Source organism: Elusimicrobiota bacterium (assembly GCA_018816525.1).
Classification (GTDB): Bacteria; Elusimicrobiota; Endomicrobiia; order CG1-02-37-114; family XYA2-FULL-39-19; genus OXYB2-FULL-48-7.
The window spans coordinates 1-45,765 of sequence record JAHIVV010000063.1 but is presented as its reverse complement, the minus strand read 5'-3'; the positions used below and the strand labels follow the sequence as shown (position 1 = coordinate 45,765).

46 protein-coding genes and 1 pseudogene are annotated in these 45,765 nt (G+C 40.2%); 9 read left to right on the top strand and 38 right to left on the bottom strand.

Going from position 1 to position 45,765, the window contains the following annotated elements; translation table 11 throughout:
- The 6 genes from KKH91_06245 to rlmN form a co-directional block, all read left to right on the top strand.
- The coding region (locus KKH91_06245) for a metallophosphoesterase family protein (protein MBU0952401.1) at positions 1–310 on the top strand (310 nt) is incomplete at its 5' end.
- A 13-nt stretch (positions 311–323) separates the two neighbouring features.
- Entirely contained in the window at positions 324–1,496 is a 1,173-nt protein-coding gene (locus tag KKH91_06240; protein ID MBU0952400.1) for a DUF1015 domain-containing protein, read from the top strand.
- Between the two features lie 71 nt (positions 1,497–1,567).
- Entirely contained in the window at positions 1,568–4,072 is a 2,505-nt protein-coding gene (locus KKH91_06235) for a carboxypeptidase regulatory-like domain-containing protein (GenBank protein MBU0952399.1), read from the top strand.
- Positions 4,066–4,557, top strand: a complete 492-nt coding sequence (locus KKH91_06230) for a prepilin-type N-terminal cleavage/methylation domain-containing protein (GenBank protein MBU0952398.1) — start codon at positions 4,066–4,068, stop codon at positions 4,555–4,557. The genes KKH91_06235 and KKH91_06230 overlap by 7 nt, the downstream gene beginning before the upstream one ends.
- A 14-nt stretch (positions 4,558–4,571) precedes the next feature.
- Complete coding sequence (locus tag KKH91_06225; protein MBU0952397.1) at positions 4,572–6,095, top strand: hypothetical protein; 1,524 nt, start codon at positions 4,572–4,574, stop codon at positions 6,093–6,095.
- 173 nt (positions 6,096–6,268) lie between these two features.
- Complete coding sequence (gene rlmN, locus KKH91_06220) at positions 6,269–7,303, top strand: 23S rRNA (adenine(2503)-C(2))-methyltransferase RlmN (protein MBU0952396.1); 1,035 nt, start codon at positions 6,269–6,271, stop codon at positions 7,301–7,303.
- Positions 7,304–7,335: 32 nt separating this feature from the next.
- On the opposite strand, the gene KKH91_06215 is transcribed toward rlmN, so the two are convergent.
- The 14 genes and pseudogenes from KKH91_06215 to KKH91_06150 form a co-directional block, all read right to left on the bottom strand.
- On the bottom strand, positions 7,336–8,193 hold the full coding sequence (locus KKH91_06215) for a PASTA domain-containing protein (protein ID MBU0952395.1): 858 nt from the start codon (positions 8,191–8,193) through the stop codon (positions 7,336–7,338).
- A 24-nt stretch (positions 8,194–8,217) separates the two neighbouring features.
- Positions 8,218–9,096: a ParB/RepB/Spo0J family partition protein gene (locus KKH91_06210; protein ID MBU0952394.1), complete on the bottom strand. Its 879-nt coding sequence runs from the start codon at positions 9,094–9,096 to the stop codon at positions 8,218–8,220.
- Positions 9,097–9,333: 237 nt separating this feature from the next.
- Positions 9,334–10,812, bottom strand: coding sequence for a bifunctional metallophosphatase/5'-nucleotidase (locus tag KKH91_06205; GenBank protein MBU0952393.1), 1,479 nt, complete (start codon positions 10,810–10,812; stop codon positions 9,334–9,336).
- Between the two features lie 34 nt (positions 10,813–10,846).
- Positions 10,847–11,962, bottom strand: a complete 1,116-nt coding sequence (locus KKH91_06200) for an iron-containing alcohol dehydrogenase (GenBank protein MBU0952392.1) — start codon at positions 11,960–11,962, stop codon at positions 10,847–10,849.
- Positions 11,963–12,028: 66 nt separating this feature from the next.
- The gene (locus KKH91_06195; protein ID MBU0952391.1) at positions 12,029–12,262 is read right to left on the bottom strand and encodes a hypothetical protein; all 234 of its coding nucleotides are present in this window, start codon (positions 12,260–12,262) and stop codon (positions 12,029–12,031) included.
- A pseudogene (locus tag KKH91_06190) lies at positions 12,220–12,621 on the bottom strand (EamA family transporter). The gene KKH91_06195 and the pseudogene KKH91_06190 overlap by 43 nt, the downstream one beginning before the upstream one ends.
- 49 nt (positions 12,622–12,670) lie before the next feature.
- Complete coding sequence (locus KKH91_06185) at positions 12,671–13,981, bottom strand: ATP-binding protein (GenBank protein ID MBU0952390.1); 1,311 nt, start codon at positions 13,979–13,981, stop codon at positions 12,671–12,673.
- A gap of 121 nt (positions 13,982–14,102) precedes the next feature.
- Positions 14,103–14,900, bottom strand: coding sequence for an alpha/beta hydrolase (locus KKH91_06180; GenBank protein MBU0952389.1), 798 nt, complete (start codon positions 14,898–14,900; stop codon positions 14,103–14,105).
- The gene (locus tag KKH91_06175; GenBank protein MBU0952388.1) at positions 14,897–15,655 is read right to left on the bottom strand and encodes an AAA family ATPase; all 759 of its coding nucleotides are present in this window, start codon (positions 15,653–15,655) and stop codon (positions 14,897–14,899) included. Before KKH91_06175 ends, KKH91_06180 begins: the two co-directional genes overlap by 4 nt.
- Positions 15,656–15,814: 159 nt before the next feature.
- Positions 15,815–16,174 (bottom strand): hypothetical protein, encoded by a 360-nt coding sequence (locus tag KKH91_06170; GenBank protein ID MBU0952387.1) that lies wholly within the window; start codon positions 16,172–16,174, stop codon positions 15,815–15,817.
- Between the two features lie 146 nt (positions 16,175–16,320).
- Positions 16,321–17,316, bottom strand: coding sequence for a tRNA dihydrouridine synthase DusB (gene dusB, locus KKH91_06165; GenBank protein MBU0952386.1), 996 nt, complete (start codon positions 17,314–17,316; stop codon positions 16,321–16,323).
- 34 nt (positions 17,317–17,350) lie between these two features.
- On the bottom strand, positions 17,351–18,037 hold the full coding sequence (locus KKH91_06160) for a DNA alkylation repair protein (GenBank protein MBU0952385.1): 687 nt from the start codon (positions 18,035–18,037) through the stop codon (positions 17,351–17,353).
- A gap of 17 nt (positions 18,038–18,054) precedes the next feature.
- Entirely contained in the window at positions 18,055–18,819 is a 765-nt protein-coding gene (locus tag KKH91_06155) for a ZIP family metal transporter (protein MBU0952384.1), read from the bottom strand.
- A gap of 11 nt (positions 18,820–18,830) precedes the next feature.
- Positions 18,831–19,484 (bottom strand): HAD family phosphatase, encoded by a 654-nt coding sequence (locus KKH91_06150; protein MBU0952383.1) that lies wholly within the window; start codon positions 19,482–19,484, stop codon positions 18,831–18,833.
- A gap of 126 nt (positions 19,485–19,610) precedes the next feature.
- Here KKH91_06150 and KKH91_06145 point away from each other — a divergent pair, with 126 nt between their 5' ends.
- Positions 19,611–20,732: an AI-2E family transporter gene (locus tag KKH91_06145; GenBank protein MBU0952382.1), complete on the top strand. Its 1,122-nt coding sequence runs from the start codon at positions 19,611–19,613 to the stop codon at positions 20,730–20,732.
- A 66-nt stretch (positions 20,733–20,798) separates the two neighbouring features.
- Positions 20,799–21,824: a DUF1646 domain-containing protein gene (locus KKH91_06140; protein MBU0952381.1), complete on the top strand. Its 1,026-nt coding sequence runs from the start codon at positions 20,799–20,801 to the stop codon at positions 21,822–21,824.
- A 102-nt stretch (positions 21,825–21,926) separates the two neighbouring features.
- On the opposite strand, the gene KKH91_06135 is transcribed toward KKH91_06140, so the two are convergent.
- From KKH91_06135 to KKH91_06045, 19 genes are all read right to left on the bottom strand, one after another.
- Complete coding sequence (locus KKH91_06135) at positions 21,927–22,400, bottom strand: hypothetical protein (protein ID MBU0952380.1); 474 nt, start codon at positions 22,398–22,400, stop codon at positions 21,927–21,929.
- Positions 22,397–23,902 (bottom strand): lipoyl synthase, encoded by a 1,506-nt coding sequence (gene lipA, locus KKH91_06130; GenBank protein ID MBU0952379.1) that lies wholly within the window; start codon positions 23,900–23,902, stop codon positions 22,397–22,399. The genes KKH91_06135 and lipA overlap by 4 nt, the downstream gene beginning before the upstream one ends.
- Before the next feature lie 181 nt (positions 23,903–24,083).
- Entirely contained in the window at positions 24,084–25,424 is a 1,341-nt protein-coding gene (gene lpdA, locus KKH91_06125; GenBank protein ID MBU0952378.1) for a dihydrolipoyl dehydrogenase, read from the bottom strand.
- A 13-nt stretch (positions 25,425–25,437) separates the two neighbouring features.
- Positions 25,438–26,112, bottom strand: a complete 675-nt coding sequence (locus KKH91_06120) for a lipoate--protein ligase family protein (protein ID MBU0952377.1) — start codon at positions 26,110–26,112, stop codon at positions 25,438–25,440.
- A gap of 2 nt (positions 26,113–26,114) precedes the next feature.
- Positions 26,115–27,563 (bottom strand): aminomethyl-transferring glycine dehydrogenase subunit GcvPB, encoded by a 1,449-nt coding sequence (gene gcvPB, locus KKH91_06115; GenBank protein MBU0952376.1) that lies wholly within the window; start codon positions 27,561–27,563, stop codon positions 26,115–26,117.
- A 2-nt stretch (positions 27,564–27,565) separates the two neighbouring features.
- Positions 27,566–28,906, bottom strand: coding sequence for an aminomethyl-transferring glycine dehydrogenase subunit GcvPA (gene gcvPA / locus KKH91_06110; protein MBU0952375.1), 1,341 nt, complete (start codon positions 28,904–28,906; stop codon positions 27,566–27,568).
- Positions 28,907–28,915: 9 nt separating this feature from the next.
- A complete protein-coding gene (gene gcvH / locus KKH91_06105; protein MBU0952374.1) occupies positions 28,916–29,296 on the bottom strand; it encodes a glycine cleavage system protein GcvH in 381 nt (126 codons plus the stop codon).
- 10 nt (positions 29,297–29,306) lie between these two features.
- Positions 29,307–30,056, bottom strand: a complete 750-nt coding sequence (locus tag KKH91_06100) for a hypothetical protein (protein ID MBU0952373.1) — start codon at positions 30,054–30,056, stop codon at positions 29,307–29,309.
- A complete protein-coding gene (locus KKH91_06095) occupies positions 30,031–31,095 on the bottom strand; it encodes a 3-methyl-2-oxobutanoate dehydrogenase subunit VorB (protein ID MBU0952372.1) in 1,065 nt (354 codons plus the stop codon). Before KKH91_06095 ends, KKH91_06100 begins: the two co-directional genes overlap by 26 nt.
- A complete protein-coding gene (locus KKH91_06090) occupies positions 31,092–31,313 on the bottom strand; it encodes a 4Fe-4S binding protein (GenBank protein ID MBU0952371.1) in 222 nt (73 codons plus the stop codon). Before KKH91_06090 ends, KKH91_06095 begins: the two co-directional genes overlap by 4 nt.
- Before the next feature lie 43 nt (positions 31,314–31,356).
- Positions 31,357–31,968, bottom strand: a complete 612-nt coding sequence (locus KKH91_06085) for a Gfo/Idh/MocA family oxidoreductase (GenBank protein MBU0952370.1) — start codon at positions 31,966–31,968, stop codon at positions 31,357–31,359.
- Between the two features lie 20 nt (positions 31,969–31,988).
- Complete coding sequence (locus KKH91_06080; protein MBU0952369.1) at positions 31,989–32,162, bottom strand: hypothetical protein; 174 nt, start codon at positions 32,160–32,162, stop codon at positions 31,989–31,991.
- Positions 32,163–32,569: 407 nt separating this feature from the next.
- Positions 32,570–33,370 (bottom strand): glucosamine-6-phosphate deaminase, encoded by an 801-nt coding sequence (locus KKH91_06075; GenBank protein ID MBU0952368.1) that lies wholly within the window; start codon positions 33,368–33,370, stop codon positions 32,570–32,572.
- A gap of 81 nt (positions 33,371–33,451) precedes the next feature.
- Complete coding sequence (locus KKH91_06070) at positions 33,452–33,928, bottom strand: GNAT family N-acetyltransferase (protein MBU0952367.1); 477 nt, start codon at positions 33,926–33,928, stop codon at positions 33,452–33,454.
- Positions 33,929–33,948: 20 nt separating this feature from the next.
- Positions 33,949–34,989: a hypothetical protein gene (locus tag KKH91_06065; protein MBU0952366.1), complete on the bottom strand. Its 1,041-nt coding sequence runs from the start codon at positions 34,987–34,989 to the stop codon at positions 33,949–33,951.
- 8 nt (positions 34,990–34,997) lie between these two features.
- A complete protein-coding gene (locus KKH91_06060) occupies positions 34,998–36,050 on the bottom strand; it encodes a hypothetical protein (protein MBU0952365.1) in 1,053 nt (350 codons plus the stop codon).
- A gap of 79 nt (positions 36,051–36,129) precedes the next feature.
- Positions 36,130–37,041, bottom strand: coding sequence for a radical SAM protein (locus tag KKH91_06055; protein MBU0952364.1), 912 nt, complete (start codon positions 37,039–37,041; stop codon positions 36,130–36,132).
- Positions 37,042–38,721: a DNA repair protein RecN gene (recN, locus tag KKH91_06050; protein ID MBU0952363.1), complete on the bottom strand. Its 1,680-nt coding sequence runs from the start codon at positions 38,719–38,721 to the stop codon at positions 37,042–37,044. It abuts the gene before it with no gap.
- On the bottom strand, positions 38,699–39,535 hold the full coding sequence (locus KKH91_06045; GenBank protein ID MBU0952362.1) for an NAD(+)/NADH kinase: 837 nt from the start codon (positions 39,533–39,535) through the stop codon (positions 38,699–38,701). Before KKH91_06045 ends, recN begins: the two co-directional genes overlap by 23 nt.
- Positions 39,536–39,621: 86 nt before the next feature.
- Here KKH91_06045 and KKH91_06040 point away from each other — a divergent pair, with 86 nt between their 5' ends.
- A complete protein-coding gene (locus KKH91_06040; GenBank protein ID MBU0952361.1) occupies positions 39,622–39,849 on the top strand; it encodes a hypothetical protein in 228 nt (75 codons plus the stop codon).
- On the opposite strand, the gene KKH91_06035 is transcribed toward KKH91_06040, so the two are convergent.
- Genes KKH91_06035 through KKH91_06015 form a run of 5 tightly spaced genes read right to left on the bottom strand, consistent with a single transcriptional unit; the run spans position 39,846 to position 45,646 of the window.
- Positions 39,846–41,816, bottom strand: a complete 1,971-nt coding sequence (locus KKH91_06035; protein ID MBU0952360.1) for an APC family permease — start codon at positions 41,814–41,816, stop codon at positions 39,846–39,848. The genes KKH91_06040 and KKH91_06035 overlap by 4 nt on opposite strands.
- 13 nt (positions 41,817–41,829) lie before the next feature.
- Positions 41,830–42,723, bottom strand: a complete 894-nt coding sequence (locus tag KKH91_06030; protein MBU0952359.1) for a radical SAM protein — start codon at positions 42,721–42,723, stop codon at positions 41,830–41,832.
- A gap of 1 nt (position 42,724) precedes the next feature.
- Positions 42,725–44,521, bottom strand: coding sequence for an ABC transporter permease (locus tag KKH91_06025; protein ID MBU0952358.1), 1,797 nt, complete (start codon positions 44,519–44,521; stop codon positions 42,725–42,727).
- 4 nt (positions 44,522–44,525) lie between these two features.
- Positions 44,526–45,461, bottom strand: coding sequence for an efflux RND transporter periplasmic adaptor subunit (locus KKH91_06020; protein MBU0952357.1), 936 nt, complete (start codon positions 45,459–45,461; stop codon positions 44,526–44,528).
- 11 nt (positions 45,462–45,472) lie between these two features.
- A complete protein-coding gene (locus KKH91_06015) occupies positions 45,473–45,646 on the bottom strand; it encodes a hypothetical protein (GenBank protein MBU0952356.1) in 174 nt (57 codons plus the stop codon).
- Positions 45,647–45,765: the final 119 nt, after the last annotated feature.

Genomic DNA, 45,765 nt, shown 5'->3' with positions numbered 1-45,765 from the left:
CGAATATTGCGGCAAAAAAATCCTGATTACACACACTCCCCATAAACACAGCAACGACCTGCCCGGGCTGGCAAGCCCTGAAGAACTTGTAAAAAACGCAAAGGCGGATATTGTTCTTTATGGGCATACTCACATACCTAAGATTGAAACTGATATCAGCGGCGTTGTGTGGATAAACCCGGGCCATTTGAAATTAGGCGACGACCGCGGCAAACCAATGAGCTATGCGGTGCTTGATTTAACCGAACATAAATTCGAAGCAAAAATATACAGGTTTGAAGATGATTCGCTTTGGATGAAATATCCCTAGGAGGGATATTTAAATGGCTAAAATAATTCCTTTTAAAGGCATCCGGTACATTAAAGGCTCAAAAAACCTTAAAAATCTTATCTGCCCGCCCTATGATATAATTTCAGAAGAACAAAGAAAAAAACTTACTTCCCTTTCGGCAAACAATTTTGTAAATATTGAACTCCCGGAAAGCAATAAAAAAGCAAAAAAATTCCTTAATACCTGGCTTAAAAATAACATACTTGCCAAAGAAAAAACACCTTCAATATATCTTTATCAGCAGGAATTTGACCTAAAGGGCCGGGTTTTTAAACGCACCGGCTTTTTTGCCGCTTTAGAACTGGATGAGAAATCAATTCACGGGCATGAGAAAACAATCCAGAAACACATTGACCGCCGTTTTGAGCTTTTAAAAGAACTAAAAATTAATACCAGCCCGATTTTCTGCATTTTCCCCGACAAAACAAAGTCAATAACAAAATTAGTGCTAAATGTTTCCAAAAAAAATAAACCTATAGAATTCACGCAGCTGGACAAAGAAAATATTACTCACAGGTTCTGGGTTATCAATGGCCAGAAAACAATTTCCGATTTAACAAATAAGCTGAAAAATGTTTCCCTGGTAATTGCAGACGGGCACCATAGGTGCAGTACTGGACTGTTGTATAAAGAACTCATGGAGAGGAAAAACAAAAAATATGATAACAACGCTCCTTATAACTACATTCTCGCGTTTCTTTGCGCTATAGAAGACCCGGGGCTGGTACTTCTTCCAACTCACCGGGTTATCAGGGCCTATCCGGACATACAGGAAAAAATCAATAAACATTTCACGCTTACCCACTGGGATGGAAAATCAAAACCTCAAATTGTTTGTTATTGCAATGGTGAATTTAAAGTACTAAAACTTAAAAAAGGTTTTTCCGAAAATAAAATTAAAAACAAACTGGAACTTTCTATCGGCGCTATTGTTTTACAGGAATTTGTACTGAACGAAACTGACCCGGGAAACATTTTTTATACCAAGGACCTCGGTGAAGCAATTAAGAAAGCGCAGGAAATCCAGGGGTACGCATTCTTATTGGAAGCGCCTACAATCAAAGACATTTATACGCTGTCAAAAAAAGGCAAAATAATGCCGCAAAAAACCACATATTTTTATCCGAAGGTTCCGGCAGGGTTAGTAATATATGATGTCAGTTAAAAATTGGTGAATGCTTTTCCCGGGTTGTTCCCAAAATTTTAATTAATAAGATTACTAAACAGGTGTTAAGAATGATGAAAAAGAATTGTGAAAAAGGTTTCACTTTAATAGAAATAATGGTGGCCTTGGTAATATTAACTACGGTTATTCTTGTCTATATTGGAACTTTTGGTAATATTTCAAAAGCTTTGTACAGCTCTAAGGCAAAAACATTAGCTACAAACCTTGCGCAGGAAAAAATTAACATATTAAAATCACTTTCATATTATAAACTATTAATCACTGTTTCACCTGCTTATTTTACTGATTTTTCACCTGCAATTCCCTATGATACACAATATTATCCGCGTGAAACCATTTTAGAAGGCGGAATATCTTTTGAACGAATGACTTATGTTCAAGTAGTTCAGGAAATAAACGGAGAACTACAAACCTTTTCTCCAACGACACCTGAAGCAGGGATGAAACTTATTACAGCAACAGTTGTTTGGAGGGAAGGCGGAAGTAAAAAAAAGATACAAATACGCAGTGTAGCTGCTAATCCTGATACAAAAAGGTATAATGCAGTAGTTAATGGTAATGTAAAAAAAGCAGGTACTTCAACAAATATTCCAGATGCCGCTGTATCAATAGTTGAGAATGCAACTTGGATGAATATGACTGACACCTCAGGGAATTATGCCATTACTTTATTAAATGGTAATTATACGATTATGGCTTCTGCCTGGGGATATTTTTCACAGAGCATACCGCTTTCAATCGGACCAAGCCAGACAACCACTATAAATTTCGAGTTAGCACCTATGAGTTCAGGAACAGTTGTTGGAGAGGTGTGGTTAAATGACCACATTGTTATTTCTCAGGTGGTGGCAAGTACAGAGACTGCCGGGACTAATCAGGAATACGTAGAACTTTTTAACCCAACAACTTATACCTGGCAAATTGCAATTAGTTCTATTCCAATAATCGGATTAAAATATCAGGTACAAGATTTGCCAGCGCCGGCGGACATTCCAATAAATTATATTTCCTCCGCCATTCAATCAAAATGTTATTATTTAATCGCAAATACTGTTACAGTAAATGCTTGTGGTATTACAAGAACTGCAGATGCAGTATTTAGTAGCACCACTAATGCTATTAAATGCAGAGAAGATGACAATATAGGTTGCGGCGGCATTGGTATTTACTATATCTCGGATAATTCCTGGATAGATGTAGTCGGCTGGGATTGGAACAGCGGCGCAAAAACAGCCCCGATTTTTGAAACTGATGGTAAAAATGAATTCAGTGGTTTTGAAAAAGGAGAACAACTTGTCCGCAGGTCACGTCCTTCAGAGGTAATTGAAGGAATTGGCAGATGCTATGATTCAAATAACAACAATATAGATTTTATATCTCCCAAACCTCTAATTTATCCGCCAAAAAATAGTTCTAACTCAGAACCAGTTGCTTCCGGTGTTCCGGTAGAAGCGTTTGTCACGGCAAGCGACGGCCTTTCAGCCGGAACTGTCGCACGTCTTGTTGGTTCCCCTCCCGCAAGTAAATTTGAGTTAACTTCAGTTGCTACGGGCACCTGGATAGTAATAATATCAACGGGTGATAAATGTTTAGAAATTTCTAATGTTACAATAATTCCAAATGGTTTAGTCGGTGTTCCTAACAGCGCTACTACCCCGGTCTGGGAAGTTGCCGGCTGCACTTGCGCATTTATTCTATCAGAAAATATGTCCCAGGGGTATATAAGCGGAAAAGTAACTGCCGCGCTTGGCAATGTAATCTCGCCGCCTATTAAAGTTAATGCTGGTTTTGTGACAGAATATGTGAATAGCGCTGGGTATTATTTTATAAAACTAGGCACCGGAACTTATAATGTTACTGCTAACCCTGAAAATTATAATCCGAACTATATTACAGCAACCAAAGACAATATTGAAATAAGACAGGGAGAGATTATTTCCGGAATTGATTTTTCCCTTTCCCAAGGAGGAAAGGTTACGGGCTTAACCACAAGAGACGGCGTAAATCCTGTCCCGGACATAGTTTTCACAGCGCAAGATGTAGATGGCTGGACAAGAGGTGAAAGTATTTCTGAAACAGACGGTAGATTTCAAATTATAAATTTATCTACTGGTGTATATTATATCCAACCAATTTTAAGTTCAAAAGAATCATCTGTTCCCTCTAAAAGCACTGTCACTATTACTATAGGATGTTCAGTTTTCTCTAGTACATTTACTATCACAGGCACCTTAGGTAAAATTGCTGGAACGGTTACATCTTCAGGTGAGCTAATTAAAACCGGAGTATTACTTATCGCAAGCACTCAAACTATTGCCGGGATCCCGCCCGCTTTGAGCATAGCCACACTTTCAGGTGATCCTTATTTTGTATCAAACAGCAATGAAAACGGGACATACTCTATTGAAGTTATAGGCAACGGCTCGCTAAGCTATAAGGTATATGCTTATTATCCGACTTTTAATGGTTCAAACATTGTTATAATTTCTTCTTCTATCGCTAATATTACCGTTCAACCGGGACAAACTACTTCGGGAGTCGATTTTCCATGGTAAAGAAAAAAAATGGTTTTACCCTGATTGAATTATTAACCGTAGTTGCTCTTCTAGGTATTTTATCATTGGGGCTTCCTAAGATGATTAATGAAATATACAAATTCTATAAAATTAATACGGTAACTCTGGAATTACAACAAGAATCAAGAATATTAATGGACTTTATCTCAAAAGATTTAAGACAGGCAAAAAATAGCACAATAACAATTGATTCTTTGTCTGGTCAGCCGTATTATTCGCGTATAAATTTCGTTACTATAGATAACAGCAGTGTTACTTACTATCAAAACGGCAGAAATATTACACGAATTAAAAATATTTATACGAAAATTATGACAAAAAATTTGCGCTATGTGGCGTTCGCTTTCCCTCAATCATATGATATGGCCCTTATATCAGTCTCTTTTACTTTAGAACAAAATCTCTATGATTTACAATCCAAAGCGCTGCATATGGCATCTGAAAAAGTTAGAGTTATGAACTAACGGGGGGATATAAAATGTTTACTCAAAAAGGAAATAAAGGACAAGTGTTAGCTATCGTTATTGCCATAATGCTGTTTTTAACGGTAATCATACCCGGACTTATTTACTGGACCCAAAATCAAACAAAATGGTCAGTAAAACAACAGAGAAAGTCCGTGGCGTTCAACTTAGCTGAAACTGGTATTGACCGCGGCATGTGGAAACTTAAAAGTTCAACTTCAACCTGGGACATGGCCTCTAAAGGTAAAATTACAAATGGTTATAATTTTGATACAACGTATACCGACATTTCCGGCGGAATTTATAGAATTAAATTCACTTCAGGACCTAGTTCATGCGAAGTAACAGTTACTGCTGAAGGCAAAGATTCTACATTAAACGAAATACGGGCAATAAAAGCAATATTCCGCAACCAGGTAATTCCGGGAGCAATTATATCTAAAGACACCATAACCATGGGAAACGCGTTCTCTGTCCATTGGGGGCCCATAATGTCGCATGGTAATATAGAGATTACTAACGCAGCCGCGGCGCAGGATTATTTCCCAAGAAAATATTCAAGACAGGTTGTGACTTGCAACCAAGCAGGCTACGCCAGAGACACAAACGGAATGAATCCTCCGAATACAGACAATATGGAATGGTGGTCTGACTACGATGTTCCTGATTTACCGCTATTGGACTTCGATGCGTTGCGTTCTTCAGCAGCAATTAATGTAACAGTCTATCAGGGAACCGTCCCATACGTTATCAATACATTAAACGTTTTTGGTTGTTCAAAAATGAAAAATTATACAGGGCTAAAATGGTGGCAAGTATATGACGCAGGAGAAGGCGGCTGGGTAGATGCGACTACTTGCAAGGAACCGGGAAACGATCACTCTGGTCTGCCGCATGTCCAAAATTTGTTCAAACATCCTTTTAAATTAGCTAATCGTACCTGGTACTGGGATGACAATGGAGACAAAGTATTCTGGGTCAACGATAGAGATGTGGCGGGGTATCCGTATGGTTATAATGCTGGGTGGGGAGTCGTTGGAAACTTTATTGTTCGCGGAAATCTAGAAAATAACGCCCTGGATAACCTTAGTTATGATTTTATAGATGTCAGCGCCGCTCCCGGTAGGAATATTCCGGAGGAAGCCTACAAGGAATATACCTTAATTCAAAGAACAGGCGTTGATAGTTATTATGACACTTCAGCAACAAATGAATATCCCGGCGATGACGGCTATCAAAAAACCAGAAAAACTTTTAGATTTGGCGGCGAAACCTGGACCCGAGGGCATAATCCTCCCAATGCGTCTAGCACTGATATCGGTATAAAAGGGTTCCTTTATGTGGGTAAAAATCTTCAAATCGACAACCCTATGGATATTTTTGGCGCTGCCTGGATTGTAGGCAATACATCCGAACATGATTGCTCTGAAAGTTTTATTATTTTCTATGATGATTCCCTAGATCTACCTGCATTAAATGTTGTTTTAGTCCGCAAACTGTGGCAAGAGATTCCACCAAGTTCTACTACTTGGCCCTGATGAAAACTATCAAATTTTACTTACCTGCTATTTATTTTTCTATTTTCCTTTCCGGATTTTCCGCTCTTGGCTTTCAGATTTTTATGAATGCGCAAGAAACCGATTTACTTTTAGAAAAAATCATAACTAACGGAAAGGCGTTAATATGCTGATAAGTTGATATGTAAAAAAAAATGAATAAAATATTTATATTAGATCTTGATCCGGAGCAAATTGGAAAATATGTCCTTGAAAAACTTTTAACAAAGTTCCGGGCAAAGCAGATTCTTGAATGGCTATATAAGAAAAAAGTTGATTCATTTGCTGAATTCAGCAACCTGCCCGTTGATTTCCGCAAACATTTGGAGGAAAATTTTTACCTGCGTTCTTTCACTTTAAAAGATAAAAAAACTTCAAAAATTGACGCTTCTGTAAGATACAGTTTTAAAACTTTGGATGGCTTTGAAGTAATTACTGTTTTTCTGCCTCATGAAAACAGAAATTCAATATGTTTGTCCACCCAAATCGGCTGTCCAATAAAATGTTCTTTCTGCGCTTCAGGAAAAGTGCCTTTTAAAAGAAATTTAAGCCGCGGAGAAATCCTGGAGCAGATTTTGCAGGTGGAAAAAGACAGCGGGGCTGTTATTGACAGTATTCTTTTTATGGGTATGGGCGAACCCCTGCTTAATTATGACAATGTAGTCAGCGCGATAAAATCACTGGTTGACCCGAACCAATTTGGCTACGGCAGGCGCAAAATTGTGCTTTCCTCAGCCGGGTTTGTGCCCCAAATTGTGAAATTAGCTGACGAAAACATTGCCGTGCGCCTGGCGCTTTCGCTCCATGCCCCAAACGACGAGACGCGGGAAAAAATCATAACCGGAAAAATTCCTTATTTTGTAGAAGACATACTCGTGGCAGGCCTGGAATACGGCAGGAAAACAAAATCAAAAATTACGGTAGAATATGTTTTGATTGACGGGGTAAATAACACCCAGGCGGATGCGGCCGCCCTGGCAACGCTTGTCGGAAGAAACCTCACCTGGAATGATAAAGTCCAGATAAACCTGATACCCTACAATCCCACCGGAGTGGAAAGATACAAACCGCCTTCAAGAGAAAACGTCCAGGCTTTCAAGGATTATATCTGTGACACCGGTTTGACAGCTATTATCCGCGAATCAAGAGGCACTGATATAGGCGCCGCCTGCGGACAGTTGATTATCTGAGATTTGAAATTTCAAAATTGAGATTATTGCGCCTATTCATCCTCTGCCGATGGAACTGTCTCTGTTTCAACCGGAGCTGCAGGCGCAACCGGCGCCGCCTGGGAAGCATTCGGATTCTGAACTTCTGAATTAATCGTTATTTTTACCTCAGACCCCTTATTAGCGCTCATTCCCGCTTTAGGATATTGGCTCAAAACTATATCAAAATCCTGGTCATCGCTGTAAGATTTGCTTAGCTTGCCTAATTTAAACCCCTTGCTTTCAAGTATTTTCCGGGCTTCATCAAAATATTTTCCAACAACATCCGGAACCATTTCTTTCGGTATTTCTATCGGCTTTGGTTTTGGCGCTGGTTTTGCTTTTACTGTTTTCGGCTGCCCGCCGCTGACTAATAAATTAACTTTTGTGCCGAAATCAACGGAAGCCCCCGGCTGGGGGTCCAACGATATTACATAACCCTTAGGAACTGCCGGCGAAATTTCTCTGTCCATTTTATCCGGTATAAGGCCGGCTTTGGTAATCTCTATGGCTGCCTGTTCAACAGGCATATTTAATACGTTAGGCACCGCGGCCATTTTTTTGCCCTTGCTTACCACAAGTTTTACTATATCGTTTTTCTTTACAAGCGTTCCTGCCAGGGGTTCCTGCTTTAATACGCTTCCGGCAGAGACAAGCGGGTCATTTTCTTCGCCATTAAGGCTGAAATTCAAACCCTTGCTTTCCAGCGTCAGTTTTACGGTTTCAAGCTTTGCGCCGGTTACGTTGGGAAGGCTGAATTTCTGGTTAGCAATAATTAACGGCACGACGTAAAGGTACATTAAAATAAAAACTCCTGCTGAAACTATCAGCGACGTAAAAAACGAAATGGCAAAAATCTTTCCTCTGGTCATAGGTGCTTCCTCCTTAGTTTCCCCTTAGGGGTTCCTGCTTTTCTTCAGCTCCCTTACTATTTTATCAAGTTCTTCAAGAGAATAAAAGTGGATAATTATTTTCCCTTTTTTACCGCGGGAAAACACCTGCACTTTCGTTCCCAGCGCTTTCTGCAGATTATTTTCAAAATCAATCAGTTCTGCCGAGCGTTTGCGCTTTACAGGCTTCCCGCCGCTCCGGCGGATTTCTGATTTCCAGTCTTTAACAATATTTTCAATTTCCCTTACGGTAAGTTTTTCCCGTTGTATCCTTTTTAGCAGTTCTTTCTGCTTGTCGCTTTCAGGGATCCCTGCTAGCGTCCTGGCATGGCCTGAAGTTATAGAGCCGCTTGAAACCAGCTCCTGAATTTCTTCAGGCAGATTTAATAATCTCAAAGTATTCGCTACAACAGACCTTTCTTTGCCTACCAGTTTGGCAAGTTCTTCCTGGGTAAGTTTGAATTCTTCAATTATTGATTTAAAACCATTGGCTTCTTCGATAGGGTCTAAATCTTCACGCTGGATATTTTCTATCAGGGAAATCTGCGAACGTTCTTTGTCGTTAACATGGCGGACAATGGCAGGAATTTCCTTAAGCCCTGTCATTTTGCAGGCGCGGTACCTGCGCTCGCCGGCAATAAGTTCAAATTCACCGGGAATCAGCGAAGGGCTTACAATAAGCGGCTGAATGACCCCTTTTTCTTTTATGGACTGCGCTAGTTCCGTAAGCTTTTCAATGTCAAACTTTTTCCTCGCCTGGTATTTGTTTGGTTTGATTTTATCAAGCGTAAGCTTGAGTATTTCTTCCCCTCTTATATCCGGTTGTTTTCCCAAAATTCCCCCGGGTATAAGCGCTTCTAACCCCCTGCCTAATCCTTTTGCCACTTAAACCTCCCAAGTAGGGATCCCGTTTCCCATTAAAGGAAAATACGGGGCCTATCATTTTGTATATACTACTTTCGTGTTCGCTGTCATATCATGCAGGCCGCGTTTAGGAAAATGAAACGCAACCAGTAAAAAACCTACGCATAAAGTTAAAGCATTTATTATTTTGCCCAAAAACCTTAAAATGGATAATTTATAGTACAGCCTGCCCAAAACACACAATTAGCACCTATTTAGTTATCTCCATTGCGAAATATCTTTCGCTCTATCATCCAATTTTGATTCAATCACTTTGTGTTTCCTGATGTAATCTATGTATAAATCCTTGTAATCATTATCTTTCAATTCCTGATAACCGCCGTTTTTCTTAAAATCCTCCGTACCCTTAATCTTATTCCACAAATAATCCGTGGTTGCGCAGGAATATAATTTTTTGTCATCATTCCTGTCAATTTTTTTATTGTTTATTTTAACTTCTATTAAACGCCGGCCTTTCTCAAGAGAACTATCATAGGTGTACTTCACTGACTTTGAAAAAATTACACGCTCGCTTTCAAATTTTATATTACTTTCAATTAACTGCCACAACTGCCTGGGTGTTATTTTGAATTTTATCCAATAATCATCAAACGGAAATATTTCCCAGATATCTCTGATTTTTATTTCCGGCCCTGCCAGGCCCTTGCGGATTCCCCCGGAATTTGTGAAACAGCTGTCGACTACCAATTGTTCCAGGATTGCATCGCAGGAAAAATTATGGAAATCGCAGGGGGCGGTTAATCTGCCGATAACTTCGTTGATACCGGGAGCAAAAACTTTTTCTTCCTTTTCAAGCAATTCAGTTACAGTTTTATCCGGTTTTATTTCATTTGTTTCAACCATAGGGATAAGTTTCCAATCATAATCTTTTACAGAACGGCTTTCCAAGTCAACCGTTACATCCAATTTGCCCAAAGTTTTTCCTTTAGCTCCGTCCTGGGTTATGATTATATCGTTAATTTTTTCAGGATTTTCTGTCAAAGCATGGCTATGGCCGCCGGCTATTATATCCACACCCGCATCAGGCGCTAATTCTTTTGCTAACAATTCATCTTCCCGCAAACCCTGATGTGATAAAACAACCGTCAAATTTGCGTCTTTACCATACTTTTTACATATTTTTTCAATTGTATCCTTAATGGGTAAAACTTTCAGGCCAAGAGCCCTGTCTTTTCCGATAAGGCTGTCCAGATTTTCCATTATGATTCCAATAAACAATATTTTTACGCCGTTTATTTCTTTTATCAAATACGGCTGGGCAAAATACTTTTCGGGATTTGATTCATAAACAATATTTGAGCAAACAAAAGGAAATTTGGCCTCCTTCATTCGTTTTTCCAATATATCTGCGCCCCAATCAAACTCGTGATTACCCAGGGAAAGCGCATCCGGCGCAAATTTGTTGAGTATTTCTATGGACGCTTTCCCTTTTGATATAGAATCCAGGGCCGAACCTTTAAAATAATCTCCCGACATCACCCAAACAACATTATTCTGATTTTTTCTGTAATAATTTATATAAGAAGAAATTATTGCCGCTTTATTAAATTCTGCATGGAAGTCATTCATGCTTAAAATTGTTACCTTTGCCGGATTTTTAGCAAAAATTAACTGCGCTGACAAAAAGACGCTAAAAATTAGTAGAACTAACCTTTTCATGAATTTATTTTTGAGCATGGTGCGACATCCTGAAATTCTTTACCTTATAATTTCAGGAACCGGCCCAACACTTTTGAAGCAGTTTTACCATGCTGTTATAGTCAATAGGCGCAGGGTTTATTTTTATTGAAACAGAAGTCATGGATTTTTCGGCTATCAAAGGAATATCTTTTTCCGGTATGCCTAATTCTTTAAGCGCCTGAGGAATACCGATTTCTTCCGAAATGTTTTTAACAGCCGCGATTAACTCATCGTCTATTTTCCCTTCAGTTGACGGCATATTATATTCCATCATATAAGGAAGAAGAACTGCAACAGCCAACCCATGAGTGGTTCCATATAGCGAACCCAGGAAGGGCGCTATTGCATGAACCAGGCCGACACCGGAATTTGCAATCAATATTCCGCCATAAAGCGATGCAAGCGACATTTTTTCGCGCGCTTCATAATTATCGGGATATTTTACAGCGGTAATTAACGATTCTTGTACCAATTCAATGCTTTTAATTGCCATCGCATCAGTGAATTTGTTAGATTTTTTTGAAATATAACCCTCAATTGTGTGCGTAAGCGCGTCCAGGCCGGTTTCTGCAGTCATTTTTGCTGAAAGGGTAAGCGTAAGCTCCGGGTCAACTATCGCACAGCGCGCAAAAATTAAATCCGAACGCAAACTCCGCTTATTGGCAAGTTTTTTATTTATAATTACAGAATTCTTTGTAACTTCCGAACCGGTTCCTGACGTTGTTGGCACTGCGATGAAGGGCACGCCTGGTATTAAGAGCTTTCGGGTGCCGTCAACTTCGAGAAAATCCGCCACACTAATAAAACTCTTTTCATGCACCAGGGCGGCAACGGCTTTGGCTACATCCAGCGCGCTTCCCCCGCCAAGTCCGATGACAGCTTTGCAATTATTTTGTTTTGCCAGCTTTATTCCTTCGTCAATAATTTCAGTATCCGGTTCAGGCGCTACTTTATCAAACAGAATTATTTTTTTATCTTTCAGTATCGTTTTAACTTTATCGGCAAGCCCGGTATTTCTGGCTGACTTACTTCCCGTAACCAACAAAACACAGTTTTCTTCCTTATATACAGCTTCAGGAAGCGAATTAACCGCGCTTTTTCCAAAAATAATTCTTGCAGGCAAATAAAACTGAAAATTATTGTTCATTGCTTAGACGGCCTAGACCGGAATATTTACGCCTTTCTTTTGGTTTTTCTTTTTGTTCAGTCCTAGTTAGAAATATATCTGGCTATAATCCAGTTCCATATAATTCCCGCAGCAGTCGCAAGGTTTTCTGAAAACCAGTAATTTTTCAGGTTCGCTTAAATTTAACGGGGATTGCTTGCCTGTCTTGTTTAAAAAATCCTGGCAATAATTCTGCGTAGGAGGCTCTATAAGCTCTGTTTTACCGTGCGGCGCCCTGGTTATCCTGAAATGCATGCAATTCCAGCAACATTCCTGTGGCATAATTGGTCTTCCTTATTTAAGATTATTACCATAGTGCCCGTAATAACTAAAAGAGCACCAATCAGTACTTTAAGGCTTACAGTTTCATGTAAAATTATGATGGATAATATGATTGCCAGAGCCACGCTGGTTTTATCAACAGCGGCAACCGATGAAACTTTCCCCATCTGCAAGGCCCTAAAATAAAATATCCAGGACAGACCTGTAGCCAGGCGATAATCAGAATTACGACGGTCCTGACTGCGGTTGCCAGGTCTGAATCTATACCCCTAAATTCCTATTTTGGCTAAAATAGCAGTGCATGCGGCAAACAGTGCAGACAAAAGCGCATAAAACCACCAGGCATTAGTTATTTTCATAATCTCTCCAAATCTAATTCCAAAATCATATATTTACTAATGCAAATAATTATTTTGACAGCAGCCATTTCCAAACAGGCAAAACATGTATTGTTTTTTTACCAATATGTTGAATTGATTCATAATCTCTGGTTATGACCAACCCATCCTTTAATCCGTAATGTTCAAGACAAAACGCGAGCGCTGAAAGTTCACGCTCTCTAGTAGAAGGGTCATTAAATGCGAAACAAACTTGAATTGCCTGGATAACTTTTTTCCCCTCGGAAACAATGAAATCCACTTCCTTCCCCTCTTTTGATTTCCAGTAATTAATACTCATAAGAGGCTGCACCGCTTTTCTGCGCATTAACTCAATCGCAACTGTGTTTTCAAGCCGTTTACCGTAATCATGATCCGAAAAAAGGCTTAAAAAACCCACATCATTAAGAAATACTTTAGGAATTGACATCCCTTCATTCTTCACAGACCGGTCAAGTTTCCTCAGGGTAGTTATGAAAAAGCAATCTTCAAGTATTGAAAAATATTCATAAAGCGTGTTTTTGCTTACCTTCTGCCCTGAAGATTTAAGAGTATTGAATACCTTGTTGATGCTTATTTCTTTGGTTGCGCAAGATACCATATAGTTTATAAGCCACCTGACCAGAGTTGTATTTTTTATAGCATACCGATCGATAATATCTTTGTAAATGGTCAAATCAAAAAAATCTTTTAAAAGAACCGTTTTCTCAACTTCGTCATCTTCAAGCACAACTTCCGGGTAACCGCCATATTGCAAATATAAATCTATTGCATGCATAAGAGCTGCTTTTTGTTTTGTTGATATCCTGCTGGCATCAAAGGATTGCCCTTTAAAAGCACAAAACTCCCGGAAAGAAAGAGGATAAAGAATTGTTGTGCGCGTTTTGCCACGGAGTGAAGTCGCAATCTCCTTGCTCAATAATTTTGAAGAGGAACCAGTAATAAAAAGCTCGTAAGTTCCTTCATTATGAAGGCTAAGCACTGCTTTTTCCCAATTTGTGACTACCTGGGGCTCGTCTATAAACAAGTATAGTTTTTTAGAAGTTGTTTGAGGGAACAGCGACCAGTGAATTTCAAGTATCTTTTTAAAACCCTGAAAAGTTACACCGTCAAGAAGAGGGTCTTCCAGATTAAGAAACAGTATTTGTTCCTTCGGAACTTTTTGGACGGTAATAAGATCTCTTATTTTATCATACAAAAGGCTCGTTTTCCCCACTCTGCGGGCTCCAATAACCGTTTGTATACGCGAGGTTTCCCTGAGCCTTGTTTCCCTCTCTTTGGGAGTCGGTACCACACGCTCATTCCAGTCATTGATATATCTTTTTACAAGTTCATTATCCATATTTCCCTCCAAACAGGGATATAATACACTAATATATCCCTGTTGTCAAGGACATATTTCCAATCCCGCCTTCATCCAAATCTAAATACCACATAAATTTAATTCCCTACTAACATCCGTCTCATTTCAAACCGTATCTTGACTTCTTGACAACATCCCCGAGATTCCCATCTATCCAATTAAGCAATTTAGAATCGAATTCGTCTGTAAGCATTTGGGTGCCGTGTTGCGCCTGGACGCCTTCAAAAAAAGCGGTATCACTTTTTAACTGTCTACCAACCAATACCATCTGTGTGGCGGTATCATAGGCATATTTATCACCCGGCGATGCGGCTAAACCCAATGGCCTTTGGCCATATTGCTGTATAGCGGTGTTAGTTTCAAGCCCTGTATAGTTCCAGCCGGGAGATAAAAGGACAACAATCGGAATGAATTTATTTTTGGACGCATAAATAAGCGATATATTTGCGCCTATGCTTGCGCCGATAAGCCCGATTTTTTCTTTCTTTATCCCATTATGTTTGAGATACTTGACTGCGCCATCAATATCCGAAACAAGTTTTTCTATTTCCGAAATTTGCCCGGAATTTACAATTTCATTTATAGTTATTTCCCGGCCGTCAGTATTTTTTGAGCTTCCGTGGTGGCCGCGCAGGTCGTAGGCGAAATAGCCGCAGCCTCTTTCAATTAGTTTTGCTTCAAAGCGGTTCCATTCATCTTTCGTGCTGGATAAACCATGAAGCAATATAAAGGTAATTTTGTCCGGAGTTTTTGGCGGGACGTATTTCCCCGCAATTATCATGCCGTCGGATGCAATAAATCGGGCCTTATCGTCCGGCCCCGGCTCTATTTTCGCGCAGGCGTTTAATGCTAATGTAAGTGTTGCAGTCAAAATGAATAAATTAAAATATTTTTTCATAGCCCCAGAAATTCTTTTGCAAGGTTTAAATATGCTTCGGTGCCGCGGGAAGAACTATCGTACTGAAATACGGGTTTGCCGTAACTCGGCGCTTCCGCCAGGCGGACATTCCGCGGGATAACGGATTTATAAACCTCATTGCCGAAAAATTTCCTTACTTCCTTAACCACCTGATTGCTTAAATTCATTCTGCCGTCAAACATTGTAAGCAGAACGCCTTCAAGCTCCAGATGCGGGTTAAGAGATTGCCTGATAAGGTGGATTGTTTTCATTAGCTGGGTAAGCCCTTCCATGGCATAATATTCGCACTGGATTGGGATAAGCACGGATTCCGAAGCGGTCAAAGCATTTACCGTCAATAAACCGAGAGATGGGGGGCAATCAATAAAAATATAATCGTAAGAATCTTTGATGCTTTGCAGCGCTTTTTTTAATTTTGTTTCGCGGTCAGGCAGGTTAACCAGCTCGACTTCAGCGCCGATAAGGTTAATATTCGACGGAAGAATATCCAGAAACTCGACGGAGGTGCGTACGATTGATTCCTCCGGCGGAACGTCGTCGATAATTATATTGTAAACGCCTTTTTCAACAGATTCTTTATCAAAGCCCAGGCCGCTGGTTGCGTTTGACTGCGGATCTAAATCGATAAGAAGAACTGATTTGGTGAGATGGGCCACACTGCCAGCAAGGTTAATCGTAGTAGTTGTTTTGCCGACACCGCCCTTCTGATTGCAAACCGAAATGATTTTACCCATAGAATGCTAACCTCAACCCTGATTTTTCCTTTTAAACAGAAGTAATCAGGACGCTACCTCGCGAAAGACCATGAAAGGAGAAAAATGTTCCACATGAAACATGCCAAGCAGGTATCCCAATTACCAACTTAAAGGACACATTGGGGCTTGGGGCCCGATTTACCCTTTAAAATACATTTTTAGGACCTCTTTCATCTTTTCTTTAGGCTCAAGATGTACTTTCAACTGTTCAACAAAATCTCTGGGTAACCCTATTCTTTTTAACACTTTAGCGTTTTTATAGCGCGCTATATCCGTTTTAAAGACATTTAAATCCTGATAATCGCTTACTGCCATGTTTTCACTGGGTATGTATATTTCTTTGATATCAGAATTAGTTTTGACATTGCTTACTGTCAGTTTATAAATTATTGCTTTAATCGGTTTACGCTTATCTACCAATTTCAGAAGTGTTTTCTTTAACTCATTGAATGCGGCAAGTTCCTTTGCGCTTTGGACTGATTCTGTTTTCTTTGCCATACCAATAACCCTCCATTTAATTGAATTATAAATTTATTACTGTATCCTGATTTTAACAAATTGTGGCCTTATTATCAACACATAAAAACTTTGATTAACTCCCCTAGCCCCTCTTTCAAAAAGAGGGGAAGGTGTTGGTGGGGTACTTACGACATCAAACCTTGCTTGATAAACCTGGTCATCTCTTTATTGTGGGTGTGTTCGAGTTTGTCTTTATACTGAGAAGCTCTTGCTTTGTTTTTCGGGCCGGTGTTGTCTTTAAGAATAGAGCATTTTATACCGTAATATAATAAGTGCCTGTGAAATCTCAAGAGCCCTTTCTTTTCACCGTAGCGCTCTATCTCTCTCTTTAAGTGCTGATTGCAGATTTCCGCAATCTCTTCGTAGGGGGGCGAAGTTACATCCTCTCCTTTTATTGCCTGAAGGATCCCGCGGAATATCCAGGGGTTCCCTAATGCGCCGCGCGCTACCATAATACCGTCGCACTTTGTATGCTGCAGCATTCTTACCGCATCGTAAGGGCTGAATATATCTCCGTTGCCGATTATGGGAATACTATGAATATTTTCCTTTACTTCCTTTATTATATCCCAACTCGCTTTGCCGGAATACTTTTGTTCACCGGTCCTGCCATGAACCGTAATTGCTTCAACGCCTGCTTGTTCCAGCTCTTTGGCAAAATCAACCGCATTGATATTTTTTGAATCAAACCCTGTTCTTATCTTGGCTGTAATTGGTTTGTTGGATACTTTTTTTGCCTGCCTTATTATTTCCGCGGCGAGCTTGGGGTTTCTCATCAGCGAAACACCTTCAAACCTTTTAACAACTTTTTTTGTAGGGCATCCCATATTAATATCTATTAGAACAATGTCCTTGTTATCATTAACAAATTCGCAGGCCTCCGCGAGTATATCCGGTTCGCTGCCAAACAACTGAAGGGCGACCGGTTTTTCTTCTTCAAGTATCTCCAGCATCTTTTGGGTCTTTTTGTTTTTGTGATGAATGCCCCGCGCTGTAATCATTTCAGTATAAACAAGCGCGGCCCCCATTTGTTTGCAGGCTATCCTGAAAGTAATATCCGTAACGCCCGCCATGGGCGCCATGAAGATATTGTTCTTTAATTCAATGTTTCCGATTTTCATAAACGTTTTTAATTGTTCCACATGAAACAATTACTTATCTCTTTTTGTTTTTAATGCGTTCTACTACTTTCGGGTTTGTTAATTCCCTATAGGCATCCGTACCAATCCAACAGGCTGATTTATTTTGGCTGTCTTTTAGTTCTTTTGAGAGTTTAACTGCTTCCCTGTTTAACGCCATATTGCGTTTGCCAATCTGCCTAAGCGCCCAGTTTACGGCTTTCCTTACAAAGTTTCGTTCATCTGTTGATTCTCTTTTGATAATGGGGAAAAACTTTATTAGCTCTTTATCCGGCAGTTTTTTGTTATGAACTGCAATAACCGCCATTAAAGCAAATCCTGCGCGCTTTTCAAATTCTTCCTTTCTTTTGGCCCAGTCAATTGCCTTGTTGTAGCCAATTTCGGTTTCACTAAACAAGTTCATGCAACATTGGTCGCATATATCCCAGGAGTTGAATTCTTTTACCCAATCATCCATCTGTTTTGAGGTTATCTGTTTAGGGTCATCTACTATGCTTGCCAGGATCCTTGCTTCATGAATTCCTGAGTTCCATAGCTGTTTGGCGATCTCATGGTCTTTTTTAACAAGCCTGCCTATCTTTCTAAGTTCAGGTATGGGCACGCCATAAGCGTTCTTTACATTAATGCCAAACCGCTTCATGCCGGCAATGTTTTTGGGATTATACAAGGATTTGATTTTGGAAATGATTTGTTGGTAGTTCATAGAAATTGAAATACTCTTTATTCCAGAAAGGTGAGGAGGGCCATGAGGGCGACACCAAGAATTATCATTAAAAACTGCCAGACTGAATTTGAAACAGTAGTATCGCATGAATTGTCATGTTCATGAAGCACGGGGATAAGGTCTGAACCTGCTATATAAATAAAACCGCCTGCGGTTATAGGAAGCAGCAGATAAGTATATTCCTTAACAAAAGGCCCTACAATAAGCACAATCAGCGCGCCCAAAACGGAAGTTAATGCAGTTAAAAAATTAAAATACAATGCTTTCCTTACTTTAAGCCCGCCAAAAATAAGTATACCGAAATCACCAATTTCCTGCGGGAGTTCATGAAAAACTACAGCAAGCGTAGTCGCAATGCCAAGAGGGATGTTGATTATGTAACTCGCGGCAATTATCATACCGTCAATCATATTGTGCACCGCATCGCTTACTAAATTCATTGTAACAACAGGATGAATGTGTTGTTCTGTAGTCACATGGTGGCAATGGCGCCAGCGCAGAAATTTCTCAAGCACGAAAAATATCATAAGGCCCAATACAATATATAAGGAAGTGGATAAACCATAACCCAATTTTTCAAATGACTGCGGAAGCAGATGAATAAACGCATCCCCAAAAAGCCCGCCAACAGCGAAACTTACCAGATATTTCAGAATTGAGTTTAATTTCTCTTTATCCAGAGAAAGGGTAAAAACACCGATCAGGGAAACCAAACTTACTATTACCACGCTGATTAATGTATAAGCCCAGATTTTTAACAACTTTCCTCCGCTTACCTTATTATTTTCTTTATTTCCAGCAAATCATCTACAGTTATGTTTGCTTTTCTCAGGTACTCTTTTGGTAAACTGGATGTTATTGCTATACAAAACATCCCGGCATTTTTTGCCGATAACACTCCAAGGGTGGAATTTTCTACAACAACACAATCTTTCGGTTTAAGGCTCAGCATTTTTGCCGCAGTAAGATACGGCTCCGGGTAAGGCTTGCCATTTTTCGTGCTCTCAGCCGATATTATTGTATCAAACATTTGGTACAATGTTTTTGGCAATACATTTTTAATGTTGTTAGCATAGCTTCCTGTTACAAGGCCCAATAAATACCCGTTTTTTTTAAAATGTTCTAATATTTCTTCTGCGCCTTTAAAAATAAACCTTTTAAAAAGTTTTTTGAATATTCTTTGTTTTACTGGAAGCATTTCTTCTATTTTCTTTTTTGAATATTTCAGTTTAGAACGCTTAAGCAAATCTGAGATCGTTTTTTTCCAGTGCTCGCCTTCCCGGGAATAAATATCAAAACTATTAATCTTTACGCCAAGCGGTTTCAAGGTTTCAAACCAGGCAATAAAATGGTATGGCATGGAATCAATAATAACTCCGTCCATATCAAACAATACCGCTTTTGGTTTTTTGATTAGTTTTTTCATAGGTTAACGCCTTTATGATATAAAATACCGGCTCAAATGTCAAAATTACCTTCCTCAAGAAGACAATTTTGTACTGAAGTGTTGTTTCTAATTGCAATGAAGCTTATATTTTTATAGAATTAATGCATGGAACCTAAAAAAAGTGTTTTAGACGGGAAGAAATTCAGCAAGTATTTTTTGCTTACGGCTTTTGCTTTGTCTTTATTGTTATTATTGAGCCTGGTTCGTTTTTTTGTGTTGCCAATTATGCTTGCCATAATAATCGCAATACTTATATATCCGTTATTTAAACTACTGCTTATGCTCACAAAAAACAGGCGGGCTCTGGCTTCTATATTATGTTGTATTCTTATACTGACTTTAATTTTACTGCCTTTAATGTTTGTATCCCAAATTTTAATAGCTCAAAGCATCGGCCTTTACCGCAATATAGGCCCTCAATTAAACAACTTAATTCAGCAGGACAACACAGGAATTGTGGGAAGAATAATGAATTCGCCTGTGGGCGCCTGGCTTGTTGCGCACGATATTACTATGGATTGGCAAACGGTTTTTGAAAAAACTATGGACTTTTCTGAAGCTTCAATTGCCTCCTTTGTTAACAGGACTTTTAAAATGACCGTTGAAGCAGTATTTGGATTGTTCATAACGCTCTTTTCATTATTCTATTTCTTAAGAGACGGGGAAACAATTCTACTGAAAATAAAAGATGTCATACCTCTGACCGAGGAATACAAAGACAGGATAATTTTCAGGTTTTATTCCATGTCAAATGCCACGGTGAAAGGAATACTTCTGATTGCGCTGCTGCAAAGCTCGCTTGCTACGCTCACGCTGTGGATCTTCGGCATTAAAGGATGGCTGCTCTGGGGCCTGGTTCTTCTTATATTATCTGTAATACCGTTTATCGGCACCGGGGCTGTCTTAGTGCCTGCAGGTATTATCAAAATAGTCAATGGTGATGTCTGGCAGGGTGTCCTAATAATTATTATCAGCGTATTTTTTATTTCCGTTATAGATAACATCCTCAGACCGCGTATTGTAGGCCAGCATGCCGGCATGCATGACTTGCTGGTATTTTTCTCGATGATCGGAGGAATAGTATCTTTCGGGCCTGTCGGCTTATTGATCGGCCCATTGATTGCCGCAATTTTCCTTTCAATTCTGGAAATCTATAAAATTGAATTCCAGCATCAAATTAAATTACCCGGCCAGGAAGAAAATAGCCTGCCTCACCCAGAACCTTAAAACCTTTCCTCAAAATTAATTTATGGAGAACAACTGGAAAGGATGGTGAGCTAAAATGGGAGCAATGTGGTTATAACAGCGTTAATATTAATAATTTTGGTGGTCCTTTTGGGGCCTTTTATAAACAAAAAGATTGAACACAACCTGGAAGTGTTCCTTTTTGTTATGGGACTGCTTTCCTGCCTGGTTTCTCAAATGTTCTCTTTACATTTAATTAAGGAAGCGCTTGTCGAGCCTATTAAAATAACTCTTGCGGTTTTTATTGCCGGGCTGATTTTCAAATACACGCGAAGCCACATTCACCAGGCAATAGATTCAATCCTTAAAATCATTCCTGTCCGGCTGTTCGTCTTTTTAATGATTGTCATCCTGGGGTTCATTTCATCAATTATAACAGCCATTATAGCCGCCCTGGTTCTTGTTGAAATTATTACTGCTTTAAAATTAGATAAAAAAACAGAAATTGATTTTACAATAATCGCCTGTTTTTCCATCGGTCTCGGCGCTGCGCTCACGTCTATAGGCGAACCGCTCTCCGCAATACTTGTTGCAAAACTCAAAGGTATGCCCGGGGTAAATTTTTGGTACCCTGCAAAAATTATAGGTAAATTTGTTATACCCGGGGTTCTCGGGCTTGGCTTATTAAGTATTTTTTTTCACGGAAAAAATTCAACTCAAGGCCTAAAAGCCGCCGAAGAAGCTGAAACTTTCAATCGCGTTATTATCCGCGCTTTAAAAGTCTATCTTTTTGTAATGGCGTTAATTTTTCTTGGGGGCGGGTTTAAACCTATTGTAGACAGGTACATCGTTAATCTGGATAGCAGGATACTTTACTGGGTGAACACGATTTCAGCCATTTTGGATAATGCAACCATGGCTGCCGCTGAGATAAGCCCTGCTATGACGTTAAAGCAAATACAGAGCGCATTAATGGGGCTGCTTATTGCGGGCGGTATGCTGATTCCGGGAAACATTCCTAATATTATTTCCGCTCACAAACTAAAAATTACCAGCCGCGCCTGGGCAAAACTGGGCGTGCCTCTGGGATTGGGATTAATGGTGGTTTATTATCTGGTATTGTATGTACTGTGATAGAAAACCTACTTATTTTCCTTCACAAATGAAGAAAGGCCCTTAAAATTGTAATATGAACATGCTATACTATTTAACAAAATCACTCCTGCCGCTGCGCAATTATTTCTTTATCGGTACAAAACCCGAATTCTTTACAATATTCTGGCCATGAGCGCCCAAAACAAAACTAATATACTTTTTTACCGAACCTTTCGGCTTTGAGTCCGTATATAATACGAGCAGCTTTCTTGAAGGTTCCGGTTTTTCTATATTTTGCAGCCCTATTATAAATTGCAGCAAATTTTTGCTATTTTTCTTTGCCAATTCAAACTCATCTTTTTTAATCCCTCTGGTAGTCATAGCGGCAGCGCATTCATTATTTATAAGCGACGCTATTGCCTCATCGTCAGTACAGGATTTAATTTCTATGTTTGTATCGCGGTAAATATACATAAATTCCTTTGCGCATTCCTGCGACATCTTAAACATAGTATCCGAACCGGCGATCTTGATAGTTTCTGTTTTTCTTGAGCAACCCGCGGCTAACAACATCAGAATAATTCCAAAATAAACAGCCAAACTCTTCATTTTCATATCTTTACCTCCAAGGATTGAAACGCTTCTTCTGCGTGGTATGAGCTTCTTACAAAAGGCCCTGAAATAACCAACCTAAAACCCATTTCTAACCCAATTTTTTTATAATTTTCAAAAACTTCGGGTTTAACAAATTCCTGTACGGCAACGTTGTATTTTGAGGGCCGTAGATATTGGCCTAAAGTTACAATATCGCATTGTATTGCGCTCAAATCTTCCAAAACTTCAATAACTTCGCCTTTTGTTTCGCCCAATCCCAGCATAACACCGGATTTGGTTAAGATATTTTTATCATATTTTTTGATTGATTTTAATAAATCTAATGAACGCCGATAATCGGCATTAGAACGTATTTCCTTATATAAACGCGGCACGGTTTCAAGGTTATGCCCTATAACTTCAGGTTTTGCTGATATTATCCTTTTCATTGCTTCGATATTTCCTTTAAAATCCGGAACCAGTAATTCAACTGATATTTTTTGATTTATTTTACGGATTTCTTTAATAACTTCAACAAATTGCCCGGCACCGCCGTCTTTCAGGTCATCCCTGGTCACAGAAGTTATCACAATATGCTTCAATTTCATCTTTTTAACAGCTTGCGCAATTCGCTTTGGTTCTTCTTTGTCAGGTTCTCCCGGCAATCCGCTGCTTACAGAACAAAAATTGCAGTTACGCGTGCAAACATCTCCCAAAATCATAAAAGTTGCGGTGCCTTTGCTGAAACATTCATTTTTGTTCGGACAAATTGCGCTGTTGCAGACAGTATTCAGTTTTAAGTCTTTCAAAACATTGGCTGTTTCACCGGCGGCACCGGCGGTTCCGCAGGAAACGCGCCTTTTTATCCATGGAGGGAATTCCTGTTTTTCCTGCATGCCAAATACTTCTCTAAAGCGCTTTTCTGTAAGCTCGCGAACTTTCTGCATGCTGATTTCCTGTTTTGTCAGTTCCGCAACAGCTGTCATTTTTTTATTTTTTAAACCACAGGGATTAATAACCGAAATAACGGACATATCCGGATTCACATTCAGCGCAAATCCGTGGTAAGTAATCCAATGTTTTACTCCAACACCGATAGAAGCAATTTTCTTTTGCCCAACCCAAACACCGGTAAAACCTTCCCGGCGCTCACCCTTAATTCCATAATCGCTCAGAATTTTTATAATAACTTCCTCAAGTTTATTTATATATTTGTGAATATCCTTACCAGTCTTATTTAAATCAATTAGCGGATAGCCGACCAGCTGGCCCGGGCAATGAAGCGTAACACTGCCTCCGCGGTCAACTTCAATAACCTCGATACCCTTTTTTTTTAAATATTCCTGAGAAACCAGAATATCGCTCTTATCATTTTTGCCTCTGCCAAAAGTAATCACCGGGTTATGCTCAACCAAAATTAAGGTATCCGCTCTCTGCGCGCTCTGCGCGAGAATTTCTTTCTGCATTTTCCAGGTTTCGCTGTAATCAGTCAACCCGAGATTTATTACTTTTAAGGTATTCATAATGATATTATTGAGAAATTGTTTTTGAGCGACATTTGATGTTTTAGGCTGAAGAACCGTACAAATTTTCAACTGTCTGACGAAGTTCACTTGGGAGTGAACGAGGAGTTTTGAAAATTTAGGTTCTGAAGCCGTTAAGAAACATCATAGGAGCGAGAAAATGATTTCTCAATATATAACTCTATTTCCGCTTAGGTAAATCAATGGCCTGCTTATGCGCATCATGCGCCGCCTCAAAAACCGCCTCCGACATCGTCGGATGCGCATGCATAATCTTCGTCAAATCCTTCGTAGTCGCTTTCATCTTAACCGCCAGCACTGCTTCAGCTATAAGCTCAGAAGCTTCCGCTCCGATAACATGCACGCCCAAAATAACATCCGTCCTCAAATCTATGACAACTTTCGCAAAACCTTTTGTCTCTCCAAGGGTAATCGCCCTGCCGTTTGCGGCAAAGGGGAACCTGCCAACACCAACTTCATACCCTTTTTCAATAGCTTTCTTCTCAGACAAACCTACGCTTGCAACTTCAGGAATACTGTAAACACAACCCGGTATTACATTATAATCAATCCTAGAATCCTGGCCGCAGGCATTTTCCGCCGCGATAATTCCTTCCTGCGACGCTTTATGCGCGAGTAACGGTCCTCCCGCAACATCGCCAATAGCATAAATTCCCTGAACATTGGTTTCCATTTTATCATTAACCGCGATAAAACCTTTTTCATTCATCTGGATTCCCGCTGGTTCCAAACCAAGGTTTTCGGTTACAGGTTTTCTGCCTGTTGCAACTAATATCTTTTCGTACTTGGCTAATTCTTCTGTTGCCACTTTATAATCAGTTTTTATTTCAATACCGTCTCTTACGAGCAGTTGTTTGAACTTTTCTGAAATTTCTTCATCTTCATTAGGCAAAATCCTTGGCAAAACCTCAACTATTGTAACCTTGCTTCCAAGCGCATTGAAAATACAGGCAAACTCAATACCAATAGCGCCGCTTCCTATAATAAGCAATGAAGAGGGGACGCTCTGGATATCCAGAATGTGGTCGCTTGTAAGTATTTTGTTTCCGTCAACTGTAATTCCGGGAATGGTTGATGGCATCGAACCGGTTGCAATTATACACTTATTGAATGAAATCTTTTCTCCTGCTACATCTAGTTCTTTGCTGGCCGTAAACACTGCATTTCCTTTTAGTGATTCAATATTATAACTTTTGAATATTCCGGCAATACCCAAACGGGAATTTTTTACTATTTTATTCTTTCTTTCAATTATCGCCGTTATGTCGGCTGATACATTCTCTGCTTTCACTCCAAATTGTCCTGCTTTTTTCGCCGATAGCAGCACATTGGCACTTGCTACAAGCGCTTTTGTAGGGATACAACCCCTGTTCAGGCAGGTGCCGCCCAATTCATCCTTCTCTACAACCAGAACTTTTGCTCCAAGCTGAGCAGAGCGAATTGCAGCCACGTACCCGCCCGGCCCCGCACCAATAATCACCAACTCATAGTTTTTTTCCATTTTTTCCTCATTGTTAAGAAATTTGATATTTTGTCTTTAGCAACTCTTCCATCAAGGGCTTTGCTTTATCAAAAACATCTGCTTGTTGGCTAATATTGAAAGATTTCGTAATTTCGCTCTTAAATTCTTCTACATTTATTGGAACATTCGTAACAAACTCGCTATGTTTCCTGTTTAAACGGTATTCCGGCTGCTTTGATGGTTCTTTTAAGTACTTTGAAATAAGCCCTAGGTCAAAATTGTATAACCAGGTGCCGTGATGAAGCATAAAATTCTTTTTTCTCTGCTGTGCGTTTCCAGAAACTTTCTTCTCACCCAAAACAATATCAGAAATCGGTTTAAAACTTATTTCCTGAATACCTGTTATCTTCTTTGCAGATTCAATTACCTTTTCAAGAATATATGTATAAGACTTATTTACGTCAGAAAGAGCTTTATTTCTTTTATACGGCAGAATAAATGAAAAATTCAAACATCCCGGCCCCTGTAAAACCGTCCCGCCGGCAGAGGAACGCCTAAAAACCGGAATTTTGTGCAGTTTGCAGGCCTCAATATTAACTTCCTGTTCAATTTTATTGCTGGTGCCAAGCACAACGAAATGCTCTTTTGATTCCCAGAAACGGATCGTCTCGCCTAGCACTGACTTTTCAGCCAGAAGTAACAACGCTTCATCAAAAGCTAAATCCATAATTAGTCTTTAAAACAGAGATCCATATCCCTGGCGGCAGAAACTTCATCAAGCCTTGAAACAGGAGTAGTCTTTGGCGAATCTTTTACTATTTCAGGCTGTGTTTGCGCTTCATTGCTGATTTTAATCATAGTTTCAATGAAAGCGTCAAGGGTTTCTTTTGTTTCTGTCTCTGTGGGCTCGATCATTATGGCTTCTTTTACAATAAGGGGGAAATAAATTGTAGGAGGGTGGAAACCGTAGTCTATCAGCCGCTTTGCGATATCTACCGTATGCACGCCGTTTTTCAATTGATTAACGGCTGAAAACACGCATTCGTGCATGCAGGTTTTATCGTAAGCCAGGTGATAATATTTTTTTAATTTTTCTTTTATATAATTTGCGTTAAGCACGGCGTTTTCGCTGACTGCAATAAGGCCTTCTTTGCCGAGCATGAGAATGTAGCAGTACGCCTTTAATATCACGCCGAAGTTTCCGTAAAAAGGCGCTATAAACCCGATTGATGACGGCCTGTCGTAATCAAGGGCGTAAGTTCCGTCATTTCTTTTTATAACAAGCGAAATCGGCAGGAATTTCTTTAGCTTTTCTACAACACCCACCGGTCCTGCTCCCGGCCCGCCTCCGCCGTGCGGAGTTGCAAAAGTTTTATGCAGGTTTATATGCATAAGGTCAAACCCGATATCTCCGGGCCTGATTTTGCCAAGAATCGCATTCATGTTTGCGCCGTCGCAATACATCAAACCGTCAACTTCATGGAGTTTTTGGGCAATTTTTTTAATCTGGGGTTCAAATAATCCCAGGGTATTGGGGCAGGTTAACATTACTGCAGCTACTTCATTGTCAAGAACTTTTAAAAATTCATCGTAATCTATCATCCCGTCTGAATTTGATGGAACAGAAACTATTGAATACCCGCAAATCGCCGCGCTGGCGGGATTTGTGCCGTGCGACGAATCCGGGACTATGATTTTTGTTTTCTTGTTGCCTTTATCCTTATGATAAGCGGCGATTATCATGGTGCCGGTAAGCTCGCCGTGCGCTCCGGCAAGAGGCTGCATGGTGAATTCCGACATGCCCGTTATTTCTGAGAGCAGTCTTTCCGTATTATAGATAACTTGTAACGCGCCCTGTGTAAGCATTCCGCCGTGGCGCAATTGCGGAAGCAGGGGATGCAGTTCAACAAAACCTTTATACCTGCTGACTTCCTCGTCTATTTTGGGGTTATATTTCATAGTACAGGAACCCAGCGGATAAAAATTGGTATCAATACCAAAATTCCTACGGGATAATTCTGTAAAATGCCTGACTACTTCCAGTTCGGATACTTCAGGAAGATCTGCTTCATGTTCACGGTGAAAATTTCTAGGGATTTCGAAATTCGACGGTACGTCGCACTTCGGCAACTTTGCGCCCCTTCTCCCGGGTACCCCTTTTTCAAATATTAATTTCATAATTATTCCGTTTTTAATACGCCTTCAAGCGATTCCTTGAGGTGCCCGATGTCCTCTTTTGTGCGCTTCTCGGTAACCGCAACGAGCATGCACCTTTCCATTCCTTTATAATAACGGCCCAGCGGAAAACCCGCCGCAAAACCTTTTTCAATCAATGTACTGACAACGTCGCCGGCGTCTACAGGCAATTCTACGACAAATTCGTTAAAAAAAGGAGCGGCAAATTTTCTTTTTACATTTTTTATCCTGCTGAGTTTCTGGCAGGCGTAGCCGGCTTTATTTGCGCACAATTGCGCAACTTCCTTCAGTCCGTTTTTACCTAACAGGCTTAAATATGAAATTGCCGCGATTGTGTTCAATGTTGAATTAGTGCAGATATTTGAAGTGGCCTTCTCCCTGCGGATATGCTGTTCTCGCGTTTGCAGTGTAAATACAAAACCCTGCCTGCCTTCTTTATCGTGAGTTCTTCCTACAACGCGGCCGGGCATCTGCCTTACATACTGTTTTAACGTGGCCAAAAATCCGAAGTAAGGCCCGCCGAATGAAAGGGGCAAACCCAAACTTTGCCCTTCGCCGGTAACAATGTCTATACCCATTTTACTGGGCGGCTTTAAAACTCCTAGCGAAATAGGATAAACCGAACAAATGGTCAGCGCCCCGGCGCTGCGCGCTTTCTGGCTTATATCAGTAAAATCATCTATGCAGCCGAAAAAATTCGGGTTCTGTAAAATTATTGCGGCCGTATCATTATCAATTTCCTTTAAAATTAATTCCCTGTCTGCAATGCCGTTGTTTATAGGAATTTCCACAAAGTTCAGGGCGAGATTGCTGGTGTAAGAACGCAGCATGGTTCTGTAAATAAGGCTGACGCCTTCACACACAATTATTTTTTTTCTTTTAGTAATCCTGGTTGCCATCATCGCGGCTTCGTAAAGAGCCGTGCCTCCTTCATAAATGGAAGCGTTTGAAACATCCATGCCCGTCAATCTGCAGATGGCGGTCTGGTATTCGTAAATTGCCTGCAGGACTCCCTGGGAAACTTCCGGTTGGTAAGGCGTATAAGCGGTATAAAATTCGCTTCTTGATATAATTGCATCCACTGCGGAGGGAATATAATGGTCGTAAAACCCGGCGCCGAGAAAACAGGTTAAATCCGTAGCGTTTTTTGCCGCCAGCGACTGCAGGTGCTGGCGGACTTCAATTTCTGATTTTCCCGAAGCGATATTAAATGACGCAGGGCTAAAATCTGCTGGTATGCCTTTGAATAAATCAGCTATGGATTTTACGCCGATAGCTTCAAGCATTTCCTGCTGTTGTTTGTTTGTGTTTGATATATAGGTCATTGAGTTTGACTACAGACTCTTTATAAGTTCTTCGTATTTCTCGGGTGAAAGCAGCTTGTTAAGCTCGGCAGGATTTATACCGTTAAGTTTGCAGATCCAACCTGCGCCGAAAGCATCCTTGTTTATGGTTTCAGGAGCGCTTTCAAGTTTCGAGTTTATCTCTTTTACTGTTCCGCTTAAGGGTGAATAAATATCCGATGCGGCTTTTACAGATTCGACTACTCCGAGCTCGCCGAATTGTTTTATCGTTTTACCAGCTTCAGGCAGCTGGACAAAGGTAATATCGCCGAGGGAATGCTGGGCATAATCCGTTATGCCAATTGTGGCCTCATTTCCTTTTACTAAAACCCATTCGTGTTTTTCCGTATATTTTAGTTCTTTTGGGTTCACCGGGGTCTCCTTATTTATCTTTTATTGTTCCGAGAGGGAATGTTTTCATCATAACTTCCTGCACCCATTTGCAGGCCTCCGGGGGAGTCATCTGCCAGTCAACCGGGCACATGGAAAGGACTTCAACAAGGCTGAATCCTTTTTTATCCAGTTGATTTTGAAAAGCTTTCTTTATTGCTTTTTTAGTTTGCAGGATGTTTGCAGGCTTATCAACAGAAGTGCGCGCGAGATATTTTGTTCCTTCGAGAGATGATAACAATTCGCAGACTTTTATCGGATAGCCTTCATTTTCAGCTTTTCTGCCGAAAGGCGTAGTCAATGTTTTCTGGGCTAACAAGGTTGTAGGCGCCATCTGGCCGCCTGTCATGCCGTAGTTTGCGTTATTTACAAAAATAACAGTAATATTCTCGCCGCGGTTTGCCGCGTGTATAATTTCTGCTGTGCCGATGGCTGCCAAATCACCGTCGCCCTGATAGGTAAACACAACTTTGTCAGGTAAAACCCTCTTTATTCCTGTTGCAACAGCCGGCGGCCTGCCGTGAGCGGCTTCAGCTACGTCAAAATTGAAATAATCATAGGCAAATACAGCGCAGCCGACGGGAGCAACACCGATTGTTTTTTCGCGCACGCCAAGCTCATCTATAACTTCGGCTATAAGCCGGTGTATTATTCCATGGCCGCAACCCGGGCAATATAAATGCCTGGTTTCTTTCAAGCTTTCCGGCCGGGTAAACTTAGCTGTTTTTTTTGATGTGTTCATAGATTTCTTCCGGGGAGAATATTCCGCCGCCGGGCTTTCCTAAAAATTCTACAGGGATCCTGCCGTTAACCGCCAGGCGGACGTCTTCAACCATCTGCCCCAGATTCATTTCAACTACCAGCATTTTTTTTGTTTTCTTGCTTATGTCGGAAATTATTTGTTCAGGGAACGGCCAAAGCGTTATAGGCCTGATCATCCCTACTTTTATTTTTTCTTTTTCGGCTATCTGCAAAACAGATTTGCAGACCCTTGAAGCAATGCCGAACGCTACTAAAACTATATCCGCATTTTCCGTATTTATGGCTTCGTATCTTACTTCGTTTTTTTTGATTTCATTATATTTTTTGTTGAGGTCCCAGTTATGGGCTTCCAGTTCGCCTTCTCCCATGAGGAGCGACCTTATTTTTCTGGGTTCCCTGCCGGCGCAGCCGTTTAAAACCCAATCTTTTTTTTCTTTTAATTTTTCATTTATAATTTCTAATTTTTCGTTGTTTATAGTTATCGGTTCCATCATCTGGCCCACGTAACCGTCGGCAAGAATTATTGCCGGGTTACGGTATTTATCTGCCAGATCAAAGGCAAGTTTTGTCAGGTCGTACATTTCCTGGACGCTTGCCGGCGCGAGGGCTATCAACCTGTAATCTCCATGGCCACCGCCTTTTGTTGTCTGGAAATAATCTCCCTGCGAACCTGCAATATTTCCAAGGCCGGGCCCGCCGCGCATTACGTTAGCTATTACGCAGGGAAGCTCGCAACCCGCTAAATATGAAATGCCTTCCTGTTTTAAACTTACTCCCGGCGACGATGACGAAGTCATGGCGCGCTTACCCGTCAGCGCAACACCGAATACCATATTTATTGCCGCAACTTCGCTTTCTGCCTGAAGGAATACCCTGCCAAGCTCTATCATCCTGCGAGACATATGTGAAGTTACTTCATTTTGCGGGGTAATAGGATAACCAAAATACGCTTCGCAGCCGGCGGCAACAGCCCCTTCGCAAAGCGCAATGTTTCCCTGCATCAATATTTTTTTGTTCATTTTATCTCTATTGCGTAATCCGGGCACATTATATAACAGGTGCCGCAGGAATTGCATTTATCCGGGTTTTCAACGGTTATGGAATTATATCCGATTTTATTCAAGGTTTTCGATTTGGCCAGGACTTTTTTAGTGCAGTAAATTATGCAAAGCCCGCACCCCTTGCACCTGTCAGTGTCTATTGTGATTTGTGCTGCTTTTTTGTCGCCGGTTTTCATGATAAAATGTTACAAAATTAATAGTATATTTTCAAACCATGAGTCAAATAAAAACAGGTTTGTTGGTTTTGTTTGATTCTATGGCGGCGCGCACAACCATCAAATTGGCAAGTCCTTCATTGCCGTCAACTTCCGGTTTCTTTTTACGCCTTATACAATCAGCAAATTCCTCAAGCTCTTTAAGTAAAGTATCAACTTTTATAATGGGTATTTCTTTTTTCTCAACTGAACCGGTTTTCTGTAAATATAGTTTTTCACCGGATTTTTCAGAAGAAAGCACGCCTTTGGTTCCGTAAACATTTATGTAGGAAGTATATGGGACCACATAATCCGAGCCAATATAACCCGTAAGACCTGATTTAAACTCAACCAGAGTTTTAGTAACATCTTTGTTATCAACAGGAATATACATTCTTTTCATAATTGAATACACTTTTTTAACAGGCCCGAAAAAATAACGAAGCGTATCGATTATGTGAACGCCAAGCTGGGTAAGGGGGAGCGCGGGACATAAACTATTCTTACTGCGCCACTGGCTCGCCTTAAGCCTCAAACCTGCTTCGTGCGAAAAATTCGCTTCAACTGAAATTATTTTTCCAATAACACCTTTTTTTATAAGTTCCTTGATCTTTCTATTCGGGCCCGCGCGCCTCATATTATGCCCTACTGAAAGTATTACTCTGTTTTTTTTACAGGTTTTTCTGCAAAATTTATTCTTTCTTCTTTAATGTCAGAATAACAGCTTACTAATTTAAGCTTTTTGCTTCTTTTAACCGCTTCAACAATCGTTCTGCCCCAGCCGCCGAGCCCTATAAGCGCAACTTTAACAGGTTTATTCATAAGTTTCATTAAAATATTTCTACTTTGCCTTCCGGATTGCGAACAATGGCGCAAACCTCTATTCGTCAACCATGCTTTACTACCCTTTCAAGCATATTTCCCCGGGTAGTTTTCCATACCCATAGATACTACCTATTGTGATTACTGGAGTCAGGTGTATATGCCCATAATTTTATAATAATCCGATATAAAGTGCAAACGCGCGGCCAAGCAAATAAAAATGAAAATGCAGGGAATGGCTTAAAACTTATTAAATCATTTACCGGAAACCAATTATCAGGCTTTCATAATCCAGTAGTCAGTATTTATAAAAATACATTGACGACTAAATACTAAAATACTGTAATACTTTTTAAAAAAAAACCAATCCCACCTATAAGATGGGATTGGTTTAATGTTTTCTTTTGCTGCTGTTTTTACAGTTTTACCGGAACCAGATTTTCTTTTTCGATATCTTTAAAATAATTTACCGTGCCGACTTTCAATTCTGCTGTTGCTTCTTCATCGCAGATTATCATGCCTTTTTGATGAAGCTGGAGCATGGAAACGGTCCACATATGGTTTACGCCTTGTTCAACAACTTGCTGCAGAGCGCGGGCTTTCTTGTAACCGGTGACAAGAATAATAACTTCTTCCGAATCCATAACTGTTCCGACGCCGACGGTTAAAGCTTTCTTCGGCACTTTATTTATATCGTTATCAAAAAATCTTGAATTTGCAACAATGGTGTCATAGGTAAGGGTTTTTACCCTGGTTCTGGAGCTTAAAGATGAACCTGGTTCATTGAACGCAATATGGCCGTCAGGGCCGATGCCGCCCAAAAATAATTTGATGGGCCCGACTTTCTTTATTCTTTCTTCATACTGCCTGCATTCTTCATCAAGGTCTTTTGCGTTTCCGTTAAGAATGTTTACCTGTTCCTTCACTGCATCGACTTTGCTGAACAAATTTCCCCACATAAATGAATAATAGCTCTCCGGATGGCTCTGCGGTATAGCAACATATTCATCCATATTGAAACTGATTACATTCTTGAAAGACAATTTTCCCGCTTTATGGATATTTACAAGTTCTTTGTAGGTATCCAGCGGTGATGAACCTGTGGGCAGCCCGATAACACAGGGTTTTGCTGCGTCTGCCTTTTTAATTTTGTCCGCGATATACGCTGCTGACCATTTGCCAACATCTGCCGCTGATTTCTGAATAATGATTCTCATCTTTTTTTCTCCTTATATGATTTGATTTACTATACTGACGCCCATTATATAAAAATTTCAAAAATTGTCAATTAAATAATTCTATAATTTCATCAAATAATGAATTTGCCTGGTTATTTCCTTGAACCCCATTTTGGGATAAAAATTACTGCCTACTTTATTTGTTGCCAATGTTTCTATTTTTGCAAATTTTACTTTTTTCCTTTTGAAATATTCTAACACCTTTTTTATTAGTTCTTTGCCAATTCCCTTCCCATGATGTTTCCTGTCTACCCCAAGGTTTATAATCCTGCCGACACTTGAATATTTATTTATTGATGTTGTTGCGAAACCTGCAACTTTGCCGTCAATTACCGCAACAACAGTTCCTTCGGGATTATTCCTGACTTCATTTTTTACATCTTCCGCTTTTCTCTGTTTCCAGCTTGTACCGCCGATTTTTCCAAATAGCTTTTCGGCGCTATAATCAAAAGAGACATTTTCGTCTGCGAATGCATTTATAGCTACTTTTTTTACCTGTTCTAAATCTCCGCTTTTAAATTCCCTGATCGTTAACATAACCGGCACCCTCCTGTTTTTCAATATTGGTGTTTAACCTGCCCGAACATTGTAGGTTTGTCCCAATATTCTCCGTTATTTACAACCCATTTAGCTGCTGCTTCAATAATGTCGTCTGTTTTATCCTTATAGGCGCCGAATTTTTTTACACAATAATTGTCATTAATTACAAGCGCAGTTTCCGGTTCAGTGTCAATAATCTTTGCGTTTTTGCCCGATAATTTGCTTAATTTATCCAATATATATTTAACCGATACTATCGGGCCTGAAACATTCAGTATTGACGGCGGATTTGAACAAAGCCCGAAAGCAAAGATTGCGCGCTCATTTGCGTCCCTTTGTGAAACTAAATTTACATAAGGCATGGATAAAGATATATTTTCGCCTTTTAATACCATTTTTGCCAAATCAACTATCACTCCGTAAGCTAAATGCTGGGCATAGGCCAACCGGTAAAAACAAATCTTCTGATTTTGTGATTTTTCAGCGGTTATCCTGAATGCGCTTTCTCTGGCAGCTATGCTCCACCCATAAATTCCCTGCGGTTCTAAAATATCCGTTTCCTTGCTCCCGCCGTTTTCCGGCCTTGTATGAAGATAAGGGTTAGCCGAGGAAAAAACAACTATATTTGAACTTTTAAATCTTTCTCCGGTTAAATAGGGCACTATACAATTTAAATGAAATGATTTTTCCCAATTGCCCGAAGAACCGAATTTAAAACCCGGCATATAAATGATATTCTTTATATCAGGCAGTCCTTCAAGAAACTTTCTATCGCTGACATTTCCTTTATAAACAGCAATTCCCAAAGACTGCAAAATTTTTAAAGCCTTTTCTTTCGGGTCGCTAAAAGTTGACGCAACAATAATTTTTCTTGAGCCGGCACCAGCGCTTTTATCGGCCCTTATTATCATTTCCACCAATTCAGGCCCCATCTTCCCGCTGCCGCCAAGAATTAAAATATCGCCGGATAAAGTTTTCATAAACATTGTCAGGGCCTGGGAAGGCGTTGTCATGAAATCTTTTAACTGTTTGGCGTTTGTTATATCTGTTATATTCATTCTGGTATTTACAATCCGGCTTCTTTTTTCATTTTATCCAGGTTCTCTAGTAAAAATAGCTCGTCGTTCAATGCAGGGTGGGAATCGTAAATCTTTGAAATGGCTTCTGCCTGGCCCGGCCTTCCGGATTCATGAAAACAATACGGTCCCGGTAATAATCCTAATTTTGTTAATCTGTATTTAACGCCCCAGATAGAATTTTCAAAATTGCCTAAAGCGTCAAAAAGCGCGCCGTTGCACATATTCACCAGGTGAGCCAGTTCTTTTTCGGAAATGGCTATCTTCCATTTATTTCCTTCTTTTGCTTCTAAAACTGCTGTCTCCCATTTTACAGCCGCATGCGTATCTGTAGAAAAATGTCCTAACAGTCCTGCGTTGTATTCCATTTTGACAACTTTACCGTTGACGTCATATCTGAAAACACCGCCTAAATCAGCTATTATACGGTCATCATTGCCCGTTACCATAACTAAGTCATTTCTTCGCGCGCTTCTTGCAGCAGCTTCTAACATAATCTGGGAACGATAAGTATCAAATGAAGCGCCTTTCGCGCCATAGGATATTTCGAAAATCCCGTCCCACAAACGTAAACTAAACTCCCGGCTGCCGGTGATGGCTTTCTGAAGTTCAAAACCAAAAGTTGGGATAATAGAAGCAACATCTTTGAATATTTTAATTACATCTTTATCTTTTTTATCATAAAATGCGGTCGGCGCCACCATTACTATATCGTACCCGTATTTAGCCGCAAGTTCTGCCTGCTTTATAAAGTTTTTTCCGCCTATTGCAGCCATTAAAAACATTTCCCGGCTGCCGTATTTTTTGACCGTTTCTTTTATTAACCGCAGCCAGTTATCGTAAATTTCTAAATCATCTCCGGCAAATTCTCCTGTATGCGCGCCGGGAACTACTGTTTTAGCTCCTGCCTTAATATAATACAAAGTAAGCAATTTCTGCCATTTTTCGCTGAATCTTTTATTACTGTCCAACGCTAACGGGCTCGGCACCCAAACTCCGCCCTTTTTAATAATATTTAGTTTTTCTTTATTAAGTTTTATCATTTTTATAATTTTACCATTTTGATTGCATTTTGTATACACCTTTCCCTGCAAAGCCCGATATCAGCCATGATTTTCCTACCTAAATTAAATCCAATTGGACCGGGGTGAGGCCCTTGCCCCAGCGTTTGTCTTTTGTAATAAACGATAAACCTGAGTGCAGCCCATATTTCTTTATCAGCCCGTTTATTGTTTTATGGAGATTATTTCTGTAATCGTATGAGGGGGAAATCCGCGAACCATACAATTTGTTATATTTCTGCAGTAATCCCGGGTAATCCTTAAGAAGGACTTCCCTATATTTCTTATATTGATTGTCGCGGAGTGTCAGACAGCCTTCCCAGACATACCGGCCGCCGTGCTTTTTAACACCCTCAATCAATTTATCAAGATTTTCAGCGCTGTCGGTTATATAAGGAAGCACCGGCATCAGTGAACAACCGGTAACTATGCCGTTTTTATTTAACTCTTTCATCATTTCAAGCCGTTTCTGCGTAGGAGGCGCGGCCTGTTCGAATATTTCACAGGTTTTTACATCAAGCGTAATCATTGAAACCGATACAACCGCAAAACTTTTATCCGCTATGCTTTTAAGCAGGTCCAAATCCCGCATAATCATATCGGATTTAGTGAAAATATTGACAGGATAACCGAACTTGTTTGTTGTTTCAAGGATTTTCCTTGTGATTTTGTGTTCTTTTTCCGCCGGCTGGTATGGGTCGCTTGAAGAACCTATAGAAATCATCCCGTAAGGAAGCCCTTTTGAAAATTGTTCTTCAAGAAGCGACTGCGCGTTCTGTTTTATTCCGATTGTATAAAAAAAATCCGCCTTGTTTTTGTACGGCTGGTATTTTTCCGACTGGACATAGCAGTACTGGCACCTGTGCTCGCACCCTGTGTATGGATTTACTGTGCCTATAAAAGGGTCTTCATCATCGGGTTCGGATTTATTAAGGATAGTTTTTGCATTCTGCAGGTTATATCTGGTAAGCATTTACTTTTTTAACAATTCTTCTGCGTGTTTTCTGGTGGTATCGGTAATTTTTCCACCGCTTAACATGCGCGCCATTTCTTCAATGCGGGCCGTTTTTGTGCCTAAAACAATAACTTCCGTGAAGGTTCTGCCGGCTCTTGCGCTTTTTTCTACTTTATAATGGGTTTGCGCATAACCTGCAATCTGAGCCATATGGGTAACGCAAAAAACCTGCCTGCTTTTTGAAATTTCTTCAAGTTTTGAACCTATTACACTGCTCATGGGGCCGCTGACGCCTGCATCTATTTCGTCAAAAACCATAACCGGCACATCGGACGCTTTGCCCAGTACAACTTTTAACGCAAGCATGGTGCGCGACATTTCGCCGCCGGAGGCAATTTCCTTAAGCGGCCTGGGTTCTTCGCCCAAATTCGGCGAAAATAAAAATTCTATGGTATCAAACCCGCTGTTTGTTATCTTTGGTTTGTTTTCCGGAGTTAAATCTTTTTCTAAACCTATTTTGAATTTTGCTTTTGCCATTCCCAGGTCCTGGATTTCTTTTTCTACAAGTTTTTCGAGCTTTGTACAGACCTTTTTGCGTTTTTGCGACAAATCTTCACAAAGTTCCAGGAGCTTTTTTTCGATCAATTTGATTTTTTTCTCAAGCTCTGCGAGATTTTCTTCGCCATGGAGCAATTTATTAAGTTCAAGGCCGATTTTTTCGCGGTAATCTATAATTTCCTGCGCCGTGGCGCCGTATTTTTTCTTTAATTTAAGTATCAGATCTTTTTTTTCTATGAGTTTATCCAATTCTTTCGGGTCAACTTCTAATTTATCGCGGTATTTATCAAGTTCAGTTGAAGCGTCCTTTAACTGCGAAATTATTCCTTCTAATTTTGCATCGCCGGCAAAGGCGCCTTCTGAAATCGTATTTATGCTTTCAATCAACTGGCTTACCTTCTGCACATTGCTGATAACCGAGGTTTCTTCACCGGAAAGTATTTCATGGGCTTCAGAGACAAGTTTTATTATCTTTTCCGAATTTTTAAGCTGGGGAAGGATGCTGTCTATCTCTTCTTCGGTATTAGGTTTCAGCTGCGCGGCATCTATTTCTTTAACCTGGAACTTATAAAGGTCAATTTTATGCTCGCGCTGCTGCGCGCTAAGTTTTAAATTATCAATTTCATCCTGCAATCCCTGGTACTGGCGGTTTTGCTCGGTGATTTTCGAACGAAGTTCAAGCAAATCACCGTATTTGTCAATTATGCTAAGCTGATTGTTTGATTTTAGCAGTGTCTGGTGTTCATTTTGCCCGTGAATATCAACCAATACATCTCCGATTTTTGAAGCAAACTGCGCTGTTACCGGCTGGTCGTTGCAGTAACATTTGGATTTGCCGGCCGCATCTATTTCCCGGCGGAGAATTATGGTATTTTCTTCAAGTTCCAGGTCCTGTTCTTTCAGGATTTTCTTTATTTCCGGGCTATGTTCAATGCTGAAAACGCCCGTGATAACGCTTTTTGGTGTTCCGGTGCGTACAACCCCTGCGGAAGCGCGGTCACCGAGCAAAAGCCCCAGGGCTTCAATGGTAATTGATTTGCCCGCACCAGTCTCGCCCGTGAAAATGTTTAGTTTGTTCGTAAATTCCAGTTTCAGGTTTTCTATCAGCGCGTAGTTTTTAACGGTGAGTTCTTCTAACATCTGAAATCATTCCCCAGTTAAATTTAGAGCGAAGAATATTAAAGTAGCTCTTGTCCGGATGGGCGATGAGTTTTAGTTTATATTTTGATTTTTTTACCGCTATGGCCGCCCCGGAAGAAATATTAAAATTTTCCTGGCCGTCAATGGAAATGACTATGTTTTTATTGGATTTATATTTCGGCACTTCTGTTACAATATTGCTGTCTGAGGATAATATAATCGGCCTTTGCGATAATGTGTGCGGGCAAATCGGCGAAACGATAAACAGGGGCAGTTTTGGGCTGACAATAGGCCCGCCGGCCGCTAAAGAATACGCCGTGGACCCGGTAGGGGTGGAGATAATCAAACCGTCGCCGATATATTCCGCCAGAGCCAGGTTATTTACTTTTACGTTCAACAGAATTACCCGCGAAGACGAGCCTGACCTGATAACGCAATCATTAAGCGCCAGATAACTTTTACCTGATGTTTCAATATCAAGCATTAACCGTTCTTCAATTTTGAATTTGCCCGAAATACTTTTTTCAATAATTGAAAACATTTCACCTGGGTCTGTTCCTGCTAAAAACCCGAGAGAACCCGTGTTTACGCCCAGGACCGGGATGCCTAACGGCGCAATTATTTTTGCAACCCGCAAAATTGTCCCGTCGCCGCCAAGGGTTATGCAGATATCCGCTTCGGGAAGTATTTTTGCGTCCGAGGACAGGGCGGTTACTTCGTTTTGTTTATTGGAATAGAACCATTTTTTGAGATTTTTTAGTTCCGCCACCGCTTCCCGTTTTATAGGGTTATAGACTATCAGTATCTTCTTCATGGTAGCCAAATTTTATAATATAAAGCCCGAAGTGTCAAACTCCATGGCCCGGCGTACGCGCGCAAATATTTATTGTTTCTGGAATCATGAGAGTATCTTCCCTAAAGTTCATTCTTGCCGATGCATTCACTGTTTTATTCACAATAGCTTTAATGACCGGCGCAGGTTACATCGGCGGAAACAGCCTGCTTATATTAAAAAAAGATATCAGCAAAATCGGCCATTTTGCAATTCTTACCGTATTGATTATGATCCTGGCTTACATACTTTATAAAAATTTGAAAAACGATGAACCTGGGGACAGTGGTGTTTAGTAGACTCTTATAGGAAGTATGATGAAGGGAATGCCTTTTGAATAAAGAATTCTCTGAATAGCAAAAACCGTATAGTTGTGAAGCAGTTTTGAAAAAAATGTTTCTTTGGGAAAAACCAGCTGCCCGCCGAAGAAAACGCTGTTGGGAAAACGTTCCAGTACTTGTGAAGCAATTCCATCACTTTCATTTACCACATCCGTGCCTATCACTGTAACAGCCTCGGAATAATACCCGTTCTTTTTAACAAATTGCACATATTTGTCAATTTCTTCCTTTATATTTTCCTTAAATTTATCAATCTGTTCCCTGCTGTTGAAGTTACCTGCATCAATTGTGCCTACATAAACAAATACATAATTTTTATAAATTGCACCAAACAACCTGAAAACATTAAACAGGGTATGCAGGCCCAGGCCGTTAAACCCGTTTACAAACAGTACCGCCGTTTTCTCTTTAGGATTAAATTCGATTGTTTTTTTAGGTTCAGAAGATTTTTCTGACGGAGAAATTGAAGCAACCTGCACCAGGTCATTTAACCTTTTCAGGAGTTTTAAGGTATTGATGTAATGGCGCCGTATAGCGATTGCCAATAAAACCAGGGCTAAGGTTATAAATAAAGTTATCCAACCGCCTTCACCGAATTTTATTATGATCATGGATACAAGAATGAATGATGTAAGAAGCAATCCAATACCATTTATTAAAAGTTTTTTCTTCCACTTGTCATATTCAGCCCTTACCTGCCACCAATGGCGCACCATGCCCAGCTGGGAAAGAAAAAATGTAATGAACACGTTAATTGAATAAAGAATTATCAGGAAAGCTATAGACCCGCGCGACACGATAAGCATCAACAATGCCGCTCCACCCATAAGCAAAATCCCGTTTTGCGTAACAAACCTGTCGCTGAGCATGCTGAAACGCGTGGGAAACCACCTGTCCAAGGCCATGTTTGCCAACACCCTGGGGCCTCCCAAAAATCCTGTCTGCGCTGCAACAAAAAGCAAAGCTGTTTCAGAAACTATTATTGTCAGCAAAAATGTTTTACCTACATTTACATTCCATCCAGCGATAATATTTTCAAAGAGAACGGCATTCAAAGTTTTTCCCGGAACATGCACAACCTTGTATAAAACATACGCCGTCATAAGGCCCATGACAGTAAGTGAAAGGGAAATCATCATATAATTCATCGTTCGCTTCGCTGTTTTTACTTTCGGTTCGCGCAGAACAGACATTCCATTGCTAACCGCCTCAATACCTGTATACGTACCGGCACCCATGCTGTAAGCGCGTATAAGTAAAAAGAAAACTCCCAAATATCCGATACTTGCAGTGGTACTTTTGAAATCAACCACAGTTGTGCTTACGGTAGTGCCAATATCAAACGAATGCATCATAATAGCGTAGATTATTACAAAAAGATGGGTTGCTATAAATACCACAAAGATGGGTGTTAAAAATAAAACTGATTCCTTTACTCCCCTTAAATTCAAAATTATCAGGAATAAAATCATCAGCGCCGCAAAATAAACCCTGAATGGGTACCAGCCGGGCGGAAAAAAACTGAATAATGCGCTTGCACCGCTTGAAACAGAAACAGCAATCGTGAGTACATAATCTATAAGCAATGCGCATCCGGAAACCATACCTGCGGCGGGGGAAAGTAACCTGCTTGCCACCAGATACCCGCCGCCACCGGAAGGAAACAACTCTATTATTTGGGAATAACTCATTCCAATTATGATAACTGTTATAGCGGAAGCGATAGCAATTAATATACCTAAGTTCGTATGTGTTCCCAGAGCCCGGAAAGCTTCTTCAGGACCGTAACAGGATGACGAAAGCCCGTCTGCACCAAGGCCTACCCAAGCAAAAAAAGCAATTAATGATAACTTATGAAATAACTGCTTGTCGGATATGTCTCTCGAATTACCTAATAGTATTTTTTTGAATTTTTTAACCATTTTATTCCAGTTTTTACAGGCCTCGGCTGAATTCCGGTTTAAGAGCCTTATTATCCCTCTTTTTTATTACTTTATCAAGTGTTTCCAAAATATATTTTTTATCCCTGGGAAAGCGGGCGCTTATAGGGTAATAATTTGACGCATGGTTTGAAAAAAAGAGACCTTTGAAATCTTCCAGGTTTTCAATCAACGTTTTTAATTCTTCAAGAAACTCAAAATTATCCAACTCTTCAAATTCCTTGCGTTTCAGCATACTATGAAGCAGCGTACCCGGCGTGATCATCAGCGTAAGCGCTGCAATCTGGTCCGGTTGTGCCTGATTTAAGATTTTTGCAGTATTAGTTGCGTGCTGTTTTGTGTATTTCTTTCCACCAAGCCCTAAGATAACCGTTACATTTGTTTTTATTCCTGCTTCTTTTACTTTCATGCAGGTATCAACATTACCAATAGGGGAACCGTATTTTTTTATCATTCTATACACTTCTTCATCACCTGTTTCAAAACCTAAATAAACAATACCAAGTTTTTTGTTTTTAAGTTCAACCAAATCTGCTACGGATTTGTTTTCCAGGCTTTTTATTGAGCCATAAATAGCAACACGTGAAAGTTTGGGGAAATGTTCATTTAATAAATCAAGTATTTTAACCAACACTTCCATTTCAATTGCTATTGCATCGCCGTCAGCAAGGAAAATCCTCCTTGTCTCAGGCATTACCTTTGACGCGCGCCTAATATCTTTTTCTATCAGCGCGAAATCCTTTATTTTAAACTTTTTGTCTTTGTAGGCAGGGCAGAAAATACAGGAATTGTCGGTACATCCAAGTGTAATTTGTAGAATTAAAGAATCAGCTTCGCTCGGAGGCCTGATAACAGTGCCTTGATAATCTAAAATGTCATCTAAAAACACTCTATTTATTTCCTAATATCTTATTTACAAATTCTTCCGCTTTTGTCCTGACTTTATGAAATTCAGCATGAATCTCAGGGAACCGGTTTTGTACTTTTACGTTGATTATATGAAGTTTTTCCTTTATATAGCCAGATTCCCGCGAAAGCAAAAATAACCCTATCGCCATAACCAGAATCCCCTGTAGTATAGGAAGCACCAGCCCGGCTACCCCTATAACAAGAAAAAACCAACCCAATACAAGTATAATAATATGCTTGAATTTATTTTTTTGCATGAGCTGATTATACAATTTCATTAGCGGTAAAACAATAAGAAGTTTTTTGATCCTTTCCTGGGCCCGGTCCATTAAAGAAGCATCTGAAACCTGGACTTCCATATTATCGACATATTCTTTTCCAAATAAACGATACATAGCCGTATTGAGCGGAACAATTATCTGGTTATCCATGTCGCGCCAGCCGGAAGTACCTTTCACGGGAAGTATTCCAATAACAAAAAAATCAATTCCCTTTATTTTTATGAATTCGCCTATAGGGTTTTGGTCTCCGAACAGTGCAGTTCTTACAGTTTGGCCGATAACGGCAACTTTCGTACGGGATGTGGTTTCTTGCTCGGTAAAAAATCTTCCGGAAGTGGGGGCAGAATTTTTAATATCAACATAATCCACTGTTGTACCCGTTATGCTGGCATTGGTATTTTTGTTCTGGTAAACAATCTGGGCATTGCCGTTACAGTAAGCAGCAACTTTTGAAATGTCCGGCAACCCTTTAATTTCCTGGCTGTCCTTTATTGTAAATCTTGTAGGAGAACCTGAACCAAGCGAAACACCGCCCCTTTGTGTTTCAATTCTTACCATTAAAATATTTGAACCTAAACTGGAAATCCTTTGTTTTACGCTTTCCTGCGCGCCTCTTCCTAATGCGAGCATGGCAATAAGGCAGGTTACTCCGATTAAAACACCGAGTATTGAAAGTGCCGAGCGGGTTTTATTGGAAAAAAGCGCGCGGGCTGCCTGATAAAAATAATCTTTCACCCTCATATAATTTATTGCTTTATGAACATGGTACGCTTCGTAATTATCAGTCCCGTCTTTTACTATTGACTGGGTGCCCTTTCTTTCGTCAGCTATTATATTTCCATCCTGAAGCTTTATTATTCTGTTGGCCGCCTGCGCCAGGTCCGGCTCGTGTGTAACCATTACAATGGTAATCCCGGAATCGTTCAATTCTTTTAAAAAACCGATAATTTCGGCCGCAGATTTTGTATCCAGGTTGCCTGTGGGTTCATCCGCCAATATTAGTAATGGATTGTTTATCAGCGAGCGCGCAATTGCCACTCTCTGCTGCTGCCCGCCGGATAATTCATTTGGTTTATGGTTAATTCTATCTCCCAGGCCTACTTTTTTGAGAAGTTCTTCTGAATTACCAAATTTATTTTTTGATTTGTCGCGGCTACTGGAATAAACCAGCGGCAGTTCAACATTTTCTTTTGCCGAGACCCTGGAAAGCAGGTTAAAACTTTGGAAAATAAACCCAAGAAATTTGTTGCGGAAAGCAGCGAGCTCGTCATCAGATAGTTTTGAGACCTCTTTACCGGCGAGGCTGAAACTTCCTTCTGTGGGTTTGTCTAAAAGCCCCAGGATATGAAGCAATGTGGATTTGCCGCTGCCGGAAGCGCCCATTATCGCGACGAATTCGCCTTTATGTATATCAAGCGATACGCCGTTTAACGCAGAAACGCTTATGCTTCCGAGCTGATAGGTTTTGGTTATGTTTTTAAGTTCAATGATTTTCATTTTTTTAATGCGGCATGCCCGGCATTCCGCCCGTCCTTCTTGTATTGCTGCCGCCCTTCGATTCCGTCTGCGGGAGTAATATCGTGTCGCTTTCTTCTATTCCCGAAATTATTTCTATCTGTTTACCGTTATTTATTCCGGTTTCAACTTCTTTCAGCTCGCCGTCTTTTTTGTTTTCTGTCTTAACCTTAACAAACTTTTTGCCTCGCTTGTCTATTACTGCATCAATAGGCAAAAGCAGGACATCATTCTTTTTTTGCGCAATGACCTGAATTGTTGCGGACATACCGGCCCGGAAATTTGCCGGCGGCCTCACCGGGCGTATTTTTACTTCATAACTAGTAACGTTGCTGACTACCGTTGATTCATAAGCTATATGTTCAACCTTGCCGGTAAAATTTTTATCCGGATAAGCATCCAGAGATATTGCAACGTTCTGGCCTAAATAAATATTTTTTAAATCAGTTTCATCAACATTAGCCGAAATAATAAGTTCATCTGCCATTACCAGTATTACATCGCTCATTGAAACGGTTTGCCCGGGTTCTTTATTCCTCAATATAATAAAACCATCTATCGGAGCAATTATGGGCGTGGGCTTGTAAGTATCTTCCCATTTTTTTACCTCATCTTCGCCTTTTGCCCTGGCCAGGTCCAACAAGGCTGCCCTGTCAGTTGAGCTCATCCAGGCAATAATTTCGCCCTTTTTTACTCTCTGTCCCTCAACTACCAGCACATCCTCTATGCGGCCGGACACCTGCGGTTTTATTTCCAGCCTGTTCCTGGGTTCAACAGAAGCATCCAGGCGGAATTCAACAGCAATTGTCCCAATTTCCGGATTTATTTCCATTTGGTTTACTTTTTTCTTTTTTCCTTTAAAGTATAGGAAACCGGAAATTACAAGTAATACTGCAACAATAATAATTATCGCTTTTTTCATTTCAATTCACCTCATTGGGAAATTCCTAAAATATTTTTCCAGGCTGCGTCATAAATTATTTCATTCATCCGCGCGTTAAGAACTGACCTTTCGCTATTTATATAGTCATTTTCTATGGAATACCATTCATTGTAGGTTGAAAGCCCGTTCATATATTTCTCCGGATTATTTAGCGATGGTGTCATTAAAGCAGGTATAGGAGTTGTATATGGTCCGGTCTTCTGATAGAATTAAGTAACTACGGAGGATTGAGATGACAAATGGCACAGGCAGGAAAAAATTAAGCGTTGAAGAGAAGTGGCGG

Bases quoted from the DNA above. Each gene is read 5' to 3' on its own strand.
- KKH91_06240 (MBU0952400.1), top strand. From the start codon at position 324: ATGGCTAAAATAATTCCTTTTAAAGGCATCCGGTACATTAAAGGCTCA.
- KKH91_06235 (MBU0952399.1), top strand. From the start codon at position 1,568: ATGATGAAAAAGAATTGTGAAAAAGGTTTCACTTTAATAGAAATAATG.
- KKH91_06230 (MBU0952398.1), top strand. From the start codon at position 4,066: ATGGTAAAGAAAAAAAATGGTTTTACCCTGATTGAATTATTAACCGTA.
- KKH91_06225 (MBU0952397.1), top strand. From the start codon at position 4,572: ATGTTTACTCAAAAAGGAAATAAAGGACAAGTGTTAGCTATCGTTATT.
- rlmN (MBU0952396.1), top strand. From the start codon at position 6,269: ATGAATAAAATATTTATATTAGATCTTGATCCGGAGCAAATTGGAAAA.
- KKH91_06215 (MBU0952395.1), bottom strand. From the start codon at position 8,193: ATGACCAGAGGAAAGATTTTTGCCATTTCGTTTTTTACGTCGCTGATA.
- KKH91_06205 (MBU0952393.1), bottom strand. From the start codon at position 10,812: ATGCTCAAAAATAAATTCATGAAAAGGTTAGTTCTACTAATTTTTAGC.
- KKH91_06200 (MBU0952392.1), bottom strand. From the start codon at position 11,962: ATGAACAATAATTTTCAGTTTTATTTGCCTGCAAGAATTATTTTTGGA.
- KKH91_06195 (MBU0952391.1), bottom strand. From the start codon at position 12,262: ATGCCACAGGAATGTTGCTGGAATTGCATGCATTTCAGGATAACCAGG.
- KKH91_06185 (MBU0952390.1), bottom strand. From the start codon at position 13,981: ATGGATAATGAACTTGTAAAAAGATATATCAATGACTGGAATGAGCGT.
- KKH91_06180 (MBU0952389.1), bottom strand. From the start codon at position 14,900: ATGAAAAAATATTTTAATTTATTCATTTTGACTGCAACACTTACATTA.
- KKH91_06175 (MBU0952388.1), bottom strand. From the start codon at position 15,655: ATGGGTAAAATCATTTCGGTTTGCAATCAGAAGGGCGGTGTCGGCAAA.
- KKH91_06170 (MBU0952387.1), bottom strand. From the start codon at position 16,174: ATGGCAAAGAAAACAGAATCAGTCCAAAGCGCAAAGGAACTTGCCGCA.
- dusB (MBU0952386.1), bottom strand. From the start codon at position 17,316: ATGAAAATCGGAAACATTGAATTAAAGAACAATATCTTCATGGCGCCC.
- KKH91_06160 (MBU0952385.1), bottom strand. From the start codon at position 18,037: ATGAACTACCAACAAATCATTTCCAAAATCAAATCCTTGTATAATCCC.
- KKH91_06150 (MBU0952383.1), bottom strand. From the start codon at position 19,484: ATGAAAAAACTAATCAAAAAACCAAAAGCGGTATTGTTTGATATGGAC.
- KKH91_06145 (MBU0952382.1), top strand. From the start codon at position 19,611: ATGGAACCTAAAAAAAGTGTTTTAGACGGGAAGAAATTCAGCAAGTAT.
- KKH91_06135 (MBU0952380.1), bottom strand. From the start codon at position 22,400: ATGAAAATGAAGAGTTTGGCTGTTTATTTTGGAATTATTCTGATGTTG.
- lipA (MBU0952379.1), bottom strand. From the start codon at position 23,902: ATGAATACCTTAAAAGTAATAAATCTCGGGTTGACTGATTACAGCGAA.
- lpdA (MBU0952378.1), bottom strand. From the start codon at position 25,424: ATGGAAAAAAACTATGAGTTGGTGATTATTGGTGCGGGGCCGGGCGGG.
- KKH91_06120 (MBU0952377.1), bottom strand. From the start codon at position 26,112: ATGGATTTAGCTTTTGATGAAGCGTTGTTACTTCTGGCTGAAAAGTCA.
- gcvPB (MBU0952376.1), bottom strand. From the start codon at position 27,563: ATGAAATTAATATTTGAAAAAGGGGTACCCGGGAGAAGGGGCGCAAAG.
- gcvPA (MBU0952375.1), bottom strand. From the start codon at position 28,906: ATGACCTATATATCAAACACAAACAAACAACAGCAGGAAATGCTTGAA.
- KKH91_06100 (MBU0952373.1), bottom strand. From the start codon at position 30,056: ATGAACACATCAAAAAAAACAGCTAAGTTTACCCGGCCGGAAAGCTTG.
- KKH91_06095 (MBU0952372.1), bottom strand. From the start codon at position 31,095: ATGAACAAAAAAATATTGATGCAGGGAAACATTGCGCTTTGCGAAGGG.
- KKH91_06090 (MBU0952371.1), bottom strand. From the start codon at position 31,313: ATGAAAACCGGCGACAAAAAAGCAGCACAAATCACAATAGACACTGAC.
- KKH91_06085 (MBU0952370.1), bottom strand. From the start codon at position 31,968: ATGAGGCGCGCGGGCCCGAATAGAAAGATCAAGGAACTTATAAAAAAA.
- KKH91_06080 (MBU0952369.1), bottom strand. From the start codon at position 32,162: ATGAAACTTATGAATAAACCTGTTAAAGTTGCGCTTATAGGGCTCGGC.
- KKH91_06075 (MBU0952368.1), bottom strand. From the start codon at position 33,370: ATGAGAATCATTATTCAGAAATCAGCGGCAGATGTTGGCAAATGGTCA.
- KKH91_06070 (MBU0952367.1), bottom strand. From the start codon at position 33,928: ATGTTAACGATCAGGGAATTTAAAAGCGGAGATTTAGAACAGGTAAAA.
- KKH91_06065 (MBU0952366.1), bottom strand. From the start codon at position 34,989: ATGAATATAACAGATATAACAAACGCCAAACAGTTAAAAGATTTCATG.
- KKH91_06060 (MBU0952365.1), bottom strand. From the start codon at position 36,050: ATGATAAAACTTAATAAAGAAAAACTAAATATTATTAAAAAGGGCGGA.
- KKH91_06055 (MBU0952364.1), bottom strand. From the start codon at position 37,041: ATGCTTACCAGATATAACCTGCAGAATGCAAAAACTATCCTTAATAAA.
- recN (MBU0952363.1), bottom strand. From the start codon at position 38,721: ATGTTAGAAGAACTCACCGTTAAAAACTACGCGCTGATAGAAAACCTG.
- KKH91_06045 (MBU0952362.1), bottom strand. From the start codon at position 39,535: ATGAAGAAGATACTGATAGTCTATAACCCTATAAAACGGGAAGCGGTG.
- KKH91_06040 (MBU0952361.1), top strand. From the start codon at position 39,622: ATGAGAGTATCTTCCCTAAAGTTCATTCTTGCCGATGCATTCACTGTT.
- KKH91_06035 (MBU0952360.1), bottom strand. From the start codon at position 41,816: ATGGTTAAAAAATTCAAAAAAATACTATTAGGTAATTCGAGAGACATA.
- KKH91_06025 (MBU0952358.1), bottom strand. From the start codon at position 44,521: ATGAAAATCATTGAACTTAAAAACATAACCAAAACCTATCAGCTCGGA.
- KKH91_06020 (MBU0952357.1), bottom strand. From the start codon at position 45,461: ATGAAAAAAGCGATAATTATTATTGTTGCAGTATTACTTGTAATTTCC.
- KKH91_06015 (MBU0952356.1), bottom strand. From the start codon at position 45,646: ATGACACCATCGCTAAATAATCCGGAGAAATATATGAACGGGCTTTCA.